This is a genomic window from Paraburkholderia silvatlantica (assembly GCF_003096715.1).
Lineage (GTDB): Bacteria > Pseudomonadota > Gammaproteobacteria > Burkholderiales > Burkholderiaceae > Paraburkholderia > Paraburkholderia silvatlantica.
In genome coordinates, this window is record NZ_QEOL01000008.1 from 115,344 (window position 1) to 172,211 (window position 56,868).

49 protein-coding genes and 5 pseudogenes (2 of these 54 running past the window's edge) are annotated in these 56,868 nt (G+C 64.3%); 21 read left to right on the forward strand and 33 right to left on the reverse strand.

Features of this window, described 5'->3' with window-relative positions; all coding sequences use genetic code 11:
• On the forward strand, positions 1-476 hold the 3' portion of the coding sequence (locus C7411_RS13235) for a diguanylate cyclase (RefSeq protein ID WP_110384861.1). The gene continues 169 nt to the left of window position 1, outside the view; the window shows 476 of its 645 coding nt (coding positions 170-645); the start codon falls outside the window, past its left edge; it ends in the stop codon at positions 474-476.
• Between the two features lie 148 nt (positions 477-624).
• Here the strand turns inward: C7411_RS13235 and C7411_RS13240 are convergent, their stop codons facing one another.
• From C7411_RS13240 to C7411_RS13250, 3 genes are all read right to left on the reverse strand, one after another.
• Positions 625-3,723: an efflux RND transporter permease subunit gene (locus C7411_RS13240; protein WP_110384736.1), complete on the reverse strand. Its 3,099-nt coding sequence runs from the start codon at positions 3,721-3,723 to the stop codon at positions 625-627.
• Complete coding sequence (locus tag C7411_RS13245) at positions 3,720-4,841, reverse strand: efflux RND transporter periplasmic adaptor subunit (protein ID WP_110384737.1); 1,122 nt, start codon at positions 4,839-4,841, stop codon at positions 3,720-3,722. Before C7411_RS13245 ends, C7411_RS13240 begins: the two co-directional genes overlap by 4 nt.
• A 76-nt stretch (positions 4,842-4,917) precedes the next feature.
• Positions 4,918-5,535, reverse strand: a complete 618-nt coding sequence (locus C7411_RS13250) for a TetR/AcrR family transcriptional regulator (protein WP_110384738.1) — start codon at positions 5,533-5,535, stop codon at positions 4,918-4,920.
• A 98-nt stretch (positions 5,536-5,633) separates the two neighbouring features.
• On the opposite strand from C7411_RS13250, the gene C7411_RS13255 reads away from it, so the two are divergent.
• Positions 5,634-7,112: an efflux transporter outer membrane subunit gene (locus tag C7411_RS13255; RefSeq protein WP_165822799.1), complete on the forward strand. Its 1,479-nt coding sequence runs from the start codon at positions 5,634-5,636 to the stop codon at positions 7,110-7,112.
• 56 nt (positions 7,113-7,168) lie between these two features.
• Positions 7,169-7,546: pseudogene (locus C7411_RS38090) on the forward strand (SDR family oxidoreductase); the annotation flags it as partial.
• A 100-nt stretch (positions 7,547-7,646) separates the two neighbouring features.
• Here C7411_RS38090 and C7411_RS13265 read toward each other — a convergent pair.
• The 5 genes and pseudogenes from C7411_RS13265 to C7411_RS13280 all read right to left on the reverse strand — a co-directional run.
• Positions 7,647-7,861, reverse strand: a pseudogene (locus C7411_RS13265) (IS5/IS1182 family transposase); the annotation flags it as partial.
• Positions 7,857-8,000, reverse strand: a complete 144-nt coding sequence (locus C7411_RS37475; RefSeq protein ID WP_165822796.1) for a glutathione S-transferase family protein — start codon at positions 7,998-8,000, stop codon at positions 7,857-7,859. The gene C7411_RS37475 and the pseudogene C7411_RS13265, both read right to left, overlap by 5 nt.
• Positions 7,997-8,404: a hypothetical protein gene (locus C7411_RS13270; RefSeq protein WP_243413139.1), complete on the reverse strand. Its 408-nt coding sequence runs from the start codon at positions 8,402-8,404 to the stop codon at positions 7,997-7,999. Before C7411_RS13270 ends, C7411_RS37475 begins: the two co-directional genes overlap by 4 nt.
• Entirely contained in the window at positions 8,385-8,882 is a 498-nt protein-coding gene (locus C7411_RS13275) for a hypothetical protein (protein ID WP_110384742.1), read from the reverse strand. The genes C7411_RS13270 and C7411_RS13275 overlap by 20 nt, the downstream gene beginning before the upstream one ends.
• Before the next feature lie 14 nt (positions 8,883-8,896).
• Entirely contained in the window at positions 8,897-9,433 is a 537-nt protein-coding gene (locus tag C7411_RS13280; protein WP_110384743.1) for a tautomerase family protein, read from the reverse strand.
• A 99-nt stretch (positions 9,434-9,532) separates the two neighbouring features.
• Here C7411_RS13280 and C7411_RS13285 point away from each other — a divergent pair, with 99 nt between their 5' ends.
• The 7 genes from C7411_RS13285 (at position 9,533) to C7411_RS13315 (ending at position 17,143) form a co-directional block, all read left to right on the forward strand.
• Positions 9,533-10,570, forward strand: a complete 1,038-nt coding sequence (locus C7411_RS13285) for a GlxA family transcriptional regulator (RefSeq protein ID WP_110384744.1) — start codon at positions 9,533-9,535, stop codon at positions 10,568-10,570.
• A 209-nt stretch (positions 10,571-10,779) separates the two neighbouring features.
• Positions 10,780-11,262: a MarR family winged helix-turn-helix transcriptional regulator gene (locus C7411_RS13290; RefSeq protein WP_110384745.1), complete on the forward strand. Its 483-nt coding sequence runs from the start codon at positions 10,780-10,782 to the stop codon at positions 11,260-11,262.
• Positions 11,263-11,329: 67 nt separating this feature from the next.
• A complete protein-coding gene (locus tag C7411_RS13295) occupies positions 11,330-12,322 on the forward strand; it encodes a carbon-nitrogen hydrolase family protein (RefSeq protein ID WP_110384746.1) in 993 nt (330 codons plus the stop codon).
• 87 nt (positions 12,323-12,409) lie between these two features.
• Entirely contained in the window at positions 12,410-13,342 is a 933-nt protein-coding gene (locus C7411_RS13300) for an NmrA family NAD(P)-binding protein (RefSeq protein WP_110384747.1), read from the forward strand.
• 21 nt (positions 13,343-13,363) lie between these two features.
• The gene (locus tag C7411_RS13305) at positions 13,364-14,716 is read left to right on the forward strand and encodes an epoxide hydrolase family protein (protein ID WP_110384748.1); all 1,353 of its coding nucleotides are present in this window, start codon (positions 13,364-13,366) and stop codon (positions 14,714-14,716) included.
• Positions 14,717-14,838: 122 nt separating this feature from the next.
• Positions 14,839-15,468, forward strand: coding sequence for a LysE family translocator (locus C7411_RS13310; protein WP_110384749.1), 630 nt, complete (start codon positions 14,839-14,841; stop codon positions 15,466-15,468).
• 229 nt (positions 15,469-15,697) lie between these two features.
• Positions 15,698-17,143, forward strand: coding sequence for an MFS transporter (locus C7411_RS13315; RefSeq protein WP_110384750.1), 1,446 nt, complete (start codon positions 15,698-15,700; stop codon positions 17,141-17,143).
• Between the two features lie 69 nt (positions 17,144-17,212).
• On the opposite strand, the gene C7411_RS13320 is transcribed toward C7411_RS13315, so the two are convergent.
• The 4 genes from C7411_RS13320 to C7411_RS13335 all read right to left on the reverse strand — a co-directional run bounded on the left by C7411_RS13320 (position 17,213) and on the right by C7411_RS13335 (position 20,894).
• The gene (locus C7411_RS13320; RefSeq protein WP_110384751.1) at positions 17,213-18,118 is read right to left on the reverse strand and encodes a LysR family transcriptional regulator; all 906 of its coding nucleotides are present in this window, start codon (positions 18,116-18,118) and stop codon (positions 17,213-17,215) included.
• A gap of 186 nt (positions 18,119-18,304) precedes the next feature.
• Complete coding sequence (locus C7411_RS13325; RefSeq protein WP_110384752.1) at positions 18,305-18,697, reverse strand: VOC family protein; 393 nt, start codon at positions 18,695-18,697, stop codon at positions 18,305-18,307.
• A gap of 13 nt (positions 18,698-18,710) precedes the next feature.
• Complete coding sequence (locus tag C7411_RS13330) at positions 18,711-19,688, reverse strand: hydroxymethylglutaryl-CoA lyase (protein ID WP_110384753.1); 978 nt, start codon at positions 19,686-19,688, stop codon at positions 18,711-18,713.
• A 15-nt stretch (positions 19,689-19,703) separates the two neighbouring features.
• Entirely contained in the window at positions 19,704-20,894 is a 1,191-nt protein-coding gene (locus C7411_RS13335; protein WP_110384754.1) for a CaiB/BaiF CoA transferase family protein, read from the reverse strand.
• 135 nt (positions 20,895-21,029) lie between these two features.
• Between C7411_RS13335 and C7411_RS13340 the strand changes: the two are divergent.
• A pseudogene (locus C7411_RS13340) lies at positions 21,030-21,158 on the forward strand (NAD(P)-dependent oxidoreductase); the annotation flags it as partial.
• Positions 21,159-21,207: 49 nt separating this feature from the next.
• Here the strand turns inward: C7411_RS13340 and C7411_RS13345 are convergent.
• The 3 genes from C7411_RS13345 to C7411_RS13355 all read right to left on the reverse strand — a co-directional run bounded on the left by C7411_RS13345 (position 21,208) and on the right by C7411_RS13355 (position 24,724).
• Positions 21,208-21,456 carry a hypothetical protein gene (locus tag C7411_RS13345; RefSeq protein WP_110384755.1) on the reverse strand — a complete coding sequence of 83 codons (249 nt, stop codon included), beginning with the start codon at positions 21,454-21,456 and terminating at the stop codon, positions 21,208-21,210.
• Between the two features lie 210 nt (positions 21,457-21,666).
• The gene (locus tag C7411_RS13350) at positions 21,667-22,995 is read right to left on the reverse strand and encodes an MFS transporter (protein WP_110384756.1); all 1,329 of its coding nucleotides are present in this window, start codon (positions 22,993-22,995) and stop codon (positions 21,667-21,669) included.
• A 91-nt stretch (positions 22,996-23,086) separates the two neighbouring features.
• Positions 23,087-24,724 carry a gamma-glutamyltransferase family protein gene (locus tag C7411_RS13355; RefSeq protein ID WP_110384757.1) on the reverse strand — a complete coding sequence of 546 codons (1,638 nt, stop codon included), beginning with the start codon at positions 24,722-24,724 and terminating at the stop codon, positions 23,087-23,089.
• Positions 24,725-24,878: 154 nt separating this feature from the next.
• On the opposite strand from C7411_RS13355, the gene C7411_RS13360 reads away from it, so the two are divergent.
• A complete protein-coding gene (locus tag C7411_RS13360) occupies positions 24,879-25,742 on the forward strand; it encodes a LysR family transcriptional regulator (protein ID WP_110384758.1) in 864 nt (287 codons plus the stop codon).
• Between the two features lie 179 nt (positions 25,743-25,921).
• The gene (locus C7411_RS13365; protein ID WP_110384862.1) at positions 25,922-27,484 is read left to right on the forward strand and encodes a phospholipase D family protein; all 1,563 of its coding nucleotides are present in this window, start codon (positions 25,922-25,924) and stop codon (positions 27,482-27,484) included.
• 194 nt (positions 27,485-27,678) lie between these two features.
• Here C7411_RS13365 and hutG read toward each other — a convergent pair whose 3' ends face one another.
• The 8 genes from hutG to C7411_RS13405 form a co-directional block, all read right to left on the reverse strand.
• Positions 27,679-28,488, reverse strand: a complete 810-nt coding sequence (hutG, locus tag C7411_RS13370; protein ID WP_110384759.1) for an N-formylglutamate deformylase — start codon at positions 28,486-28,488, stop codon at positions 27,679-27,681.
• Between the two features lie 42 nt (positions 28,489-28,530).
• Complete coding sequence (locus tag C7411_RS13375; RefSeq protein ID WP_110384760.1) at positions 28,531-29,949, reverse strand: formimidoylglutamate deiminase; 1,419 nt, start codon at positions 29,947-29,949, stop codon at positions 28,531-28,533.
• A gap of 14 nt (positions 29,950-29,963) precedes the next feature.
• Entirely contained in the window at positions 29,964-31,196 is a 1,233-nt protein-coding gene (hutI, locus tag C7411_RS13380) for an imidazolonepropionase (protein ID WP_110384761.1), read from the reverse strand.
• Complete coding sequence (locus C7411_RS13385; RefSeq protein ID WP_110384762.1) at positions 31,196-31,882, reverse strand: HutD/Ves family protein; 687 nt, start codon at positions 31,880-31,882, stop codon at positions 31,196-31,198. Before C7411_RS13385 ends, hutI begins: the two co-directional genes overlap by 1 nt.
• A complete protein-coding gene (hutU, locus tag C7411_RS13390) occupies positions 31,879-33,567 on the reverse strand; it encodes a urocanate hydratase (protein ID WP_110384763.1) in 1,689 nt (562 codons plus the stop codon). The genes C7411_RS13385 and hutU overlap by 4 nt, the downstream gene beginning before the upstream one ends.
• 417 nt (positions 33,568-33,984) lie before the next feature.
• Positions 33,985-34,698, reverse strand: coding sequence for a histidine utilization repressor (gene hutC / locus C7411_RS13395; RefSeq protein WP_110384764.1), 714 nt, complete (start codon positions 34,696-34,698; stop codon positions 33,985-33,987).
• A gap of 95 nt (positions 34,699-34,793) precedes the next feature.
• Entirely contained in the window at positions 34,794-36,215 is a 1,422-nt protein-coding gene (locus C7411_RS13400; RefSeq protein ID WP_110384765.1) for a sensor histidine kinase, read from the reverse strand.
• A gap of 18 nt (positions 36,216-36,233) precedes the next feature.
• Complete coding sequence (locus C7411_RS13405; RefSeq protein ID WP_110384766.1) at positions 36,234-36,911, reverse strand: response regulator; 678 nt, start codon at positions 36,909-36,911, stop codon at positions 36,234-36,236.
• Between the two features lie 198 nt (positions 36,912-37,109).
• Here C7411_RS13405 and C7411_RS13410 point away from each other — a divergent pair, with 198 nt between their 5' ends.
• From C7411_RS13410 to C7411_RS13420, 3 genes are read left to right on the forward strand one after another with little or no spacing between them, the layout of a single operon-like run.
• The gene (locus C7411_RS13410) at positions 37,110-38,129 is read left to right on the forward strand and encodes an ABC transporter substrate-binding protein (protein ID WP_110384767.1); all 1,020 of its coding nucleotides are present in this window, start codon (positions 37,110-37,112) and stop codon (positions 38,127-38,129) included.
• A 49-nt stretch (positions 38,130-38,178) separates the two neighbouring features.
• Complete coding sequence (locus C7411_RS13415) at positions 38,179-38,973, forward strand: ABC transporter ATP-binding protein (RefSeq protein ID WP_042263657.1); 795 nt, start codon at positions 38,179-38,181, stop codon at positions 38,971-38,973.
• A gap of 19 nt (positions 38,974-38,992) precedes the next feature.
• Positions 38,993-39,856, forward strand: coding sequence for an ABC transporter permease (locus tag C7411_RS13420; protein WP_110384768.1), 864 nt, complete (start codon positions 38,993-38,995; stop codon positions 39,854-39,856).
• A 106-nt stretch (positions 39,857-39,962) separates the two neighbouring features.
• Here the strand turns inward: C7411_RS13420 and C7411_RS13425 are convergent, their stop codons facing one another.
• Positions 39,963-40,619, reverse strand: coding sequence for a peroxiredoxin (locus tag C7411_RS13425; protein WP_110384769.1), 657 nt, complete (start codon positions 40,617-40,619; stop codon positions 39,963-39,965).
• Between the two features lie 500 nt (positions 40,620-41,119).
• Here C7411_RS13425 and C7411_RS13430 point away from each other — a divergent pair, with 500 nt between their 5' ends.
• From C7411_RS13430 to C7411_RS13440, 3 genes are all read left to right on the forward strand, one after another.
• Complete coding sequence (locus C7411_RS13430; protein WP_110384770.1) at positions 41,120-42,511, forward strand: short-chain fatty acid transporter; 1,392 nt, start codon at positions 41,120-41,122, stop codon at positions 42,509-42,511.
• A gap of 401 nt (positions 42,512-42,912) precedes the next feature.
• Positions 42,913-43,278 (forward strand): hypothetical protein, encoded by a 366-nt coding sequence (locus C7411_RS13435; RefSeq protein WP_028205078.1) that lies wholly within the window; start codon positions 42,913-42,915, stop codon positions 43,276-43,278.
• 147 nt (positions 43,279-43,425) lie between these two features.
• On the forward strand, positions 43,426-43,650 hold the full coding sequence (locus tag C7411_RS13440; protein WP_110384771.1) for a hypothetical protein: 225 nt from the start codon (positions 43,426-43,428) through the stop codon (positions 43,648-43,650).
• 67 nt (positions 43,651-43,717) lie between these two features.
• On the opposite strand, the gene C7411_RS13445 is transcribed toward C7411_RS13440, so the two are convergent.
• The 6 genes and pseudogenes from C7411_RS13445 to C7411_RS38100 all read right to left on the reverse strand — a co-directional run.
• Positions 43,718-45,169, reverse strand: a complete 1,452-nt coding sequence (locus C7411_RS13445; RefSeq protein WP_110384772.1) for an efflux transporter outer membrane subunit — start codon at positions 45,167-45,169, stop codon at positions 43,718-43,720.
• Positions 45,170-45,172: 3 nt separating this feature from the next.
• Positions 45,173-48,337, reverse strand: coding sequence for an efflux RND transporter permease subunit (locus C7411_RS13450; protein ID WP_110384773.1), 3,165 nt, complete (start codon positions 48,335-48,337; stop codon positions 45,173-45,175).
• A 3-nt stretch (positions 48,338-48,340) separates the two neighbouring features.
• Positions 48,341-49,966, reverse strand: a complete 1,626-nt coding sequence (locus C7411_RS13455) for an efflux RND transporter periplasmic adaptor subunit (RefSeq protein ID WP_110384774.1) — start codon at positions 49,964-49,966, stop codon at positions 48,341-48,343.
• 407 nt (positions 49,967-50,373) lie between these two features.
• Positions 50,374-50,598 carry a hypothetical protein gene (locus tag C7411_RS37025; RefSeq protein WP_110854033.1) on the reverse strand — a complete coding sequence of 75 codons (225 nt, stop codon included), beginning with the start codon at positions 50,596-50,598 and terminating at the stop codon, positions 50,374-50,376.
• A 241-nt stretch (positions 50,599-50,839) separates the two neighbouring features.
• Positions 50,840-51,937, reverse strand: a pseudogene (locus C7411_RS13465) (MFS transporter); the annotation flags it as partial.
• Positions 51,936-52,115: pseudogene (locus tag C7411_RS38100) on the reverse strand (amidohydrolase); the annotation flags it as partial. The pseudogenes C7411_RS13465 and C7411_RS38100, both read right to left, overlap by 2 nt.
• 11 nt (positions 52,116-52,126) lie before the next feature.
• Between C7411_RS38100 and C7411_RS38105 the strand changes: the two are divergent.
• Positions 52,127-52,276 carry a hypothetical protein gene (locus C7411_RS38105; protein WP_181439865.1) on the forward strand — a complete coding sequence of 50 codons (150 nt, stop codon included), beginning with the start codon at positions 52,127-52,129 and terminating at the stop codon, positions 52,274-52,276.
• Positions 52,277-52,879: 603 nt separating this feature from the next.
• Here the strand turns inward: C7411_RS38105 and bamA are convergent.
• From bamA to C7411_RS38615, 3 genes are all read right to left on the reverse strand, one after another.
• Positions 52,880-55,195, reverse strand: a complete 2,316-nt coding sequence (gene bamA, locus C7411_RS13475; protein WP_110384863.1) for an outer membrane protein assembly factor BamA — start codon at positions 55,193-55,195, stop codon at positions 52,880-52,882.
• 139 nt (positions 55,196-55,334) lie between these two features.
• Positions 55,335-55,733 carry a hypothetical protein gene (locus tag C7411_RS13480; RefSeq protein WP_110384777.1) on the reverse strand — a complete coding sequence of 133 codons (399 nt, stop codon included), beginning with the start codon at positions 55,731-55,733 and terminating at the stop codon, positions 55,335-55,337.
• A gap of 238 nt (positions 55,734-55,971) precedes the next feature.
• Positions 55,972-56,097: a hypothetical protein gene (locus C7411_RS38615; RefSeq protein ID WP_258365421.1), complete on the reverse strand. Its 126-nt coding sequence runs from the start codon at positions 56,095-56,097 to the stop codon at positions 55,972-55,974.
• Between the two features lie 71 nt (positions 56,098-56,168).
• Here C7411_RS38615 and C7411_RS13485 point away from each other — a divergent pair, with 71 nt between their 5' ends.
• Positions 56,169-56,868 carry the 5' portion of a phytoene/squalene synthase family protein gene (locus tag C7411_RS13485; protein ID WP_110384778.1) on the forward strand. The gene runs 356 nt beyond the window's last position, so only the first 700 of its 1,056 coding nucleotides appear in the window; the start codon lies at positions 56,169-56,171; its stop codon lies beyond the right edge, outside the window.

The following is a 56,868-nucleotide window of genomic DNA, read 5'->3' on the forward strand; positions in this document are numbered from 1 at the left end:
CGCGGCCAGTCCCCGGCACCGCCCTCCAGATCGATGCGCCCTGGCAGAGCGTCGAAACCGTCGACGTCATGCTGCTCGACGCGGCCTGGCAATTCGGCGCGTGGGAGGTCGAGCGTATCGAGCGGCGCGGCTGCAGTGTGATCGGCGCCGGCGCTGCCGAGGCACTCGCCTGCCGCCAGGCGTTCGGCGATTACGGAAGCGACATGCCGCCCGACGACGCGCTCATTGACGGAGCGAATGATCGCGGCGACCTGATGCGGCTGGCCGCGCGTCACGGCTACCTGCGGTGGCTCTTCCGGCCGGTGAAGGGCGGAGTGTGGCGGGCACTGGACGAGCCCGACGATACCCTGGATGCGCACGGCGGCCGCCAGCCGCCCTGCCCCGTGGAGCCGCAGCCGCGCAGCGCGCGCGGGCGCACCTGCGGACGTACCGTCTACCGGCTCGGGTCCGTCCATCGCATCCTTCTGCCCCGCTGAAACAGCTCGTTACATATTGCCGTTCGCGTCGCCTCTTGAAGCCTGAAAGCGGCGTCTCTATTTCGCTTTCCGCCAGGCATTGGTACGGCTGCAATGCGGCGTTTCACGCCCGCGTTCACCTCGCAGCCGGGTTCCCTTATTGGTGATCCTACGTAATCGCGCTGGCACTCGGTTCGACTTCGGAGTGGCTTTCCCCTGCCTCTGGCCGGATCTTGAACCAGATCGAATACATCGCGGGCAGAAACACCAGCGTCAGAATCGTTCCGGCAAAAGTCCCGCCAATCAGCGTATAAGCCAACGTGCCCCAGAACACGGAGTGCGTCAACGGAATGAAGGCGAGCATCGCGGCGAGCGCGGTCAGAATCACCGGCCTCGACCGCTGGATGGTGGCCTCCACCACCGCATCGAACGGCGTCATGCTTTCGCGCGCGTTCTGCTCGATCTGTCCGATCAGGATCAGCGTGTTGCGCATCAGGATGCCGGAGAGCGCAATGAGCCCCACCAGCGCATTGATCCCGAAGGGCTGGTTGAACAGCAGCAGTGTCGGCACAACGCCGATCAACCCTAGCGGGCTGGTTGCGAACACCATCATCGTCGCGGCAATCGAGCGCGTCTGGAAAATGATGATGAGCAGCGTCAGCGCGATCATGATGGGGAACAGCGGTGCGAGCGCCTTCGTGGCCTTGTTGGCTTCTTCGATGGACCCGGCTTCCTCGATCCGATAGCCGTCCGGCAGCTTCGCGATAATGGGCTGAAGTTGCGCCAGCATCGCCGTCGACACATCGGGGGGCTGCAGTCCCTCCGCGATATCGCCACGCACGGTGATCGTCGGCGTGCGATCGCGCCGGCGAAGAATCGGATCTTCCATGCGGATATCGACCTTGCCGACCTGCGAGAGCGGCACGCGCTGACCCGCCGCGCCAACCAGCGTAAATCCGTCGATACGCTGCGGATCGAGCCGTATCTCGCCCGCCGATCTCGCGACGAGTTCCACCGAGCGAATGTCCTCGCGCACGTGCGTGACGGGAATGCCGGTCAGCAGGAATTGCAGTTGCTGCGCGACGGAACTCGAGGTCAAGCCAAATGCACCGAGACGATTTTGATCGAGTGTGAAATGCACCGTGGGCACGCGCGGGCCCCAATCGGCGTTCACCGTTCGCATCATCGGGCTGGCGTTCAAGGTCCGTTCGACCTGCGCGGCGATGGTGCGCAACGTTCCGGCGTCGGGGCCCATGACCCGGAACGCAACGGGGTAAGGCGAGTAAGGGCCGAACACCAGTTGGGTGACGCGAACCTGCGCCCCGGGCACCAGGCCTTCGGCGATGACTTTGCGCAGACGGAATTTGAGCGCCTCACGCTGCTTCTCGTCGTTCGTGCGGATCACCATCTTCGCGAAAGACGAATCGGGCAGCTCCGGCGACATCGCCAGATAGAAGCGCGGCGCGCCCTGTCCGATGTACGACGTCACGATCTTCGCTTCCGGCTGCTTCGCGAGCCACGCCTCGACTTTTTCCGTCGCCGCGGAGGTCTGTTCGATCGACGTGCCGTAAGGCATCTGCACTTCCACGAGCACTTCCGGGCGATCGGAGGTCGGGAAGAACTGTTTTTTCACCAGCCCCATGCCCATCACGGCGATCACGAACAAGCCCACCACGATTCCCGCGACCAGCCACTTGCGCCGGATCACACGCCCCAGGAACGCGCGAAAACGCTGGTAGTTCGGCGTGTTGTAGATCGCGCCATGACCGCCTTCTATCACGGGAATATCGGGCAACAGCTTGACGCCGAGATACGGCGTGAACACAACGGCTACGATCCATGAAGTAATCAGGGCGATGCCGACGATCCAGAACATGTTGCTCGTGTATTCGCCGGCCGTCGAGCGAGCGAAACCATTCGGCATGAAGCCAACGGCCGTGACGAGCGTGCCCGAGAGCATCGGCGCCGCCGTGTGGCTCCATGCATACGCCGACGCCTGAACGCGGCTATAGCCCTCCTCCATTTTCACGACCATCATCTCGATGGCGATGATCGCGTCGTCGACAAGCAGGCCCAGTGCGAGAATCAGCGAACCCAGTGTGATGCGGTCGAAGCTCTTGCCCGTTGCCGACATGACGACGAACACGCCTGCGAGCGTCAGCGGCACCGCAGCCGACACCACGACACCGACGCGCCAGCCCATGCTCGCGAAACTCACGACCATCACCACGAGCAGCGCAACGAAGAACTTGACCATGAACTCGTCGATCGCCGAATGGATATTGACGGCCTGATCGGTCACCTTCGTGAGACTCATGCCCAGCGGCAGCCCGGCGTTGACCGACGCGACTTCCTTGTCGAGCGCCTGCCCGAGGCTGAGCCCGTTCCAGCCGTCCCGCATTACGACGCCGAGCAGCAGCGCCGGTTCGCCGTTATTGCGAATCTGGAACGTGGCGGGGTCTTCGTAACCGCGCTCGACGCTCGCCACGTCCGAGAGCTTCAGCGTGCGGCCCTGAACGACGATAGGTGTGTCGCGGATGGTCTGCAGTTTGTCGAACGCGCCTTCGACACGAATGAAAACCTGCGCGCCTTGTGTATCGATCGAACCCGCGGGCGTCAGCACGTTCTGATTATTCAGGGCTGCGAATATATCCTGCGGGCTCACGCCGAGCGTCGCGAGGCGGTCGTGCGAGAACGACACATAGATCCGCTCCGCCTGCTCGCCGATGATGTTCACCTTCTTGACGCCCGGCACATGAAGAAGCCGCTGGCGCAGACCCTCGGCGTCGCGCACCAGCAGTCGTTGCGGCTCGCCTTTCGCCTTGAGCGCGAACAGCGCGAACGTGACATCGGAGTACTCGTCATTGACGAGCGGACCGATCACGCCGGGCGGCAGGCTGCTCGCTTCGTCGGAGAGTTTTTTGCGCGCCTGGTAGAACTCTTCGGGCACGTCCGCGGGCGGCGTGCTGTCGAGCAGGGTCACGGTCGTGAAGGCCAGCCCCGGCCGCGTATAGGTCTCGGTGCGGTCATACCAGCGCAACTCCTGCATGCGCTTCTCGAGCGGCTCGGCCACCTGATCCTGCATTTCCTGCGCGGTGGCGCCCGGCCAGGCCGTGATGACCGTCATCGACTTGACGGTGAACGGCGGGTCTTCGGCCCGCCCCAGCTTGAAGAAGGCCACGACGCCCGCGATCGAAATCAGCATGATCAGGAACAGCGTGACCGAGCGCTCCCGCACCGCGAGAGCCGATAAATTGAAGCCGCTCATTGCGCCGCTCCTTCCCTGGAGACCGACGCTGTGGTCACCGCGTCGTGAACGACGCGCACGCGTTCTCCGTCGTGAATCAACTGTGCGCCGAGCGCCACGACCTGATCGCCGTCGTGAAGATCGCCGGTCACCGTCGCCGTGTCGTCGCTCAAGGCGGTGACGCGAACCTTGTGCCAGCTCGCGCGCGACTGCGATCGATCGACGGTCCAGACGCCGGTGCCCGTGCCCGGATCGAACAACGCGCCGACCGGCACGTCCATCGCGGCCTGCGTCTGGCCGGCATCGCCGGCGAGATCGATGGTCACGGTCGCGCCAAGCGGCGCATTCGACAGCGCGCCCTCGAGCACGTACCGCGCTTCGTAGGTCCGCGTCAGCCGGTCGGCGGAATCGGAAAGCTGACGCAAGGCGGCGGGCACCGGCTTCTTGTCCGCGCCATACAGCGTCGCCTCGGCAATCGAGCCCGGTGCGGGACGCAGCGTCTCGGGAAGCTGGACGACGGCCTCGCGCGGTCCAGCATGCGCGAGCCGCACGACGATCTGCCCCGGCGCGACCACCTGGCCCGGCTCTGCCAGCGTCTCGACCACCACGCCGTCGGCATCCGCCACGAGGACGGCGTATCCGGATGCGTTGCTGGCAAGCACCGCCTGCGCCTTCGCCGCAATGAGCTGCGCCCGGGCGGCATCGGCGGCCGCCTTGAGCTGCTCGTAGGTCGACGCCGACACCGCGCCTGCCGCAACGAGATCCCGATACCGCGCCTCGTCGGCGGCCGTCTGCGTGGCGCGCGCCTGCGCGGCATCCACGAGTTCCTGCTGCGAGCGGGCCTGCAATCCCAGATCGATCGGGTCGATGCGCATCAGCGGCTGGCCGCGCTTGACCGTTTGGCCCGCGTCGACCAGACGCTCGACGACCTTGCCCTGAACCCGGAAACCGAGATCGCTCTGAACGCGGGCGCCGACGACGCCCGAAAACGACCGGCTCGCGCCCGCCGCGCCGTGAACGGCGCTCGTGCGCACGAGCGGCGCCTCGGTACGCGGATCAGGGGCAGGCCGCTCGCCGCACGCCGCGAGAGCGAGCGAAGCCAGGCTTAGCGCGTAGACAAAATGATGGTGCCGGAACATGAGGTCGCCTCTCGCAAAGAACAGGAGGCCTCATTCTGATTCTAGTGACCATTATAGTCAATAGTCACAACCAGGTTCATGGAGCAAGACTTCTGAGTACCAGGCTCGCGAGCTGGACCGTTGCCTCGTCGGCAGCATCAAGGTTGTACTGGAGCAGCAAGGGATTGAAGTAAGGCTTCATCACCAGAAAGATCGCATTCACGGCCTCGTCCAGTGGTGTCTTGCGTTCGAATTCACCGGTTTCGCGTCCGAGCCGCAGGATATCGGCGATAAGTCGCTGGATTTGTTCTTCATAGCCTTTGACGGAAGGCCAGGGCGAGGCGGCCGCCACGGCGGCGATATCGTAGAGCTTGCGATCCTGGAAAAATAGCTGGCTACCCGATGCCAGTAAGGTCTTGAACATACGGCGAAATTTCTCCGTCGCACTGTGCGCGTCGTCGACGTTTTCACTGACGGCCGCAATCATGGCGGCGAGGCGATTGGCGCAGATGACTTCGCCGATCGCCTGTTTCGAGTCGAAAAACTTGTAGATATAGGCTTTCGAAAACCCGATTTCCTTAGCGAGATCGGAAACCGTGGTCTTTTCATAGCCGTAGCGACTGAAGTATTCCGTTGCGGCTTCGACGATCTGGGCGCGGACTTCGTGATCCGAGGGGCCACGGGACGGGGAGGCGGAGGGCATGGGCTTGTTCATGTCTCAAGCTTAGTCCCTCACCCGATAGTTGACAACTTGTGACCATATTGTATATTGGTCACTGCCTCATCCTTCCCGTTGCCGCTCCCGAGATGATCATGTCTTTGCGTCGTCCACTTGTTCCACTCGCTCTCCTGACTAGCGTCGCCGCCCTTTCGGCCTGCGCCGTCGGTCCCGACTACCACCGCCCGGATGTGCCATTGGCGCAGCGCTATGTGACCCCGCCGCCGTCTGCCAGAGCCGCGCCGGCCCCGGCTGCTGGTCTGTCCGCATGGTGGGAAGGCTTCAACGACCCGCTGCTCACGCACTACGTTTCGCTGGCATTGGCCCAGAATCTGGACCTGGCCCAGGCGGTGGCGCAAATCGATCAGGCACGCGCGCGCCTCGGCACGGCCAACGCGGCGTTGCTTCCCTCGGCCTCGGTTTCCGCCTCGGCAGCGCGAGCCTACCAGTCGGTCGACACGCCGGTGGGCCAGTTGCTCAATGCCACGCCGGGTTACGAGCGCTGGGGTACCGAGTACGAAACCAATCTGGAAGCCGGTTGGGAGATCGACATTTTTGGCGGCCTGCGGCGCCAGCGTGAAGCCGCGCTCGCCGATTACTCCGCGACGCAGGCGGCGGCGGTCGCCACCCGGCTCGCCGTTGCGGCCCAGACTGCCGATATCTACGTCACGATACGCGGCCTCCAGGCACGCCTCGATATCGCAAACCGGCAGGTGCAGACGCAGCAGGCGCTGCTTGCGGACGTGACACTCCTGTATTCGAAGGGCGCGGCAGCCGACTATCAGGTTCAGCAGGCGCAAGGCGCGCTCGACCAGGTTCAGGCCAGCGTGCCCGTCCTCGACGCGGCGCTGGATGCGGCCTCAAATGCCCTCGACGTGATGCTGGGCACGCCACCCGGTACGCATCGGGCCGAGTTGAGCCCGCCGTCCTCGATCCCCGTTGCCCCGTCGCTCGCCGATATGGGCACGCCGGCCGATCTGCTGCAAAGGCGTCCCGATCTGATCGGCGCCGAACGTCACCTCGCTGCCGCCAACGCGCGCATTGGCGCCGCGATCAGCGAGTACTATCCGACGGTCTCGCTGAATGCCTTCCTCGGCAGCGCGACCTCGGCAGCGGCCGGCACCTTGTTCTCGGGCGGCGCCAGCCAGGCGGCCGGACTCGTCGGGCTGCGCTGGCGCCTGTTCGACTTCGCGCGCATCAACGCCGACGTCAACGAGGCGAAAGGCGCCGACGCGCAAGCGCTCGCGGCTTACCGGCAGTCCGTCCTCCGCGCCACCGAGGACGTGGAAAACTCGCTCTCGTCACTCGTGAATCGCGAGGCACAGGCGGCCACGCTCTCGCACGCGGAATCGTCGTTATCCAAGGCCAAGGATTCATCGATGACCGCGTACCGAAGCGGCGCGGCGAGCTTCATCGACGTATTGCACGCCAACGAAACCCTGCTCCAGGCCGCCGACGCGCGCGCGCAAGCGCAAACGGAATCCGCGCGCGCAGCCATCTCGACGTTCAAGGCGCTCGGCGGTGGCTGGGACCCGGCGTCGCTCCAGACGCCAACGTCGCTGTCTTCGCGCTGACGAAACCGCCCAATGCCGGAGCACACAACGAATTCTGCGCACATTCCGGGATCGCGCAGGCCGCGGTCCAACACCTTGGCGAGGGTGCCAGCATCATCAATGTCAGCTCGGTCGTCTCGACGCTCACGCCGGCCACGACCGCCGTCTATAGCGGCACGAAAGGCGCTGTCGATTCCATCACCGGCGCGCTCGCCCGCGAACTCGGGCCGCGGAAGATTCGTGTGAACACGATCAATCCGGGCGTGATCGTGACCGAAGGCGCACAAAGCGCCGGGGTGATCGGATCGGAGTTCGAGAGTTCGGCAGTCAGCCAGACGCCGCTCGGGCGTGTGGGCCGACCGGACGACGTAGCGTCGATCGCGGTTTTTCTCGCCTGCGACGACGCAAAGTGGTTGACGGGCGAACATATCGTCGCCAGTGGCGGCATGCGATGAGGCAGCTTCGCGCAACCGCGCGCGCACTTCGCAACGGTGGCCCGCATTCGCGGGTCATCCCTCTCCGCCTGGTCAATCATCGCAAGCCTCGCGGCACTCCACGTTTATCGCCGTCGTAACCGGCGCGAAGCCCGCTCTCGCAGGTCGACCGCAGAGTCCGCCCGTCGCGACTGACCGCGCTGGGTTGACCACGGCGTTGTTGCGCGATCCGGATGATCGAACGCAGGTCACTTCACTCACCATGGCCTCGAAACAACCTGCCTGAATCCAGCGTCGCTTCTGCTGGTAGACCGGTTCCCACGGTGGAAAGTCATTTGATCGCGAGAAAGTCGATTTCGTCTTGCATGCGCTTCGACGATATATCGACCTTTTCGAATTCGATTGCGATGCCGACTTCGCGCGCAACAATATGTGACGCAAGCGCGCATGCTCCCGGCGAATAATAAAGCTTCACGTTCGATCCTGGGAAGGTGGATTCAAAAGCTTGCTCAACGGCTTTAGCGGACCTATCGGCAGGAGCGAAAATGTCATTAAATGCGCTTTCCCTAAGGGAAGTGCCTCGAGCATTTCATGAGCTTGATTCACGTCCGTAACGTTCAGGATGAACACCACCCCAGCCCGGTCTTGCAGTGAATACCACTGGTCAATCTTGCCCTCAAGATAACGTTGCGCCGTCTCGCGAACTTCGGTCGGAAGAATTTGCTGGACACGTTGCATGTCCGTGCCCGGCGCAAAGGTGCCAATCGCCAATATCTTCGTGGTCGGGGTAGTTGGCAACGGAGTAGTTTGTGCCATGGAAACTCCAGCAGAAACGATCAGTGCAGAGGCTGTTGTTAAATTAAGAAGAAGGCGTTTCATCGTGCATGTTCCCGCCGCATCTGCCTGAAGGCTGGCGCGAGGCCGGAACAGTTGCCGTATCCAGTGCTGCGGCTTCTGGTCCCGTCAGATAGCAATCGCGGAAACGCTCATCGACGAGTTCCCCCATCCGTTTCGAAAACAGCAGCGCTGCCTTGAGCGGTCGATGATTGATGACCACGGAATCCGTCTCGCCCTGTTCGTTCAGATGTGCGACGACCACCGTTTCGATCGGCACGCCCTGGATCTGCGACCGATAGGATTCCATATACAAATTGTTGCCGATCTCGCCCTTGTAGCTGTGCTGCTGGAATTCGTAGAGTGAGACCGCGTGTTTGATCACGGAGAGAATATCGGCTCGCCCCTCGATCGGGCGCTTCAGGACGGTGGCTTCGAGCGTCGCGTTTTCGGCGAGCCTCGCCAGCCAGAGCGGCGGGCCGCCTGCGGGCACCAGTACGGGGGCAGTGTCGTTGAATTTCATGCTGGACACTCCTGTTACGGTTTGCTCGCCATGCCCGCGCTAACGGCATCGAGCGCGGCTTCGAGCGTAATGCGCGCCTTTTCGCGGCGGCGTCGCGCGAGGCGTTCAACGCCCGCGCCGCGCTCGGATTCGCCCACCAGCAGCGCATGAATATCGGGCAGCGTCCAGATCGTGCCGCGCGTCCCCCAGGCGCCATCCGGAATCTCAGTCGGGAACACCCAGACGCGCGGCGCGACGTCATCGAACGGCCGGTCCTCCGCGCGCGCCACCGCTTCCGTGACGTTTCTGACGAGCGCGCGACGCGATTCGTCGGTGTATTGCCCTTCGGGTGCGCAAGGAATGATGCGGTAGCGTATCGTGTTCGCGCGTTCGCCGCCGATGTAAATCGCAGCAGGCCGATGAAGATGGAACACGGTGACTCGCTGTGCGGTCGGACTGGCGGGATCGTACCCTTCCGCCTTGATGAGGATGTCGGTCAGTTCCTTGACGAGGCGCGCTTCGGCCTCGGGCGTCAGGGCGTCTTCGGGCCACAGTGCATCGATCATTGGCATGGTATCGCTTCCGGGTCATTGGATGCGGCCATGATCGGGGTTTACTCGTGCCGCCGAAAGTGGCAGCATCGCCATTATTCAGGGAATTTCAGACACGCAATGGCCATCATCCGCATCTGGGTCTACGACGGAATCCTCGCGTCCGGCGTCGCGGGACCTGTCGATGTCTTCAGCGCGGCCAACCAGTTCCACGCGCGCAAGGCTGCTTCGGACACGGCATCCGCACCCGTGTTTGCATGGCGCGTGGAATCCCTCGACGGGCAACCGGTCACGGCTGCGTCGGGCCAGAGGATTCACGTCGACGGCAAGATCGACCCGCGCAAACGCGCGGACGCCGTTCTGCTGACGGCACCGTTTTTCTCGAACATCGATGAATTCATCGGGCGCCGCGAGCAGTTGAACGCGCTGTATTCCGCACTGCGTCGTCAACGCAAGGCAGGTGCCGTGCTGGCGGCGTACTGCACGGCCAACTACCTGCTAGCCGAAGCGGGCCTGCTGGATGGACGCGCCGCAACGACGCACTGGGCGAGAGCCGCGGACTTCGCGCGCCGCTATCCGCGTGTCGAAGTTCGCGCACAGGAACTGCTGATCGCGCAAGACGGCATCATCTCTGGCGGTTCCGTGACGTCGTATCTGAATCTCGCCGTGCGGCTCGTCGAGACGTTCGCCGGCGAAGCACTCGCCGCCATGACCGCGAAGGCGCTGCTGATCGACATGAACCGGACTTCTCAGGCCTCCTTTGCATCGCTTCTCGACGAACACGGGCATACCGACACGCTCGTCGCACGCGCCCAGCAGCAAATGGAGGCAACGATGCAGCAGGGTTTCCGCTTGAGCGATCTGGCGGCATCGCTTGCTGTCAGCGAACGCACGCTCAATCGCCGTTTCAAGGAAGCCGTCGGGCTCGCACCGTTGACGTATCTGCAGAATCTGCGCATCGAAGTCGCGAAGCGCTTACTGGAAACACGGCCGATCGGGCTTGAGGCGGTGAGTCAGCGTGTCGGTTACAGCGATATCAGCACATTTCGGCAATTGTTCAAACGGAAGACCGGTTTGTCGCCGAGTGAATATCAGATGCGGTTTTCGCGTGCAGCGGCGCAGAATATAGAAACCGAGTCAGGTCGCACCGGCGGCTGAGGGCACGCGAGAACATCGCGCCGCAGTCCTCATCATTCCCCTCTTCCCCCTGCCTTTTTGTATCCCAACGTATCTGCAACAGTCAGGGATACGCACGCATACACACAAACCGACTTCCGGACACAAGCGGGATACATTCATCCCCTCAAATACGCCCATCGCGAGCGAAACACCGCACCGCAAACGCTGGGCTTACCGAGGTAGTGCATATGCAACACGAGACGAACGGAAACGTTGAACCGGACCGCATCGCGAATGAACCGCTGAGCAGCCAGATCGCGCGCAATTGTCTGATGACGCGCGCCCGCCAGATCTCCCGCGTCCTGACTTCCGTCTATGACGACGCATTGCGTCCGTTCGGCATCGTGGCGCCGCAATTCTCTTTGCTCGTGTTGATTGCGGAGTTCGGGCCCATTAGCCGCTCGGATCTGGGCCGACGCAGTCAACACGAGCGCTCGACGCTGACAAGGAATCTGCAGCCGCTGATCGCGCAGGGCTGGGTCGCCGAGGGCGTCCCGGCCCGCGATGGTCGAAGCCGCCCGCTCTCGCTCACGTGCGAAGGCGATGCCCTGCTTAAAAACGCGGCGAGCGCATGGTCGGCTGCACAGCACCACGCGACGCGTCTCCTTAGCGAACGCGGCGCGCATGAACTCATGAATATTGCGCGCAAATTGCCGCTGCGCATGGTCTGAAGTCTTCTGGTCGATGTTGCATATACAAGATCGACCGGTGCCTGTCCCCAACGTCAAGGAGTTTTTCATGAAAGTCGTCAAAGCCGCCGCCGTCCAGTTCAGCCCGGTACTCTATAGCCGTGAAGCAACCGTTGCCAAGGTCGTGCAGAAGATTCACGAACTCGGCCAGAAAGGCGTGCAGTTCGCCACCTTCCCCGAAACGGTCGTGCCTTATTACCCTTACTTTGCGGCCGTCCAGACGGGCATCGAACTTCTTTCGGGTACCGAACATTTGCGCCTGCTCGAACAGGCTGTGACTGTACCGTCCGCTGCAACCGATTCGATCGGCGAAGCCGCGCGGAAGGCCGGCATGGTCGTATCCATTGGCGTCAACGAGCGCGATGGCGGCACGCTGTACAACACGCAATTGCTCTTCGATGCCGACGGTACGCTGATCCAGCGCCGCCGCAAGATCACGCCGACGCATTTCGAACGCATGATCTGGGGCCAGGGCGATGGCTCAGGCTTGCGTGCAGTCGACAGCGCAGTCGGCCGCGTTGGGCAGCTCGCATGCTTCGAGCACAACAACCCGCTCGCCCGCTATGCGATGATCGCAGACGGTGAGCGGATCCATTCGGCGATGTATCCGGGCTCCGCCTTTGGCGAGGGCTTTACCCAGCGCATGGAAATCAACATCCGCCAGCATGCGCTCGAATCCGGCGCGTTCGTGGTCAATGCGACGGCGTGGCTGGACGCGGATCAGCAGGCGCAAATCATGCAAGATACCGGTTGTGGAATCGGTCCGATCTCGGGCGGCTGCTTCACCACGATCGTCGCTCCTGACGGCATGCTGATGGCCGAGCCGCTTCGCTCGGGTGAAGGCGAAGTGATCGTCGATCTCGACTTCACGCACATCGACCGCCGCAAGATGCTGATGGACTCAGCCGGCCACTACAACCGCCCCGAATTGCTGAGTCTGCTGATCGACCGCACGCCGACCGCACATGTTCACGAACGCGCTTCGCACCCGATGATCGTTAGCGGCCAGGGTTCCGACGATCTGCGCTCCGTGGTTGCATAACAATCGACGTATGCATGCACGCATTTTTTCATCCGCACGTATGCATATGCATACATAAAGTGAAATCTTCCTCGAAAGGCATGTGATATGACAACGAAACCTGCCCATGATCGGCCCATTCTCGTGACGGGCGCCGGAGGCGCGATTGGTGGAATCGGCCGCAACGTAACAATGTCTTTGCTAGCGAAGGGCTACAAAGTGCGGGCGCTGGTCCGCAAGGATGACGATCGCGCGAACGAGTTGCGCCGCCTTGGTGCCGAAGTCGTGGTCGGCGATCTGACCGATCTCGCCTCGCTGCACCGTGCGATCGAAGGCTGTTCGCGCGTCTATTTCGGCATGTCGGTCTCCGCGGCCTACCTCGAGGCAACCGTGAATTTCGCTGCGGTGGCGCGTCATCATGGTGTCGAAGCCATCGTGAACATGTCGCAAATGACGGTCACGGAAATGAGCATCACCGAGTCGACCGACAGCCCCCAGCACAAGCTGCACTGGCTTGCCGAGCAGGTCTTGCAGTGGTCGGGGCTGCCCGTCGTCACGGTACGGCCGACGGCTTTTCTCGAAAGCTTCTTCCTGACCCTGGGCGCAGCCGGCGTCCGCGATAACGACGAACTCGCGCTGCCGCTCGGCAATAGCAGGACCTCGCCCATTTCAGCCGTCGATGTCGCAAATGCAGTAGCGGTGATTCTGGAGAATCCGGCGCCGCATATCGGCAAGATCTATAACCTGACAGGCCTCGAATCCAATGATATCGAGCAGGCCGCGCGCGTCTTTTCGGAGGCGCTCGGCCGGCCCATCCGTTACCGGAATGTGCCTGTCGCGCCGTGGTCGGACAAGTTGCGCGAGCTCGGCATTCCCGATCATGTCGTCAAGCATCTGGCCGTCATGGCCGAGCTGCACGCTCAGGGACGATACGACCGCATGACGAACGACCTGTTCGAACTCACGGGCCGCCAACCCATGAGCATGTACGATTTCGTGAGACTGCATATTGCCGACTTCACGCGCGGCGAAGCGCGCTGATCCAGGCGGGAGACCGATCCCATGTCAAATGACGCGCCCCAATCCTCATCGCGCCGGCGCTTTGTCGGTATGGCCGCCGCGACGCTCGCCGCAGGCTCGCTCAGCCGGCTCGCCTTCGCGCAGACGAGCCCGGCAACCGGCAAGATCACCGAGCCCGCGAACGGCGACAAAATGGCGATCCGGCCGTTCCGCGTTCATGTCCCCGAGTCGCAGCTCGTCGACATGCGGCGACGCATCAAGGCTACGCGCTGGCCCGATCGCGAGACGGTGCCCGACGAATCGCAGGGTATTCAACTCGCCACCATTCAGGGGCTCGCGCAATATTGGGCATCAGGCTACGATTGGCGCAAATGCGAAGCGCGGCTCAATTCATATCCGCAGTTCATCACCGAGATAGATGGACTCGATATTCACTTCATCCATGTGCGGTCGAAGCATGAAAACGCGATGCCATTGATCGTGACGCACGGCTGGCCGGGCTCGGTCATTGAACAGTTCAAGATCATCGACCCGCTAGTCAATCCGACTGCGTACGGCGCACCGGCTTCGGATGCTTTTCATCTCGTGATTCCCTCGCTGCCCGGTTACGGCTTTTCGGCGAGGCCGGCCACAACGGGCTGGGGACCGGAGCGCACCGCGCGCGCGTGGGTCGCATTGATGAAACGCGTTGGCTATGAGCGCTTTGCTTCGCAGGGCGGCGATCTCGGCGGGATCGTCACGAACATCATGGCCAAACAGGCGCCGCCCGAACTGATCGGCATTCATGTGAACTTCCCTGCGTCTGTTCCCGCCGAGATTCTGCAGTCACTCGCCGCGGGCGACCCGATGCCTGCCGGTTTATCGGACGAGGAGAAGCACGCGTATGAGCAATTGAGCGCCAACTTCAAAAAGAAGCGCGGCTACGCTTTCGAAATGGGCACGCGCCCTCAGACACTGTATGGACTCGCCGACTCGCCCGTCGCGCTGGCTTCCTGGCTGCTCGATCACGGCGACGGCTACGGCCAGCCTGCGGCGGCGTTGAGCGCGGCCGTGCTCGGACATCCCGTCAACGGTCATTCGGCAGGCTCGTTGACGCGAGACGACGTACTCGACGACATCACGCTTTACTGGCTGACCAACACCGGCATCTCGGCGGCACGCTTCTATTGGGAGTCGCACGCGAACTTCTTCCTTGCGGCAGACGTCAACGTGCCCGCCGCTGTGAGCGCTTTTCCGGGAGAAAACTACCAGGCGCCGAAGACCTGGACCGAAAAGGCTTATCACAACCTGATTTACTTCAATAAGCCCGAAACGGGCGGGCACTTCGCGGCGTGGGAAGAACCAATGATCTTCGCGAACGAAGTACGCACGGGGTTGAGGCCCTTGCGCGCCTGACGAAGATGCGAGGCACTCCGACGCGCATGTCCGATATCCCTCGAAAAATGGCAATATTGCCGCTCGCGCCCGCTCCGACAAAGCCCGATGATCAGGCGACTCGCTGCTTCTGGAACCCAAACATGACTGCAAACACCTATTTCTCGACCAACCTGCTGCTCGCCTATACAGCGTATTTCGTTGGCACCGCGAGTCCAGGGCCGAGTAACCTTGCAATTATGTCCATCGCGGCCAGTCACGGCCGGAAAGCGGCGTTGATGTTCGCACTCGGTGTCGTCTCGGGGTCGATGTTCTGGGCGACGGTGGCGACGCTAGGCGTCTCGGCCGCCCTGATCGCCTATTCGCAATTCATCATTGCAGTCAAGATTTTTGGGGGGCTATATCTCTTGTGGCTAGCCTTCAAATCCGGACGCAACGCGCTTGCGACAGCAGCATCCGCACTGAAGACCGGGCAAACACCGACTTTGACGAGCGTCTATTCCCGTGGCTTGATGCTCCATCTCACCAATCCCAAAGCGATTCTCGTGTGGGTTTCGATTGTTGCGCTTTCGTCGAACAGCACGGGATCGGCCCATAGCGCGCTAATTGCGGGCTGTGCGACCATCGGGTGTCTGGTGTTCGGCGGATACGCAGTCCTGTTTTCGACGGACTCGGCCCGAAGGATGTACGTGCGAACCCGTCGCGCCCTGGAGGGATGCCTGGCCGTCGTATTCGGGATTGCCGGCATCAGACTTCTGGCGTCGCGTGTCTAGCCCACGCGCGGACGAGGGACGATCAAAGTCGCGCAACCAGCGCGCCAGAGCACGACGGGCACATCGCCCGCCCGAGCCTTTCCCCGCGGGAAAGCACGCTTCACCCTTCCTCAATTTTCGCGCTCGCGAAAATCTCCCACACTTGCCATCACGCCTGTTCCGTACCGTTCGTACGGAGTTGCGCCCCGGCTGCGGCTCATGACGCGGCATCGAAAATACCGGAGACAGCATGAACAGCCATCCCCTAGACCTGGGCGGCAGCGCGCCGGGCGAAGCGCCACGCCGCCCGCTCACCGTACAAGCCCCGCTTCAAAGCCCACAAGGCGTCACGCTCAGCCGCTTCATGGACGACATGCCCGTGGGCGCGCTGCACCGCTTCGTGGTGTGGGTGATCGGTATTGGCCTCTTCTTCGACATGTACGAGATCTTCCTCGTCAGTTCGATCGGCTCCGCGCTGCAGAACGAATACGGACTCGATGCGCACAGCCTCGCGTTCAAGCTCCTGCTTGCCTCGGCCTTCGTCGGCATGTTTTTCGGCTCGCTCTTCCTCGGCAGTCTCGCCGACCGCATCGGCCGTCGGCGCGCCTTCCTGTTCACGCTCACGTGGTACAGCGCTTTCTCGCTGCTCGCCGCCTTTTCCACAAACGCCACCATGCTCGTGGTCTGCCGCTTTCTGACGGGCGTGGGCGTCGGCGCGATCTATCCCGTGGCCGATAGTTTCCTCTCGGAAATCCTGCCGAAGGAAAAGCGCGGCCGGCTCGCTGCGTGGGCCTATACCACCTCGTATGTCGCGGTTCCGCTGGTCGGCTTTCTCGCGGTTTGGCTCAATCCGATCCATCCTGGCGGCATCGCGGGATGGCGCATCATTCTCGCCATCGGCAGCCTCGGCGCCCTGTTCGTGCTGGCCGTGCAGCATCGCCTGCCGGAAAGCCCGCGCTGGCTGCTGGCGCAAGGGCGCGCGGACGAGGCCTATGCCACCTTGGGCCGCTTCGCGCAAAGCGCCGGCGCGCAGATGCCGAAGCGGTTTGCCGCGCCGCAAACGCGCCAGCATCCGCTGCGCCTCTCCGAGCGCATTGCCGTGCTGCGGCGCGCGCCCTATGACAAGCGCTATGTCATGCTTGTCGTGTTCCACCTGTTCCAGGCCTTCGGCTACTACGGCTTCGGCACGCTTGCGGGCGTCGTCGTGAAGAGCCGCGGCATCGATGTGACAGGCAGCACGCTGTTCGTCGCCCTCTCGTTTCTCGGCTACCCGATCGGCTCGCTGCTCTCCGTGCCGCTGCTCAACTGGATCGAGCGGCGAACGCTCGTGATTGCGTCGCTCGTCTCCGTTGCGATTTTTGGCCTTGGCTTCGCCTACTCGGGACAGGCTGCGCTGATCGTTTGCTTCGGCGTGCTGACGACCTGTGCGTCGAATGTGTTCAGCAACGCCTACCATGTGTACCAGGCCGAAATTTTCCCGGCCAGCGTGCGCTCGACAGCGATCGGCAGCACCTATTCGCTCTCGCGTATCATGAGCAGCGCCCTGCCCTTCATCCTGTTGCCGGTGCTCACGCAGCACGGCCCGATCGCGATGTTCGCCGTAATCTCCGCCGCGCTGGCCATCGTCGCAGTGACCCTGCGTGCGCTCGGCCCCCTCACCACGCGCCGCAGCCAGGACGAGATCAATCCGGTCTGACCGGCCGATGCCCCGAGCGCCCCTGGATCGTCGGGGCGGCTGCCGCGTCACGCGGGGCCGCCCCGGTTTTCATTGCGCCGCGCGCGCCGACATGTAGTCGAACAGGCTCACGATATCCGAGCTTGGCGCGCTATCCGCCTTCATCCCGATCCAAAGCGTACGCGTGGCCCACGTGTCCGCCAGCTTCACCTTGACGACGCCGGCCTTGCCGCGCTCGTCGCTCACCGCGTTGCGCGGCAGCACGCCGATACCGAGCCCCGCCTCGATCATGCGAAACACACCGTCGAAGTTCGAGGCCTGGATGCGCAGCTTCAGCGATCGCTCGATGGCGAATGCCGCATCCGTCATGCGCGCGAGCAGCGAGCTGCCATCGCTCAGGCCCACGTAGTCTTCGTCGAGCGTATCGGCGAAGCGGATCACGTCGAGTTGCGCAAAGCGGTGACTGCGCGGCACGAGCAGCACGAGTTCGTCGCGGCGATAGAGGCGCCGCTCGATGCCGGGCGCGGGCACGTTGTCGGCGAACACGCCGAGGTCGGCCTTGCCCGCGCCGAGCGCCTCGACGATTTCGTGGCTCAGCCGCTCTTCGAGACTGACCTTGATGCCCGGATGCTCATTCAGGAAGCAGGCGAGATCGACGGGCAGAAACTGCACGATCGCCGACGTATTCGCCCACATGCGCACGTGCCCGCGCACGCCGGCGGCGTAATCGCTCATTTCGGTGGCCATTCGACTCACCTGATCGACCACGCGCGTGGCGTGCTCGAGCAGCGCATGCCCCGCGGGCGTGAGATCCACGCCGCGCGCGCGGCGGATGAACAAGGCACAGTCGGTCACGCTTTCGAGTTCGGCTATGCGCTTGCTGACGGCCGAAAGCGTGAGCTGCCCGTGCTCGGCCGCCTTGGTGAGGCTGCCATGTTCGGCGACGAGCAGAAAGACCCGCAGCGACTGCAGATCGAAGTGAAGGGGATTGACCATGATGAAAGGGGCAAAGCCGACGCGAAAGACGATTGTCCTGCATCGCGGGCGCGGGAGGAAGTGCAGATGTGGGAAGACAGAGGCAGACGTGCTGCGACGCGCGTCCGCGCGCCGACCGCGCGGGCCGGCGTGTTCACCGCCGAACCGGCGCCCCCCCGGCTCGACGGCGAAAACGGGCAAGAGGCATCAACCTGGCTGGATCAGCTCGGAGATTTCGATGAGATTCAGATCCGGGTCGCGCACATAAACGGAACGAATCTTCTGCGTCGCGCCCGTGCGCTCGACCGGACCTTCGACGATCGGCCAGTTCTTCCCCGCGAGATGCGCGATGACCGTATCGAGCGGTACCGCTGCGATGAAGCACAGATCGAGCGCGCCCGGCACCGGCACATGCGCCTTGGGTTCGAATTCCGCGCCACGCACATGCAGGTTGATCTTCTGGTTGCCGAAGCGAAACGCGAGCCGCCCCGCGCCGAAGGTCTCCAGCTGCATCTGCAACACTTCCGTATAGAAGTGCTTCGTGGCCTCGGGGTCCACGCAGGTCAGCACGAGATGGTCGAGGTGGTCGATCAACGCCATGCTTCGCTCCTTGTCATGAGTACGCGCGTTGCACCGGCATGCCTTGGGTCCGTTCCGGCACCGGATGCAGGTCGAGGCGGCGACCTGCCTTGAGAATCTGGCTGGGCACGTCGTGGCCGATCAGGCCGGGCAACAGCGCGGCGGCGTCGAGCACGGCAGCGAGATTGACCCCGGTATTGTAGCCATCGAGTTCGAGCATGTGCACGAGTTCTTCGGTGCACACGTTGCCGCTCGCGCCCGGCGCGTACGGACAGCCGCCGAGGCCGCCGAGCGAGGCGTCGAAGCGCACGATGCCCGCATCGAGCGCCGCAAGCGTGTTGGCGAGCGCCATACCGCGCGTATTGTGGAAATGCAGCGTCAATTCGAGCGCGCCGAACGCCTGCGCAGCGCTTTCGCACAACGCGCGCACCTGCGCGGGATGCGCCATGCCCGTCGTATCGCAAAGCGTGACGCCCTGCACGCCCAGTTCGGCGAAGCGCCGCATCCAGCCGAGCACGTCCTCGACGGGGACGTCGCCTTCCATCGGGCAGCCCATTGCTGTGGAGAGCGAAACATTGATCGCCACGCCCGTGCCGCGCACGGCTTCGATCACGTCGCGCAACTGCGCGAACGACTGCTCGCGCGTCATGCGCAGGTTGCTGCGATTGTGGGTCTCGCTCACCGACATCACGAGGTTCACTTCGTTCACGTTGCACGATAGCGCGCGCTGCGCGCCGCGCACGTTCGGCACGAGCACCGTATAGACGACGCCCGGCACGCGCTCGATGCCGTGCATCACCGCCTCGGCGTCGCGCAGTGCAGGAATCGCCTTGGGCGACGTGAACGAAGTCACTTCGATCTTCGCGTAGCCGCAGGCGCTCAGGCGGTTGATCAGCGCGATCTTGTCGTCGGTGTCGATGAAGGCGGCTTCGTTCTGGAAGCCGTCGCGCGTCGCGACTTCGTTGAGATACAGCACCTTGCCCTTGAAGTTGTCTTTATTTCCTGTCGCCATCTCGCCGCTCTCCGGTCAGATCACGCCGCGCGCGCGCCAGGCTTCGCGCGTTGCGGCGTCCACGCCTATCGATTCCAGCACCGTGTCGGTATGCTCGCCCAGCTTCGGCGCGCTGCGCTCGATCGTGCCGGGAGTGCCGCACAGTTTGGGCACCACGCCCGGCACCTGCACCGCCGTGCCGTCGGGCAAGGTGTCGTCCACGATCATGCCGCGGGCGTGGTAATGCGGATCGGCCGCGATGTCCGCGACGTCGTAGATGCGGCCCGCCGGAATGCGCGCTTCGTTGAGCGCCGCGAGCACCTGGTCGAGCGTGTGCCGCGCGGTCCATTCGCCGATGGCGGCGTCGATGCGACCGACCTGCGCGACGCGTCCGTCGTTCTGCGCGAGCGCCGGATCGTTGCCCAGGTCCGGGCGGCCGATCAGTTCCATCAGACGTCGATAAATGCTGTCGCCATTGCCTGCGATCAGCGCATACTTGCCGTCGCTGCAGCGGTAGGCGTTGCTCGGCGCGATGCCGGGCAGGCTGCTGCCCGCCGGCTGACGCACGGCGCCGAACACCGAATACTCGGGCAGCAGGCTTTCCATCATGTTGAAGACCGACTCGTAGAGCGCGACGTCCACGACCTGCCCTTTGCCGCCCTGTTGCTCGCGGTGCCGCAGCGCCAGCAGGATGCCGATCACGCCATGCAGCGCGGAGAGCGAATCGCCGATCGAGATGCCCACGCGCACCGGCGTGCGCCCAGGCTCGCCGCTCAGGTGGCGCAGGCCGCCCATCGCTTCGGCGACCACGCCGAAACCGGGCCGGTCGCGATACGGGCCCGTCTGCCCGTAGCCCGAGACGCGCAACATGATGAGGCCGGGATTGATGGCGCTGAGTTCGTCCCAGCCGAGGCCCCAGCCTTCGAGCGTGCCGGGGCGGAAATTTTCGATCAGCACGTCGGTTTCCGAAACAAGACGGCGAATCACGCCCTGCCCTTCGGGCGTGCGCAGATCGAGCGTGATGGATTCCTTGTTACGCGACTGGGCGGCCCACCAGACCGACGTGCCTTCGTGCAGCAGGCGCCACTTGCGCAACGGATCGCCCACGCCGGGCGGCTCCACCTTGACGACGCTCGCGCCGAATTCGGCGAGCATGCGGCCAGCAAACGGACCCGCGATGAGCTGTCCGAGCTCCAGAACGCGGATTCCTTCGAGTGGTCGTGGCATGGCTGTGTCTCCTGGCTGTCTGCGACTGACTGTGGGAGACATGATGAACCGGACCGCACCCCTTTGATAATCGATGCTTGCTCAATCTGGCTTGAGCAAATGGAAAGGCTGCGAATTTCCTCGTCGGCAACGCAAACGCGGGATCTAATCGATGCCACGGCATTCGCGCGCATGAAGCGGCGGCCCTTGCTGATCAACACGGCGCGTGGAGGACTCGTGAACGAAGCGGCGTTGGTGGACGCCGCGCAATGTGGTGACTGCGCGTTGAGCGCGAGGCGCGGCAACCGCATCGGGGTTGCCTGCGCCTGAAGTATCAGGCCATTTCCGGCTGTTTGGCGTGCCAATATTCGTCGACGGCTTGCTTGGCCGACTGCTCGACCACGCTGAGCGCCATCAGCACATCGATCTTCAGCTTGGGGATCGCCAGCTCCACGGAAGGCAGCCTGGCCGTTTCCACTTGTGCATCGACACCTTCCAGAACTGCGCGGCACAGCCATTGCGTGTCCGTCGCGTCTGCTTTCGCATCGACAGTGACTCGAAAGCCACGATATTCGACTGCCATATACTCTCCCGAAACCTGACAAAACGTAATGATCGCCCCGCCGGACGGCGGTAAGGGGGCGACTATATCATCACTTCGACGACGCTTCAGCGAGGCCCGCGCGAAGTCACGAAGAAGTCGTGCAACGACACCGCACCCGCATTCACGCCCTGTTTTACAGGGCGATTCTGCGGGCGCAACGACAATCGGGTCAGTTCGGACTTCGGACTGTCAGCTCGCGAGCGTGGTGCGCGTCGAAGCCTGACGCATCGTGCGCCAACCGACGATCGCGAGCGAAACACCCGAAATCACGGCGGCGAGCGAGACGTAATACGCCGGCGCGAGCGTATCGCCCGTTACGTGAATCAACACTTCGGCAATCGTCGGCGCGAAGCCGCCAAAAAGCGTCACGCCAAGGCTATACGCAATCGAAAGCCCCGCCGAGCGCACGCGCACGGGAAAGATCTCCGACATCAGCGCCGGCATCGGGCCCGAATAGGCTGCCTTGAAAATACCCGCCGCGCCCTGGAGCACGAGCAGCCAGCCGAGTGTAGGGTGACGCTGCAACAGCGCGAACATCGGATAGGTGAGCGAAGCAAGCAGGATCGACGTGGTCAGCATGATGCGAATGCGCCCGATGCGGTCCGAGAGCGCGCCCATCACGGGCGAAAGCGCGAACTGCAGGCCGCCGTTGAGCACGACCACGCCGAACGAGGTTGCCGCCGCCATATGGAGCTGCTTCACCGCGTACATCGGCATGTAGAGCTGGAGGATATAGACGCCGACGGTGGACTGCGCAACGATGCCTACCGCGAGCAGCAGGTTCACCCATTGGCGGCCGAGCCCCGGCTCGTTCGTTGCGTGCGCATCTTGTGTACTTTGCGCCTGCTGGGTCGCGACGAATTCGGGCGTCTCGTCCAGATGCGAGCGGATGTACCAGCCCACGGGCCCGAGCACGAGCCCGAAGAAGAACGGCACGCGCCAGCCCCACGCCTGCAGTTGCCCGGGCGGCAGCCACCATGCCAGCACGCCGCCGAACGCCGCCGCGAGAATCGCGGCGGCGCCCTGGCTCGCGAACTGCCAGCTCGCGTAGTAGCCGCGCTTTGTGGAGCTATGCTCGACCATGAACGCCGTCGCGCTGCCGAATTCGCCGCCCACCGCGAAGCCCTGCACGAGCCGCGCGAGCAGGATCAGGAGCGGCGCAGCGATGCCGATCGACGCATACGGCGGCATGACCGCCATGGCGAACGTGCCAGCCATCATGAGCGCGATGGCGAGTGTGAGCGCGGCCTTGCGCCCCTTGCGGTCGCCGTAGATGCCCAGCACGATCGCGCCGAGCGGACGCATGAGAAAAGAAATGCCGAAGGTACCGACCGCCAGCAGCGTGGAGAGCCATTCGTCGTGCACGGGAAAGAACTGCTTCGCGATGATCGGCGCGAAGTAGCCGTACACGAGAAAGTCGAACCATTCCAGCGCATTGCCGATCGACGAGGAGAACACGATGCGGCGCACCATGCCGCGGCTGAGCGGCGCTTGCGAAACCGACGAACCGGTCTCCATGTCAGTCCCCTCCCATTTCATTTGGTCTACTCATTGTTCGTCGTGAACCGCAAGCGAGGCATTCCCGCTCGCGGCAAACGCTTCTCGCCGCCTAGAAGCCCGCTGCGAGCCCGTCGCGGCGCGTGTCGCTCGCGGCCACATAACCGCGCTCGCGATCGTTGCGATCGAGCTTCCAGATGAACTGGCCCGAGCCGAAGTCCATGTACGGATCGTCGATGCCCTTGATCTCGTGGCCGAGCCCTTGCAGCGCGCGCGCCGTCTGCGGATTGAAAGTCGATTCGATATCGAGCGTGAAGTCGCGGTTGACCTTCCAGCGCGGCGCATCGCACGCGGCCTGCGGCTGCTGGCCGTAGTCGAGCATGCGCACGATCGACTGCAAATGCCCTTGCGGCTGCATGTCGCCGCCCATCACGCCGAAGCTCATCACCGCTTCCTGGCGGCCGTCCACCTGCTGGGTGAGGAACGCCGGAATGATGGTGTGGAACGGGCGCTTGCCGCCTGCCACGACGTTCGGCGAGGCCGGGTCCATCGAAAAGCCGCAGCCGCGGTTCTGCAGCGCGATGCCCGTGCCCGGCACGACCACCCCCGAACCGAAGCCCATGTAGTTCGACTGGATGAAGCTCACCATCATGCCGCGCTCGTCCACGGCCGAGAGATAGATCGTGCCGCCCGAACGCGGCATGCCGAAGTCGAACTGCGTGGCGCGCTTCGGGTCGATCAGCTTCGCACGCGCTTTCAGGTAGGCGTCGTCGAGCATCTGCTCGGGCGTGACTTCCATCGCACGCGGATCGGCGACATAGCGATACACGTCGGCGAACGCAAGCTTCATGGCCTCGATCTGCAGATGCTGCGATTCGAGGCTGTCGAGCGCGAGCGAGCCCATGTCGAACTGCTCGAGAATGCCGAGCGCGATCAGCGCGGCGATGCCCTGCCCGTTCGGCGGAATCTCGTGGACCGTGTAGCCGCGATAGTTCTTGCCGATCGGCTCGACCCATTCCGGGCGATAGTTGCGCAGGTCGTCCAGCGTGAGCGCCGCGCCGCCTTCGCGCGCAAACGCGGCGATGCGCTCGGCGAGTTCGCCTTCGTAGTAGTCGCGCGGACCGCGTTCCGCGAGGCGCCGCAGCGTGGCGGCATGGCCGGGGAAGCAGACGCGCTCGCTCACTTCGGGTGCGCGGCCGTGCGGCATGAAGGTCTGGGCAAAGCCCGGCTGATTGTGCAATTCGGGAATCGCCGCCTGCCACTTGCGGGCAACGATGGTCGCCACCGCATGGCCGCGCTCCGCGATCTCGATGGCCGGCTCCATCAAGTCCGCGAACGGCAGTTTGCCGAACTTCGCATGCAGTGCTTCCCAGCCCGCGATCACGCCAGGCACGGTCACCGTGTCCCAGCCGCGTTTGGGCTGCTTCGCGAGACCGTTTTCCTCGCCGTATTTGCGGCGGAAATAATCGACGCTCCAGGCCGCCGGCGCATTGCCTGACGCGTTCAGGCCGTGCAGCTTGGCGCCGTCCCACACGAGCGCGAAGCAGTCGCTGCCCAGACCGTTCGATACCGGCTCGACCACGGTGATGGCGGCTGCGGCGGCGAGTGCGGCGTCGACGGCATTCCCGCCTTTCCAGAGCATGCGCAGCCCGGCCTGCGCGGCAAGCGGATGCGACGTCGAAACGATGTTGCGGGCGAACACCGGCAGGCGCGGCGTCGGATAGGGGTTTTGCCAGTTGAAGCGCGTCATGGAAGTCCGGATTCCGGTAATGAACGAAAGCAGCGGCGCGCGCACTGCCGCACTCAGTTGCGGCGCGCACGGCTCAGGCCGATTTATCGATTATCTTGAAGGATCAGGCAAAAAAATATTAATATTTTATTCTCGTTACTTAAGTTTTATTTACATGCTAACCCTACGCATGCTGCGCACCTTGCAGGCCGTCGCGCGCAGCGGGTCGTTCGCCACGGCGGCGGAAAAAACGGCGCTCACCCAGGCGGCCGTGAGCCTGCAGATGCGCGGACTCGAAGAGGCGCTCGGGCGGCAGATCTTCGACCGCCGCGCGCGCCAGGTCTCGCTCACGCGCGAAGGCCGCGAGATCTGCGCGAAGGTCGAGCACATTCTCGCGCTGATCGACGAGCTGCCCGCCAGTGCGGGCGACACGATGCGCGGCTCGATCATCATCGGCGCGGTGGTATCGGTGATCGGCGCGCTTTCGCTCGCCGTCGCGCATCTGAAAATGGGCCACCCGGAACTCGAGGTGCGCCTCACCTCGGCGCGCTCGAACGAGCTGGCGCGCATGGTGGAAGACGGCGACGTGGACCTCGCCGTCGTAGTTGGCAGTGCAGATGGTTCGCTGCACGAGCCGCTCGCGTGGACGCCGCTCTACGAAGAGCCCCTCATGCTCGTGACGAGCCGGGCAACGACCGGCGACGACGCGCGCCGCATCCTGCGCGAGCGCGGCTTTCTGCGCTTCGACCGGCGCGTGCCGACGGGCGTCGTGATCGACCACGCACTGCGCGAGCTAGGCATCGAACCGCTCGAATACCTGGAGCTGAACTCGATCGAAACGATCGTCTCGCTGGTGCGCAACGACGTGGGCGTGAGTGTGTTGCCGGTTCTGCGAGGCGGCAAATGGCAGAGCGATCCGAATCTGCGGCTCATGCCGCTCCCCGGGCGGCCATTCATCCGCATGGTCGGCATGATTCACCGGAAGGCGCACAAGCAGACGTTGCTCACACAAACGATTGCAGACATGCTGCGTCGGTGACAGAACGCGTGGCTGCCACGCCAATCGCGTAAGCTGACGTCGTTGCACGCTCACTCGCGAAGCCCCGCGCTTCGCGCCTCGAAGCGGGATCGACACGGAAAAGCGAACGCTCCATGCAAAGATCGCTCATTGCGCTGGCCGCAAACGGGTTGCAAAAAAGGTTGCAGAAACTGTGCGCCATGGCGTTGCCGCCATGCGCAATCGCGCTTGCGACAGGTCTTGCCGCGTGTCAGCAGTTACCCCCGCCCGGCCAGCGCACGCAAACGACGGCGCTCACGTCAGCCGAAGCGCGATCGACTCAACTTGGCAAAGCCGTAGCGGCCGAACTCGCCTCCCATCCCGAGTTCACCGGCATCGACCCGCTCGCGAACCCGCTCGACGCCTTCGCCTCGCGCGTGGCGCTCGTGCGCAGCGCCCAGCGCACGCTGGATGTCCAGTATTACATCTGGCGCAGCGATCTCACCGGCACGCTGTTGCTCGAAGAACTTCGCGAAGCCGCCGACCGCGGCGTGCGCGTGCGCCTGCTGCTCGACGACAACGGCATTCCATCCTCGCTGGACCCCACGCTCGCGGCACTCAATGGGCATCCCAACATCGAGGTCCGGCTCTTCAATCCGTTCGTCACGCGCAAACCCAAAGCCATCGGCTTTCTCACCGACTTCTCTCGGCTGAACCGGCGCATGCACAACAAGTCGCTCACGGCCGACGGCGTGGCGACCATTCTTGGCGGCCGCAACATCGGCGACGAGTATTTCGGCGCGACCGACGGCGTCGTGTTCGCCGACCTCGACGTGCTCGCTATCGGCCCCGCCGCCACCGACGTCGCGAACGACTTCGACCGCTACTGGGCCAGCGCTTCGTCATTCCCCGCCTCGCAAATCCTGCCGTACGCGGCGCCCGATGCCCTCGCCACGCTCGATCGCGCGGCGCTTGCCGCGCGCACCGATCCGGCCGCGGAGGAATACATCGAAGCGCTGCGCAAGACCACCGACGTGCGCCGCCTGCTGGATGGCACGCTGCCGCTGGAATGGGCCAGGACGCAACTGGTCAGCGACGACCCGGCGAAAGCGCTGGGCACGGCGCCCAGGGAAACACTGATCCTCAGTCAGCTCCATCAGATCGTCGGCGATCCGCATCGTGAACTCGATCTGGTTTCGCCGTACTTCGTGCCGGGCGAGGTGGGCACGCAATACTTCACCGAGCTCGCCGCCCAGGGCGTGACCGTGCGCGTGCTGACGAACTCGCTCGAAGCCACCGATGTTTCCGCCGTCCACTCCGGCTACGCGCGGCGCCGCGTGGCGCTGCTCAAAGGCGGCGTGGAACTGTTCGAACTGCGGCGCGCGGCCGGCGCGGGCAAGGGTACGGACAAGGCCGCGGGCAAAGGCGCAGGCAGCGGTCCGTTCGGCAGCACGGGGTCGAGCCTGCACGCCAAGACCTTCGCCGTCGATGCGGAGCGCGTATTCGTCGGCTCAGTCAATTTCGACCCGCGCTCGGCCAACCTCAACACCGAACTCGGGCTCGTGATCGACAGCCCCGCACTCGCCACCCAGATCGAGAAAGCGTTCTGGACGCGCGTGCCGCAGCTCGCCTGGCAGGCGCACCTCGACGAGGACGGCAAGCTCTACTGGACGCGCCTTTCCGACGACACGGTCATTCGCTACGACACCGAGCCGAACACCACGTGGAACCAGCGCCTGAGCGTCTGGTTCTTCTCCATCCTGCCTATCGAGTGGCTTTTGTAAACCGCGCATCGGCAGGGTTATTCCCAATTTCCCTTAAGTTGTCTATACAACGTCATGCGGACATTCCCATCGTCCGCGGCGCGCGGGCGCCCTGCACTCATCCCAATGTTCGGAGCCGTCCCATCCCCGAACGCCTGATCCTGCCGGTCGAGCAGGATTGAGCCGCGCGGCGCCTGAATGGCCGCCGGGCATTCTCAGGCCGCAGCGGCATTCATCGCCTCGATGGCCGCAAGCGCGCCGCCTACCATTTCACGCAGCACCGGCTGGACTTTCCCGGCGAGCGCGGGCACGTAATCGAACGGCGCCGTTTCGTTCATGTAAACGGACTGGCACATCTCCAGCTGGATCGCATGCACGCCGTCCTGCGGCGCGCCGAAATGGCGCGTGATGTAGCCGCCCTTGAAGCGTCCGTTCGCGATCCACGTATAGCCGCTTGCCGCCGCTGCGCGTTCCGCGCGCGCCTGCACCGCCGGGTTCACCGTGCGGCCGTCCTGGGTACCGATGTTCAGATCGGGCAGCTTGTTGTCGAACAGGCGCGGCAGCACGCTCGCGATCGAATGCGCCTCCCACAGCAGCACGTTCGCATGCGCCGCGCGCAAGCGCTTCAACTCGGCGGCGAGCGTGTCGTGATACGGCTGCCAGAATGCCTGCACGCGACGCTGGCGCTCCGGCGCGTCGGGCACGCAGCCGTCGCGGTAGATCGGCTCGCCGCGAAACGTTTCGGTCGGACACAGCGACGTGGTGGTCTGACCGGGATAGAGGCTCTCGTCGTTCGGCGGACGGTTCACATCGATCACATAGCGCGAAACGCGCGCGCCGAGCACGGTCGCGCCCAGTTCCTTCGCAAACGCATAGAGGCGATCGAGATGCCAGTCCGTATCGGCCACGGTCAGAGCCACGTCCGTGTACTCGCCGTGCATCGCAGCGGGAATGTGCGTGCCCAGGTGAGGGATCGAAATGATGAGCGGCGCGGTGCCGCGTTCCAGTGAAAAGATATCGGTCATGGAAATTTGTCTCGTGAATGGCGCGTGCGTTCGGGCCCGCGTTCAATCGTCGGCCAGCAGCCTGGCGAGCGCCGCGCGATAGTCGGCATAAAGGCGCGCTTCGTCGCGATGGCGGCGTGCCTCCACCACTTTGACGCCGCCGGTATAGACGTCGAGCACCGGCGTTTCGCCATGCTCGCAGAAGACGACCGACGAGAGCCACGTGAGCGGCTTGTGTTCGGCGAGATTCGGATGCTGGGCGTCGAGCACGACCCAGTCGGCGCGCGCGCCTTGCGTCAATGCGCCGACCTTGCGCCCTGTTGCAGCGGCGCCGCCGGCGAGGGCTGCGTCGAACAGCCGGTCCGCAACCTGTGCCTGTTGCGGCGCGGCCAATACATTGCGCTCGCGCCGGGCGAGCCGCTGGCCGTATTCGAGCAAGCGAAGCTCCGCGCGCCAGTCCACGCCGATATGACTGTCCGAGCCCACGCCGAACGCGCCGCCCGCATCGAGATACTCGCGCGTGGGGAAAATGCCGTCGCCGAGATTCGCTTCGGTCGTGAGGCACAGGCCCGCGATCGCACCGCTCTGGGCAAGCGCGGCGCTCTCCCGCGCATCGATATGCGTAGCATGGACGAGGCACCAGCGTGCATTCACGTCGAACCGGTCGAGGAGCCATTGCACCGGCCGCGCCCCCTCAGTCGCGAGGCAAGCCTCGACCTCAGCCGTCTGTTCGGCGATGTGGATATGAACGGGCGCACCAGGAAGCGCGTGGTCCAGGCCTTCCATCAGCGCGCGCAACGAGTCGTGCGAAACGGCGCGCAGCGAATGTGGCGCAACGCCGTAGCGCAACGCGCCGTGCTCGGGCCGCCACGCACGCAGCGCCTCGACGATGCCGAGCAACTGTTCCGGCGTGTTGATGAAGCGGCGCTGATCGTCGCGCGGCGCTTGCGCGCCGAAGCCGCTGTATTGATAGAGCACGGGCAGCATCGTCATGCCGATGCCGGTCACGCTCGCTGCATCCACCACGCGTTGCGCCAGTTCGGCAGGGCTCGCATACCGCTGGCCCTCCTTGCCGTGATGGACGTAGTGGAATTCGCAAACCGAGGTGTAGCCCGCCTTCAACATCTCGACGTAGAGCCAGCGCGCAATCGCCCCGAGATCGTCGGGCGTGATGCGCGCCGCGAAACGGTACATGAGGTCGCGCCAGCTCCAGAAGCTGTCGGTGGGGTTCGCGCGATATTCCGTGAGGCCTGCCATGGCGCGCTGAAACGCATGCGAATGAAGATTAGGCATGCCAGGCGCGATCGGGCCCGGCGCACGCGCGACGTCTCGAGGCGCTTGCGCCAGATCGGGCGTCACGTTGCGCAGCGTTCCCGCGGCGTCCCATTCGAGCAGCACGTTGCGGCGCCAGCCGTCGGGCAAATAGGCATACTCGGCGAAGAGCGCGTGCAAAGTCGGATTCGTTTCGATGGTGTGATTCATGCTGAAAATAGCGCTCAAACGTGACGCCCGAATGCGCGACGCTCAAAGACGGTTTCGCCGCCGCGCACCACGCGGGCGCAGAGCGGACGGCCAATCCAGTAAGCCAGTTCCGCGAGCGATTGCACCGTCCACACGGCAAAGTCAGCGGGACGCCCAGCCGCGAGCGTGCCATGACGCTCTGCGTCGCCGAAAGCCTGCGCGGCATGCCGCGTCACGCCCTGCAACACCTCGGGCACGGTCATGCGAAACAGCGTGGTCGCCATGTTCATCATGAGCAGCAGCGAGGTGGCGGGCGACGTGCCCGGATTGCTGTCGGTCGAGATGGCGATCGGCACCTCGTAGCGCCGCAGCAGGTCGAGCGGCGGAAGCTGCGTTTCGCGGATGAAGTAATACGCACCCGGCAGCAGCACCGCCACGGTGCCCGCTTTCTTCATGGCGGCGACGCCCGCTTCGTCGAGAAACTCCAGATGGTCGGCGGACAACGCGCCGTGACGCGCCGCGAGCGCCGCGCCGCCGCTGTTGGAGAGCTGCTCAGCGTGCATCTTGACCGCGAGCTTGCGCCGTGCGGCCGCCTCGAACACGCGCTCGCTCTGCGCGAGCGAGAAGCCGATTCGTTCGCAGAACACATCGACCGCGTCCACGAGCCCCTCGTCGGCGAGCGCGGGAAGCATGCGTTCGCACACTTCGTCGATATAGTCATCGGCGCGGCCCGCAAACTCCGGCGGCAACGCATGCGCGCCGAGAAACGTCGTACGTACCGTAACCGGATAACGATCGCCAAGCTGACGCGCGACGCGCAGCATCTTGCGTTCGCTCGCAAGATCGAGGCCATAGCCCGACTTGATTTCGACGGCGGTTACGCCTTCGGCAAGCAACGCTTCGAGGCGCGTTGCCGACTGCGCGAACAGCGCGGCTTCGTCCGCCGCGCGCGTGGCGCGCACAGTCGAGACGATGCCGCCGCCCTGCCGTGCGATTGCTTCGTAGCTCACGCCTGCAAGACGCTGCGCGAATTCATCGGCACGCTGTCCGCCGTAGACGAGGTGTGTGTGGCAATCCACGAGACCGGGCGTGACCCAGGCGCCGCCCAGGTCTTCGCACGGCCACTCGGCGAATGGCGCGGGCAATTCGGCAGCGGCGCCGAGCCATGCGATCCTGCCATCTTCCACGGCAATCGCCGCGTGCTCGATGACATGGCCCGGATCGCCATGCGGGCACAGGTTGAGGTTTTGCCAGAGCGTGCGTTTCATCAGGTATGCACAGCATCGCGCGATGCCGTTTCCGTAGTGTCTTGCCGTGGCGCGTCGAGCACGTCCAGCGCCACGGCGAGCAAGACGCCCGCGCCGCGCGTTTCGATGTGCAAGGGGCATTGCGCATCGCGCGTATCGATGCGCAGCGTGTCTCCCGCTTCAAGGCGCACCTGGCGTTCGTTATCCACGTGCACGTCCTGCGCGCCTTGCGCACAGTACAGCAATACCGTTTGCGCCTGCATGCTGCGCCGCTCGTTGGCGCGCCACACTTCGAGCGTGCCGCGCGCCGCGTCGCGGCGCACCATCAGGTTGAAGTCGCGTGTGGCGCCGTTCACGAGGCGCGCGTCGATCGCGGCCTCCCCCGCGAAATGCGCGACGTCCAGGGGTTGCGCGAGTCCATGCGTGCGATCCGCTTCGTCGAGCAGCATGCCCGCGCCTTCGAGCAGCACCAGCGTCCGATCGACGCCCTCGAAGCGAGAGAACGGCCCCGCCTGCGCGACATCGGCCACGCTCACGCGCCACGCGAACGCGTCCAGCGGCGCACCGGCTTGCGATGTCGCGTGCGCCGCTGCGATTTCGCGCGTGACGCCGCCGCCGTTCTTCCACGGCGACGCCACGAGCGCCGCGCCACGCAGCAGCGTGAGCCTGGCAGCCTGCGCCGCGCCTACCGCTTTTACGCCGCTCATCGCCCGAGCATCGGCAGCTTGAGACCCGCCTCGCGCGCCGTTTGCTGCGCGAGTTCGTAGCCGGCATCCGCATGACGCATCACGCCCGTGGCCGGATCGTTCAGCAGCACGCGCCCAAGACGCTCGTGCGCCGCCTGCGTGCCGTCCGCCACGATCACCACGCCCGCGTGCTGCGAAAAGCCCATGCCGACGCCGCCGCCATGATGCAGCGACACCCACGACGCGCCGCCCGCCGTGTTCAGCAGCGCATTGAGCAGCGGCCAGTCGCTCACCGCGTCCGAGCCGTCCTTCATCGATTCCGTTTCGCGGTTCGGGCTCGCCACCGAGCCCGTGTCGAGGTGATCGCGCCCGATCACGACCGGCGCCTTCAGCTCGCCATTCCTGACCATCTCGTTGAACGCCTGGCCCAGACGGTAGCGATCCTTCACGCCCACCCAGCAGATCCGCGCCGGCAGCCCCTGGAACGCGATGCGCTCGCGCGCCATGTCGAGCCAGTTGTGCAGGTGCGGGTCGTCGGGGATCAGCTCCTTGACCTTCGCGTCCGTCTTGTAGATGTCCTCGGGATCGCCCGAGAGCGCCACCCAGCGGAACGGCCCCTTGCCCTCGCAGAACAGCGGACGGATATACGCCGGCACGAAGCCCGGAAAATCGAATGCGTTTTCCACGCCCATTTCGAGCGCCATCTGGCGGATGTTGTTGCCGTAGTCGAGCGTGGCCGCGCCACGCGCCTGCAGCGCGAGCATCGCACGCACCTGGCTGGCCATCGACTCCTTCGCCGCCTTCACGATGGACTCGGGCGCGACCTTCTGCGCCTCGCGCCACTGCGCCACCGTCCAGCCCTGCGGCAGGTAGCCGTTGATCGGGTCGTGCGCACTCGTCTGGTCCGTCACGCAGTCGGGCGTGATGCCGCGCTTCACGAACTCCGCGAACACGTCGGCGGCGTTGCCGAGCAGGCCCACCGAAACCGGCTTGCCCGTCTTCTTCGCTTCCTCGACGATGGCCAGCGCCTCGTCGATGGTTTTGGCCTTGCGGTCCACGTAGCGCGTCTTCAGGCGGAAGTCGATGCGCGTCTCGTCGCATTCCACCGCGATCATCGAGAAGCCCGCCATCGTCGCCGCGAGCGGCTGCGCGCCGCCCATGCCGCCCAGGCCGCCGGTGAGGATCCAGCGGCCCCTGGGGTCGCCGTTGAAGTGCTGGTTCGCCACCGCGTAGAACGTTTCATAGGTGCCCTGCACGATGCCCTGCGAGCCGATGTAGATCCAGCTGCCCGCCGTCATCTGGCCGTACATCATGAGGCCCTTGCGGTCCAGTTCGTGGAAGTGTTCCCACGTGGCCCAGTGCGGCACGAGGTTGGAGTTCGCGAGCAGCACGCGCGGGGCGTCGGCGTGCGTGCGGAACACGCCCACCGGCTTGCCCGACTGGATCAGCAGCGTTTCGTCCTCGTTCAGGTCCTTGAGCGTGGCGAGAATCTGGTCGAAGCACTCCCAGTTGCGCGCGGCGCGGCCAATGCCGCCGTACACCACGAGCGCATGCGGATGCTCGGCGACTTCGGGGTCCAGATTATTCTGGATCATCCGGTAGGCGGCTTCCGCCAGCCAGGTCTTGCAGACCTTCTCGCTGCCGCGCGGCGCGCGGATCGTGCGGGTCGGGTCGAGGCGGGGGTCGGTGAAGTTCGGGTGGTTCATTTGTTCGTGTCCGTCGAGTCTGGATAGCAAGCTGAGGAACTGCGCCCGCACAGATGCAATGAGCGCTGCAACGTGGGCTAAGTCTAACGCCGCCAAGTTGTATATACAACTCGTTTCGCTCAAACGCGGGTTAGTAGTTACCCTGGCATGAATTGCGGGAATTTGGCTGCGGGCGTGCCAAGCCGGCAAACGAGTCGTGAAATCTTTGTCTAGACAAGATATTGGCAAACGGCCCGATACGGCGCAAGGCGCGTAGACGCGGTCAGTCCGCTCGCGCAAGGGCAAGAGGCGGGCTTGATGCAGGCAGGGATCAGGAAGGACGGGGCGCGGGAACCCGGGCGGCAGGGCGCGCGTGAGCGTCCGGTGGGGCGTGGTTCAGCAAGGCTGCAGGAAACGAGCCGGCTCGCCGCCCGCTTCTCAAACGGTACCCGCCAGATGAAACCGCGAAGCCGGATGCCACAGGCGCACGGAAGTCGCCACATGACGCCCGACCCACGTGCGCCGCAGCAACAGCAGGCAAGGCTCGCCGATTTCCATCTCCAGATATTGCCGCACGCGTGCGTCGGGCTTCTGCGCGTAGATGCGGAACTCGGCGCGCTGGATCGGCGCGAGGCGCACCATGTAGTGATTCGGCGTTTCGACGGTGAAGTCCTGGGCGAGGTAGTCGGGGAACACCTCGGGGTTCACGTAGCGGTCCTCGTACTGGATCGGCTCGCCCTCTTCGCTATGCACGATGCGCGAGTGGAACACCGGCCCGGCGTCGAGCTCGAGCGCGGCGATCGCACCCGGATCGTCGCTCGACTCCAGTCCCAGTACGCGCGCCGCATGCCGATGGCCGCGCGCCGCGATTTCGTCGGCGATATTGCGGATCTGCAGCACCGTCGATTCGTACTGGCGCGGCGCCACGTACGTGCCCGAGCCGCGCACGCGGTTCAGCACGCCTTCGGCCATCAACTCGCGCAGCGCGCGCGACACCGTCATGCGCGCCACGCCGAACTCTTTGACCAGTTCCGTTTCGGAAGGCACCACGTCGCCGGGCCGCAAGGCGCCGCTTTCGATCTGCGCGAGCACATGACGCTTGATCTGCTCATAGGCGGGCAACGGGACACTGCGGACCGTCTTCTTTTGCATGGTCTCGATCTTCGAATGAACGGGTGGTCGCCGCCACAATGGCCGCCAGGCGCGGCCCGGACTTGCGGCTTCAGGCGGCCACATTGTACCGCCCCTTAAAGCGGCTCCCAGGCAGGCTCGGCCACGAGCGCGGGCTGCCAGCGCGCCAGCACCACGCAGGCGCGTACGCCCCGCCCGTCCACGCCCGGACTCAGACTCACCGCGCCGCGATGCGACTGCGCGATCTCGCGCACGATCGCGAGACCCAGGCCGGTGCCTTCCGTCCCGGCGGCGGCGCGGAAGAAAGGCTCGAAAACGCGCGCACGCGCCTCCGCGGGAATGCCGCGTCCGTCGTCGAGCACTTCGAGCGCGACCGTCTCGCCGCTCGCCCGCACTGACACCGTGACGTGCCCGCCAGCCGGCGTGTAGCGCAGCGCGTTATCGACGAGATTGCCGACCATCGCGCGCAACAGCTCGCGATGCCCCTGCACCACCGCCTCGCCCGCCTCGCGTGGCAGCTCCGCCCCGAGATCGATGCCGCGCGTCTGCGCAAGCAGCGCGAGCGCCTCGACCACTTCGCGCGCGAGCTGCGCCATGTCGACGGGCGCGGCCGGCAACTGCGCGGGATCGAGCGCCTCGGCCTGCGCGAGCAGCAGCAACTGGTTGGTGAGCGCGACCATCGAGCGGTTGCTCACGTGCATGGCTGCCAGCACTTCGTCGAGCGCGGGATCGACGGCTTTTTGCTGGCGCGCGTACTGCAATTGTGTGCCGAGCAGCGTGAGCGGTGTGCGCAGCTGGTGCGCGGCATCGGCGATGAAGCGGCGCTGCGCCGCCGTCTGTGCAGAAAGGCGCGCAATGCATTGGTTGATGGCGTCCACGACGGGCCGCAGTTCGGCATGCAGCCCTTCGGCACGAATGGGTTCGAGGTGCGAAGGATCGCGGTCCGCCACGTCGTTCTTGAGCTTCATGAGCGGACGCAGCTCGAACGTGAGGCCGATGCAGGCGAGCGCCACGGCCAGCATCACCATGCCGATCTGGCGATAGAGCTGGGGACGCCACAGCGCCTCCACCATCGCGTCGCGCGAGCGCTGGGTCTTGCCAACCGATACGCGCACGCGCCAGATGTGGCCATTGTCGTACATGGAGCGCACCACGCTCACGGCGCGCACGGCCTGGCCGCGCAGCTGTGCGTCGTACGCCACGGGCGAATCGACGGCGGGCGGCGCAGCCGCATGCGGAAAATCGGGCATGCCCGCGAGCAGCGAGCCGCCCTCCACGTGCACGTTGTAGAACACCTGGTCCTGCTGCGGCGAAGCGAAGAGTTCGAGCGCCGCAGGCGGCACGTCGGCGCGCAGCGCACCGTCTGTCCATTGCACGGAACCGGCGATCATGCGCGCGGACGAAAGCAGCCCGCCGTCCTGCACCAGATCGGCAGTATGGCGCGCAGCGCGATACTCGGAGGTCGCCGTGAAACTCACGTAGAGCGCGAGCGGCACGAGCATCCACCACAACAGGCGAACACGCAGGCTACCCGTCATGTCGGCACGCGCAAGTCGTCATAGGGTTTCATCCTTCCTGCGCAGCAAATAGCCCAGGCCGCGCAGTGTCACGATCACGGCAGAACTGCCTTCGAGCTTCTTGCGCAGCCGCGAGACGTAGATTTCGATGGCGTCCTCGCTGGGTTCGTCGGCGAGCGTGAAGATCGCATCGACGAGCGCGGCCTTCGAAACGGTCTGGCCGAGGCGCAGCGCGAGCGTTTCGAGCACCGTGCGCTCGCGCGGCGTGACGTTCAGCGGCGCGCCCTTCAGCGTGAACTGGCGTGTGTTGAGGTCGAACACGAGGTCCCCGCAGCCGATTTCGTTCGCGCGCGCGGGCGTTTGCCGGCGAATCAGCACCTTGATGCGCGCCACCAGTTCGCGCACTTCGAACGGCTTGACGAGATAGTCGTCGGCGCCCGCGCCGAGCAGTTCCACCTTTTCGTCGATCGAGCCGCTTGCCGTGAGGACCATCACGGGCGTCGCGTCGCCGCGCTGGCGCAGCCGCCGCAGCACATTCTTGCCCGAGAGCTTCGGCAAATTGAGGTCGAGCAGCACCACATCATAGTGATTGGACTGCAGCAAGTGGTCGGCCGCTTCGCCGTCCTGCACGGCGTCGAAGGCGAACGCCTGCTCCTCCAGCGTCTTGACGAGCCAGTGCGCAAGCGTGGGATTGTCTTCGATCAGCAGCAACTTCATGGGCGGGTGCGGGCAATGGCGAAGGGCGTTTCGGGGGAATCGATTGTGCCGTTGCCGGCGCGCCGCCGCCCTGCGGGTTAACACGGACGATTTTGCAAGGCGCCAGAAGGCTGGCAGAAGGCTTACGGTTTTTATAATCGGCTCCATCCACCAAAAAGCGCCCGCATGCACGGCGCACCACCTTCAGGAGACTCCACGATGCCCACCTTGCGCCAGATCGCCGCAGTATCGAGTGTCGCGTTTGCCCTCGCCGCCGGCTCCACGGCTGCTCACGCGGAAAAGATCACGATCATGGTTGGCGGCGCAACCAAGATCATCTATCTGCCCGCCAAACTGACCGAGCAGCTCGGCTACTTCAAGGACGAAGGCCTCGACGTCGAGCTGCAGTCGCAGCCGGCCGGCGTGGACGCCGAGAACGAACTGCTCGCGGGTGCGGTGCAAGGCGTGGTGGGCTTCTACGATCACACCATCGACCTGCAGAGCAAGGGCAAGGAGGTGCAGACGCTCGTGGTGTTCGGCCAGGTGCCGGGCGAAGTGGAAATGGTGTCGAACGCGGCGGCCGGCACGCTCAAGAGCATGGCCGACGTGAAGGGCAAGACGCTCGGCGTAACGGGCCTCGGCTCCTCCACGAGCTTCCTCACGCAGTACCTCGCGCAGCGCGCGGGCGTGCCCCCCAACCAGTACACGCTGCTGCCGGTGGGCGCGGACAACACCTTCATCGCGGCGATCAAGCAGAACCGCATCGACGCGGGCATGACCACGGAGCCCACCGTCTCGCGTCTGCTGCAAACCGGCGACGCAAAGGTGCTCGTCGACATGCGCACGCTCGAAGGCACGCGTGCGGCGCTCGGCGGCACCTACCCCGCTTCGAGCTTCTACGTGCAGCGCGCCTGGGCGCAGTCGCACAAGGACGAAGCGACGAAGCTCGCGCACGCGTTCTCGCGCACGCTCAATTTCATCGCCACGCATAGCGCCGATGAAATCGCCACGAAGATGCCGAAGGACTACTACGGCAACAACAAGGATCTCTACGTGGCTGCGCTGAAGTCCTCGCTGCCGATGTTCACGAAGGACGGCCGCATGCCCGCCGACGGCCCCGACACGGTGCTCAAGGTGCTCTCGGCGTTCAATCCTTCGGTGAAGGGCAAGCATATCGACCTCGCGAAGACTTACTCGAACGACTATCTGCCGGCTACGACCGCCACGGCGTCGAAGTAATCAAGGCGGGTTGCTCCCCCGTACGCCCCACGTTCAGCCCACTGAGACAATGACTTCCTCCCATTCCCAAGGCACGCCGGCCATCGAGCTGCGCAATGTTTCGTGCCGCTTCATTTCACCGGACGGCAAGGCGACCGTCGCCCTGCGCGACTTCAGCATGTCGGTCGCGCGCGGCGAGTTCGTCGCGATCGTCGGGCCCACGGGCTGCGGCAAGTCCACCACGCTCAGCATGATCACGGGCCTGCTCAAACCCACCACGGGCGAAGTGCGCGTGATGGGCGCGAGCGTGAACGGCATCGATCCGCGCATTGGCTTCGTGTTCCAGGCCGACGCCGTGTTCCCGTGGCGCTCGGTGCTCGACAACGTGGCGGCCGGCCCGCTCTATCGCGGCCGCTCGAAGTCGGCGGCTTACGACGAAGCCAACGAATGGCTGCGCCGCGTGGGCCTCGCCAACTTCGGCAAGCACTATCCGCATCAGCTTTCGGGCGGCATGCGAAAGCGCGTGGCGCTTGCACAGACGTTCATCAACAAACCCGAAATCCTGCTGATGGACGAACCGTTTTCGGCGCTCGACATGCAAACGCGCACGCTCATGCAGGACGAGCTGTTGCAGCTGTGGGGCGGCACAGGCTCGGTCGTATTCGTCACGCACGATCTCGAAGAAGCCATTGCGCTCGCCGACCGCGTGTTCGTGCTGACCGCGCGCCCGGCCACGCTCAAGAAGGTCTACGAGATCGATTTGCCGCGCCCGCGCGTGACGTCCGAAATCCGCTACGCGCCGCACTTCGTCGAACTCTCGCGCCAGATCTGGCACGACCTGCGCGAAGAAGTGCAGATCGCCTGACAACCGGAGCCGCCCAAACATGTCCACCCCGCAACACACCCTGCCGCAAGGCCTCGATACCGCCTCGCTCGATGCCGTCGAGCGCGCCGCGCAAAAGCGCATTCGTCAGCGCAATTGGCTCGTCATCTCGCTGCGTATCCTCGTGCTCGTCGTCGTGCTCGGCGGCTGGGAACTCGCCGCGCGCCTCAAATGGATCGACCCGTTCTTCTTCTCGATGCCCACGGCCATTTTCGACCAGATCGTCGACTGGTTCGTGAACGGCACCTCGCAGGGGCCGCTGCTCACGCAGGTCTGGGTCACGCTGGAAGAAACGGGTCTCGGCTTCATCATCGGCTCGGTGGCCGGCGTGTTCTGCGGCATCGTGCTTGGCCGCAACAAGCTGCTCTCCGATGTGTTCAGCCTCTACATCAAGATCGCCAACTCGATTCCGCGCGTGGTGCTCGGCTCGGTGTTCGTGATCGCGCTGGGGCTCGGCATGGCCTCGAAAGTGGCGCTCGCCGTGGTGATGGTGTTCTTCGTCGTGTTCGCCAATGCGTTCCAGGGCGTGCGCGAGGCCGACCGCTACATGATCGCCAATGCGCAGATTCTCGGCGCGTCGCGCCGCCAGGTGACGACCTCGGTCGTGATTCCCTCAGCGCTCTCGTGGATTCTCGCGAGCCTGCACGTGAGCTTCGGCTTCGCGCTGGTCGGCGCCGTGGTGGGCGAATTCCTGGGCTCGAAGCAAGGCATCGGTTTGCTGATCTCGACGGCACAGGGCGCGTTCAACGCGAGCGGCGTGTTCGCCGCGATGATCGTGCTCGCCGTGGTCGCGCTGGCAGCCGACTATGTGCTCACCGCGCTCGAGCATCGTTTGCTCAAGTGGCGGCCCACGCCTTCGAACTGATTCCATCCAGTTCCCCTGTCCGGGCCGTGCGAGCCGCAAGTCTCCAGGTCCGTGGTCCGCGGCGCACTGCCAGTGCGCCGCGTTTTTTTATCCGGCGCGCCGAAGGCTATTTCGGCTGCTCGACCGTGCGCAGATACGGCTTGAGCGTTTTGAAGCCCTGCGGATACTTCTGCCTCGCCGCATCGTCGGAAACCGAAGTCGGGATGATGACGTCGTCGCCCGGCTTCCAGTTCACCGGCGTCGCCACCGTGTGCTTCGCGGTGAGCTGCAGCGAATCGAGCAGGCGCAGCACCTCGTCGAAATTGCGACCCGAACTCATCGGGTAGACGAGCATCGCCTTCACTTTCTTGTCCGGTCCGATGAGGAACACCGAGCGCACCGTGGCGTTGTCGGCGGCCGAGCGCGGGCTCGCGCCGCTCGCGTTCGGGTGGATCATGTCGTAGAGCTTCGCGACGGCGAGGTCGTGATCCCCAATCATCGGATAGTTGACTGCACTGCCCTGGGTTTCCTCGATGTCCTTGACCCACTTCTCGTGGTCGCTCACCGGGTCGATGCTCAGACCGATGATCTTCGTGTTGCGCTTGTCGAATTCCGGCTTGAGCTTCGCCATATAGCCGAGCTCCGTCGTGCAAACGGGCGTGAAGTCTTTCGGATGCGAAAACAGAATGGCCCATTGGTCGCCGATCCATTCGTGGAAATGGATCTTGCCTTCGGTGGTCTCCGCGGTGAAATCGGGTGCCTCTTCTCCAAGACGAATCGTCATCTTCAGTCTCCTGAATGCAGTGATTTACAGCTCGTGAGGGGTCTGTGTGCGCGCGAAAGTGCTCCTCGCTTCTGCATTTTAGGTAGTCCGCGCGACGCCTATGTATTTTCTTTGCGATTTCATTTTCATTACAAAATGAATGCATTTCATGCCTGTTCATCGCCAAAAGACTGCACCGTTCGCGGCATGGCAGCCTTGACATCCACTCGGCATGAAGCGAATAATGCGTCGTTCGATAATCGAAACGGTGTTCGTACTTCGAACACAAGAATAACAAGAACGGGCTGGCCGTTTTGCCGCGCAAATCCGCGCGCGCAAGGCGTGATATGAACCCGCTGAGCCGGGGCGGCATCGCCTCCCGCTTATGGAGGAGCCGCATTTGCCCCCCTTGCACCACGCGCCGGCTGCTTGCCAGCCGCCCGGTGCCGGGACCATTCGCAAGCAACGCCTCCTGTGCGCTCCGGCCAGCCAGTAGCCATACGCTACCTAGCGCAAAGAGCATGAAAAGAGACCTCCAGACTGAAACGCGCGATTCCCGCCAGGGTGTCGTCGCCGCCCTCGTGTATGTTTTCGAGCGGGTCATGCCCGACCCGTTCGTTCTGTCGATCTGCCTCACCTTCTTCGTCGCGGTGCTCGCGCTTCTGATCGCACCGCACGGCAATCTCCCCACGCTGCTCGGCTCCTGGTACGAAGGCACGTTCGGCATTCTCGGCTTCGCGCTGCAGATGATCCTGATCCTCGCCACGGGCTATGCCATTGCCGAGGCGCCCGTGATCCAGCGCGTGCTGCGCGCCCTCGCGGCCAAGGCGCAGACGCCGACGCGCGCCGCGCTGCTGGTGTTTCCGGTCGTCGCCGTCGCAGCCTGGCTGAACTGGGGCCTGGGCCTGATCGTGGGCGCGCTGCTCTCGCGCGAAATCGCGAGGCGCGTGAACGTGGACTTCGCGTGGCTCGTAGCCGGCAGCTATTCGGCATGGTCGATCTGCAATAGCGGGCTCTCCAGCTCGATCGCCCTTTCGCAGGCCTCGCATGGCAACGCGCTCAATCTCGTCGAAAAGGCGACAGGTCAGGTGATTCCGCTCAGCCAGACGGTGTTCGCGCCGTTCGTCTTCATCCCGACCGTGCTCGTCGTGGTCGTGATGACGTTCATCTTCATCCGCATGCATCCGAAACCGGGGCACGTGGCGCCTTTCAGCGAGGCGGCCGATGCCGAAGCGAACGATGCCGGCGCCAGCGACGATCCGCACGCGCGCGTCGGCAACGACACGCCTTCGTTCGCGTCGCGCCTCGAGCAGTCGATGCTCGGCACGCTGCTGCTGATCGCGCTCGGCGCGGGCTATCTGGCGACGGAATGGAGCGAAAAGGGTTTCGATCTCGACATCAACACGACGATCCTGATCTTCCTGCTGATCGGCCTCGCGCTTCAGCGCACGCCCATCGCCTACGCGAACGCCATTCGCCGCGCCGCGCGCCAGACCGGCTCCATGCTGCTCCAGTACCCCGTGTACGGCGGCATCATGGGCATGATGAAGGGCACGGGTCTCGCCTCGATGATCGCCAAGGCTTTCGTCACGATCGCGACGCCGCTTTCGCTGCCGCTCTGGAGCTATCTGAGCTCGCTCATCATCACGCTGCTCGTGCCGAGCGCGGGCGGCCACTGGGCCGTGCAGGGCCCGTTCGTGCTGCCCGCCGCGCTGAGCCTGCATGCCTCGGTGCCGCGCACCGCCATGGGCGTGGCGATGGCGGAGAACGTCTCGAACATGCTGCAGCCGTTCTGGGCAGTGCCGATCGTCGCGATCGCTGGCATCCGCATTCAGCGCGTGATGGGCTATACCGCCGTGACGTTCGCCGTGTCGCTCTTGATCTACGCCGTCGCGCTCTGGCTCGTGCCCTGAGCGTACGCCGCATCTGCATGAAGGAAGGCGCTGCTCGGGCCGCTATTTAGCGGTTCGGGCGGCGCCTTTTTCTTTTTCATCGCGCGTGCGCTCGACGCACAAGGATGACGGCAAGGTCGCGTAGCAAGCGTCGCACAAGGGGTCTAATCGAGTGCCAGACAGGCGGCGGCTGGCTGACGACACGCGAAACGCTGCAAAGCGCATAACGGCACCCGCCTTCCTGGTGTCACTCCTGGTTTGCATACAACGCGCCGCCAGGCGACGCTATCCATGTAACACCCGTGCGTGCAGCGCCAGTGCGGGGCAGGCGATTTTCCACGAGCCGTGATATCGTTTTGTCATCGGATTCGAAGTCTGCACGCACCCGTCAATCGAACTCTGTTACTTTCGCGAGCGTCGCCATGAGTGATGTACGCCACCATCTGAGTCCGCGCGATCGCGTGGAGCTGCTCTGCTGGCTCACCTGCGGGAGCCTCGGGGCCTACTATCTCAACGAATCCTGGCCCAACGCGGCCTTTCACGTCCAGGCGGCGCACAAGTGGCTCGACCGTCACGCGCGCGAGGCCGACTGGCTCGCGATCGCGCGGCTCGCCGCCATGGCGCAGGACATCGCGCAGCAGCACGCGTGGTTCGTCGATGCGGTCTGGGCGCGCGACGCCGTCGAGGAAATTCTCGACACCGACGACCTGAACTACCAGGCGAAGCTCGTCCTGCAAGTGCTCAAGGACTGCGAACGAGCGCTCGCCGACCGCCGCCCCGCCGACTAGGCCGGAACCCGATAAGCGGGGTTCCCCACACAAGCCACGCGTTTCTCCATCAAATGATGGACGCGTGGCGGCTATCCTCAGAACATACTTCCGCTTGCAGCGCCGGCCTCCCTTGCGCCGGCCGTTTGTCCACGCGGGAGAACCCAGATGACTCGCCCCCTCGCCCTGACGTTCGCCGCCGCGCTGCTCGCGTTGGCGTCGGCGAGCCCCGCTGCGCTCGCGCAAACCGGCGTCCATGCAACCGCCCTCAGCGCCGCCCGGCCCATCCAGCCGCAAAAAGCCGCGAAGCCGCCGCTCAAGACCGCGCAAGCCGCGAAAGCCACCAAGCCCGCTCCGCAATCGCTGCGCTGGCTGATGTCGGAATCTCCATGAAACGAACCGGCGCGCCCGCGCCAGGTTCGCCCTTCGCCACTCCGCCTCGAAGCGCAGCCGTCGCGGCTCAGGACTGCGACGGCTTCGCGCTGTCTGCCGCCGGCGGCGGCGCTGCTGGCGTCCAGCCATAACCGAGCGCCTTGTAGAGGTTCACGATCTGCGAGAGTTCCTGGTCCTGCAGCGACGACTGCTGCAATTGTGCATTGAAGAGACTGCGTTCGGCGTCGAGCACTTCCAGATAGCTCGTGTAGCCGCCTTCGTATAGATCGCGCGCGACTGCCGTGTATTCCGTGAGCGCAGCCACCTGGCGCGTCGTCGAATCCAGTTGATCGCGCGTGCGCGCCACGCCCACGAGCGCATTTTCGACATCGGCGAACGCCTGCTGGATCGTCTGCTCGTAGGTGAAAAGCGCTTCCTGTTGCACGGCTTCGGCCTGATGCACGCCACCCGCGATTGCGCCGCCCTCGAAAATCGGCTGCGTGACCACGCCCGCGAACGACCATATGCGCGCGGGGCCGGTCCAGAGCCCCGAGAGCGCCGTGCTCGCGGCGCCGAACAGTCCCGTGAGCGAAATCTGCGGGAAATACAACGCGCGCGCTGCGCCGATCGAAGCATTCGCCGAAACAAGCGTTTGTTCGGCCTGCAGAATATCGGGCCGGCGCTCCAGCAGCGTAGACGGCAGGCCGGCGGGAATGGCGGGCGCGGTGAGTCCGGTAATCGGCTTGCCGCGCGGAATCGGCCCCGGATTCTGGCCCAGCAGCAGCGAAATGGCGTCTTCCTGCGTCGCGATCTGCTGCTGGATCGAGTACACGGAGGTCTGCGCCGATTGGTACTCCGACTGCGCCTGGCTCACCTGCAACCTCGAAACGACACCGCCCGAATAGCGCTCGTTGAAGAGATCAAGCGCGCCCTTGCGGCTTTCGAGCGTATCCTGCGCGATGACGAGCTGATTGTCGAAGTCGCGCAGCTGCAGATACGACGTGGCCACGTTCGCGATAATGGCGATGCGCGTGGCCTGCTGCGCGGACTGCGTGGCCAGATAATCGGCGCGCGCGGCTTCAGTGAGCCTGCGTAAATGGCCGAACAAATCGAGCTCCCAGGACACCGCGCCGTTCAGCTCCACCTGATTGCCGACCACGGGCGGGAAGCCGGGCGCCGGAACGCCGCGGCTGCGCGATGCGCCGAAGTTCGCCGAAACCTGCGGGAACAGGCCCGCGCGCGTCACGACGTAACGCCCGTAGAACTCCTCGACGCGTGCCGCCGCAATCAGCAGGTCCTTGTTCTGCGTTAGCGCTCTCGCGACGAGGTCGTTGAGCACCGGGTCGTTGAACTGCGTCCACCAGTCGAGCGACGTGTCGACGGCTTCCGCCTGCGGCGAGGCGTAGCGAAACGTCGACGGCGTCTCGACTGCCGGCCGGCGATAGTCGGGCCCGACCGCGCAGGCGCCGAGGCAAGCCGTCGCGACGACCAGCGCGAGAGGACGCAGCGCGCGATTTGTCAGATTCGAAGGTGTCTTCATCGCTCAGCCCTCCTGCGAAGGCGGCGCCACGGGGGGCGTGCCGGCATGCGGCGTGGCGTCCGCTTTCTTGCGCGACGAGAGCGTTTCCAGTCCCCAGAAGAACATCGGAATGAAGAACAGCGCAATCACCGTGGCCCCGAGCATGCCCGCGATCACGCCGGTGCCGAGCGAGCGCCGGCTCGCGGCCGACGCACCGCTGGCGATGGCGAGCGGCACACAGCCCAGGATGAACGCGAGCGAGGTCATGACGATCGGCCGCAGACGCAGCTTCGCGGCGTGCAGCGCGGCCTCGTACGGCGACATGCTCTCCTTCTCGCGCATTTCGACGGCGAACTCGAAGATCAGAATGGCGTTCTTCGCCGCGAGCGCGATCAGCACGGTCAAGCCGATCTGGAAGTACACATCGTTTTCCATGCCGCGCAACAGGATGCCCACCAGCGCCCCGAAAATCGCGAACGGAACGGCCAGCAGCACGCCAACCGGCAGCGACCACTTCTCGTACTGCGCCGCGAGAATCAGGAACACCATCAGCAGCGCGAAGCCGAACACGAGCGCCGCAGTCGAGCCGGCCTTCTTCTCTTCGTACGCCTGACCGCTCCATTCGTAGCTGTAGCCTTCGCCCAGCACCTCGCCCGCAATCTGCTCCATCGCGGCAATCGCCTCGCCCGAGCTGTGGCCCGGCGCCGCGTCGCCGGTGATCTTCGCCGCCGGGAAGTTGTTGAAGCGGTTGACGATGTCAGGTCCAGGCACGAAACGCGAGGTCGTCACGGCCTTGATCGGCACCATGTCGTTGTTGCGGTTGCGCACATAGAGCTGCTGGATATCGTCCGGGCTCAAGCGGTATTGCGGCTCGGCCTGGATAATCACCTGGAATAGACGGCTGCCCTTCGGGAACTGGCTTACGTACAAGGAACCGAACATCGTCTGGAGTGCGGAATAGATGTCCTGAACCGGAACGCCGAGCGTTTCCGCCCGCTCGCGGTCCACTTCCACGAGCAACTGACGCGAATTCGTGTTGATGGTCGAATTCACGCCGCGCAGCGCCGGGTTCTGGCGCGCCTTCGCAATCACCTGGCGCACCTTGTCTTCGAGCTGCTGATAGCTGCCGTCGCCGGTGCTTTGCAGCCAGAACTCGAAGCCGCCCGTTGTGCCGAGGCCCGGAATCGACGGTGGATTGAGCGGCACGACCACGCCGTCCTTGAACGTGGAGAACGCCTTGGTGGCGTCGCGGATCAAGTCCAGCGCCGTGCCGTTTTCGCCGCGATCCTTGAAGCCCTTGAGCGTCACGAACAGCGTGCCCGCGTTCGACTTGTACTGCGAGTCGATCAGGCTGTAGCCGATCGGCGCCGCCACCGAACTCACGGCAGGCTGTTTCGCGAACCAGTCTTCCGCTTTCTTCGAAAGGTCGCCGGTGCGGTCCAGACTCGCCGCGTCGGGCATCACGACCGCGCCGAACAGATAGCCCTGATCCTCCACGGGCAGGAACGACGACGGAATATGTCTGAACAGGCCGACGGTTGCGAACAGCATCACGGCGATCAGGCCGATGGAGAGGATCACGCGGCGTATCGCGGTCTGCACCCAGCTGCCATAGCCCTCGGTCAGCCGCTCGAACTTGTCGTTGAACCAGCGGAAAAAGCGGTTCTTCTTGTGCTCGCCCGGCTTGAGCAGGATGGCCGCGAGCGCGGGCGAAAGCGTGAGCGCGACGATACCCGAAAGCACCACCGAGACCGCGATCGTCACCGCGAACTGCTTGTAGAGCTGCCCCGTGATGCCAGAGAGAAACGCGACCGGTATGAACACCGCGAGCAGCACCAGCACAATCGCCACCACCGGTCCGCTCACTTCGTCCATCGCGCGCTTGGCCGCTTCCTTTGGCGGCAGCTTGAACTCGGTCATGTTGCGCTCGACGTTTTCGATCACCACGATCGCGTCGTCCACCACGATGCCGATGGCCAGCACCATGCCGAACAGCGTGAGCATGTTGATCGAGAAGCCGAACGCCTCCATGCCGATGAACGCGCCGATGATCGACACGGGCACTGCGAGCAGCGGCACGAGCGTCGCCCGGAAACTTTGCAGGAAGATGTAGACCACGAGGATCACGAGAATCACTGCATCGCGCAGCGTATGGACCACCTCGTTGATCGACTCGTGCACGAACTCGGTCGTATCGAGCGCGACTTCATATTTGAGGCCAGGCGGAAAACTCTTGTTCAACTGCTCGAGTGTCTCGCGCACCTGCCTCGCCACTTGCAGCGCATTCGCGCCCGGCTGCTGGTACACGGCGAGCAGTGTGGCCGTCTTGCCGTTATAGCGGCCGCGCAGCGAATAGTCCTTGGCGCCCAGATCCGCGTGGCCGATGTCCTTGAGGCGCACGATCGCCGCATCGCCCGACGCCGCCTTCAGGATGATGTTGTCGAAATCGGCGGGCTCCGTGAGGCGGCCCTTTGTCGTCACCGGGAACGTCTGGTTCACGGGCTTGTTGGTCGGCGCCTGGCCGAGCCGCCCCGCGGAAAACTGCTGGTTCTGCTGCGCAATCGCGTTCTGCACGTCGGCCACGGTAATGCCGAGCTTCGCCATGCGGTCGGGCTTGAGCCACACGCGCATCGCATAGTCTGCAGAACCGAATATCGACGCCTGGTTCGCGCCGGGAATGCGCTTGAGCGCGTCGAGCACGTAGACGTTGGCGTAGTTCGCCACGTAGGCCGCATCGTAGGCGTTATCGGGCGAATAGATGGCGATCACCATCATGAACGCCGACGAGCGCTTCTGCACCGACACGCCCTGGGCCGTCACCGAGTCGGGCAGGAAAGGCAGCGCGAGGTTCACGCGGTTTTGCACATCCACCTGGGCGAGCGACGGATCGGTGCCGATATTGAAGAACACCGTGAGCGTCATGTTGCCCGTCGATGAGCTCGACGAGTTCATGTACATCATGTTGTCCGCGCCGTTCACCTGCTGTTCGATCGGCGCGGCTACGTTCTGCGCGACGATATCGGCGCTCGCGCCGGGATACGTGGCGCTCACCGTGATCGTGGGCGGCGCGATGTCCGGAAACTGCGCGATCGGCAGGTTGAACATCGACACCAGACCCGCGACGACGAGCACGATCGAGAGGACCGACGCGAAAATTGGCCGGTCGATAAAGAAGTGGGAGAACTTCATTGTTCAGCCTCCCGCGGCGGGCGAGAACATGACGTCCACACGGCGGGATTTGTCGGGCGGATCGTTAGCGACGATCTGCGCCGGTTTGCGCATTTCGATGCGCTCGATTTTCACGCCGGCCACGACCAGCGCGGCACGCACCGTGGCCGCGCGGGCGGCCGCGAGACGCTGGTTCGCGGCTTGCGAGCCGCTCGAGTCGGTGTAGCCGGAAATCGCCACGCGCATGCCCGGCTCGGCGACGAGACGGCGCGCCACAGCCGCGAGCGCATCGGCCGACTGGGCATCGAGGCTCGAACTGCCCGACGCGAAGTAAAGCGCGGTGTGTTCGCCCAGCGCGCCGGAAGCGCCGGACGCAGCGGTCGGTTGAGCGGCTGTCGTGCCCGCGTTGGCCCCGGCATTAGCGTTCGCAGCCGCCGGGCCGGAAGCCCCGGCCGCGCCCGCCTGTTGGCCGCCTGTTGCGCCGCCGTCGGGCCCGCCAATATTCACGGCCGCGGGCGGCGTGGCCACGAGATTTGCCTTGACCGGTACACCAGGCATGAGCCGCAGCGTATTGTCGATCACGACATGATCGCCCGGATGCAAGCCCGACTTGATCACCCAGTCGTTGCCGTTCCATTCACCCGTTTCCACCGCGCGCTGCTGCGCCTTGCCGTCCTTGTCGACGGTCCACACATACGCGCCGCGCGGCCCCTGTTGCACCGCCGACTGCGGCACGGCCACCGCGGAAGTCCGCAGCGCGCCCAGCAGCTTGATACGCACGAACTGACCGGGCCGCAGCGACCCAGTGGGGTTCGGCATGGCGGCGCGAATCAGGTAAGTGCCGGTTTCCGAGCTGAGCGAGGCGTCGGTAAACGCGATGTAGCCGCGTTCCGGATAGATGCTGCCGTCGGCGAGTACGATCACCGCTTCGAGCTTGCCGATGGGCGGCAGTTTGAGCGTGCCATTCTGCGTTTGCGTGCGCAGATCGAGCATCTCGTTCTCGGAGAGCGAGAAGTTGATCCACATGGGATCGAGCTTCGCCACGTAGGTGAGCAGGCTGTTGGTCGCATCGATATACGAACCGTCCTGTTTCTTCGCGAAGCTCGAAAGACCGGTGACCGGTGCGACGATCGTCGTATAGCCGAGATTGAGCGTCGCGCCGATGACATTCGCCCGCGCGCCTTCGACTGCCGCGGCCGCCGCCTGCTCCTGGCCAACCGAATCGTCCAGATCCTTCTGGCTCAACGCGTTCTTTGCGGCGAGCGGACGCACGCGGTCGAGGTTGGCCTGCGCGGTGACGAGCCGCGCCTTCTGCTGCGCAAGCTCGGCCTGCGCAGCATCGAGTGCGGCCTCGAAGGGTTTGCGGTCCATGACGAACATCACGTCGCCCGCATGGACCAGCGAGCCTTCCGTATACACGCGCTTTTCGAGGAAGCCGTTCACGCGCGCGCGAATTTCGACCTGCTGCGAGCTTTCTGTCTGCCCTACGTATTCGAAGACCACCGGCACGTCGCGCAGCGCAACATTGATCACGTCGACGTTCGCGGCAGGTCGTGTTTCAGCAGCAGGTTTGTTATCGTGACATGCAACGACGCTTACCAGCAATCCCAGCGACAGGCACAAGCTGGCCACCCGAAATCCGTGAGTCATGCTGTTCTCCGTTGTTATCGACGATCTGCGCTGGACCGACGAACCCCAAATCAGGCGCGCGCGGGCGATCGAATCAAATCAGATCGCCAAACTGACTTTGGTGCTCGAGCAAATACTACTGTTTTTCGGAAGAACGCAGAATCAGTGCGGCTAAAAAAGTCGCACGCGATGACAAGACCGGCACTCACGGAGCAATAGCGATCGCATTCGTTTCGAAATCCGAAATTAAGGTACGCTAATCGTTCACTAACGTACGCACTGTGCGCAGCGCTTACGTAGGAACAAAGGGAGAGCGCGGGAAGCGGAGATTGCGGACGCACGAAACAGGCGTCGCGTGAACTGCGGACGGGGAGAACATGCAGGCGTGGCGCAACCGTCGCGGCGGCGCTTGCGCCACGCGTTGCGAATCAGGCGGCGCGATCGAGTTGGCGCACCGCACCGAACTCCGCGCACGAAAGCGTGCGCATGAGCAGTGCCATGGCCTCGGCCACGCGGCGGCGATCGAGTTCGACGTGCAGGCAAGCGAGATCGCTGCGGCGATCGATATCGATCGTATGCACGCCGAGCGCGCTACCCACCAGACCATGCAGCGTGCATCGCGCGAGCTGCGCTTCGCTCACAGGCACGCGCACGACCAGCTGGACCGTTGTGCGATGGGTTGCCGGGTGAAGCGGCTTGCGCGAATCGCGCGGCGAGAGAACGGTCCGCGGCGCGGCGGCTGAAAGGGAACCTCGGGAAATGGAGCCTTGCGAGACAATAGACGGCATACGTGTTGTGCGCACGCCGCCGTTAGGGGCGGCGCGCTTGAGTTGAACACGAACCGATTCTAGGCAGCGCCGCATAAACGTCTGGTAAATAAACACGACACGGCCGCTAAAAGTGCGTAGCGGCCGATGAGAATCCTCTATCGAGTGGTCGACCCGCTGGTTCGCGAATGAGCGGCAGCGCGAGCAGCGAGACCGCCCCGCAGCCGATCAGATACCAGGCGGGTGCGAGGGGATTGTCGAGGAGCTTGATGAGCCAGGTAGCGAAGAACTGCGCGAAACCGCCGAAGATCGACACGCCCACGCAATAGACCACGGACATGCCCGTCACGCGAATCGACTGAGGAAAGAGTTCAGGCAGCATCACGATATTGGGGACCGCCGTGAACGCGACGATCGCGCCCAGCACGGCCACGACCGCGAGCACGGTTGGCACGGCCGGCATGGCGTGAATGACCATGAAGGCCGGATAGATCACGGCGATCAGCAGCACGCGCGAGACACCCATCACCCGCTTGCGGCCCAGGCGGTCGGAAAGCGAGCCGGCGAACGGCGAGCAGAGCGCCGCGACGAGGGCCGCGCTCATGCCGACCGACATCGGCAGACCGAGAATCTTGATCGCGTAGGTCGACATGTAGAACAGCAGGATATAGTTCGCCGCCGTGCCGCCTATGGTCGTGACGACGCCGGCCACGAGCGCCGGGCGATGACGCCCGAAAATCTCGCGCAGCGGCCGCGCCACGTCGGCCACGGGTTCGGTGTCTTCGACTTCGACGGGGTTCGCGAGCGTTTCGTCAAGATGGCGGCGGATGTACACGCCCACCTGCACGACCAGCATGCCGATCACGAACGGCACGCGCCAGCCCCAGCTTTCGAGCGCGGCCTGCGAGAGCATGGTGGAGAGCGCCACGCCGATGAGCGCGCCGCACACCGTGTTGAGGCCCTGGCTCACGAACTGCCAGCTGCCGTAAAAGCCGCGCGAACGGTCGTCGGCGTATTCGAGCAGGAGCGATGTCGAGGCGCCCACTTCGCCGCCCACCGCGAAGCCTTGCACGAGACGCGCGAGCAGGATCAGTGCGGGCGCCGCGAGCCCGATCTGCGCATACGTGGGTGCGAACGCGATGAGCGCCGAGCCGAGCGCCATGAGCCAGAGCGTGAGCGTCATGGCGGCCTTGCGGCCCACGCGGTCCGCGAACGCACCGATCACCCGTGCCGCCCAGCCCGCGGTGCACCTCGTAGCCCCACTCGGTGAGGCGCTGCGCGACGAGGTCGCTCGTGACGAATTCTTCGAAGCCCAGTTCGGGATGCGCGTGGATCTCGTGGCGCAATGCGATCATCTCTTCTTCGATCGCGGCGATTGCGGCCGGGATAGCCATCGTGTTCATGGGATCGCACGGTGGTCAGCGTGGTTGCGCGGCGCGGTGTGCCGCTTTCCGCTGCGGCCGAATGCTTTCTGGAATGCCTCAAGGAGGCGATTCATGCCGGTGAGGCTTCTGCTAATCCTGAGCGCAGGCGGCTCTATCACTCGCTTGAGTTGCTGATCTGAGTTTCGTTTCTGCTCCTGATTATTTTTGGTTTTTTGATTGGTTTTTTTGATTTCGCGTTGGTACGCAGGCGTTGCCCCTGTGCGGGGCGGCACCTACTTTTCTTTGCAGCGGCAAAGAAAAGTAGGCAAAAGAAAGCCGCTCAAACCGCTAATGCCTGCCACAATTCACCTCTGGCCGTGATCGCCAGTGGCTCCGGAGCGTCTGTCACCTCGCACCATTCTCGTTAGTGACAAAGCACTCTTCCATTCCCGCTGCGCGCTACGCGCGCAGCGGTCGGGCCTGCAAGGGAAACCGAGCGTTCTGCCAGGACCTTCGGGTTTGGGTTATGCCCTTCGGGGCGCGCAGCGCCGCCGGAAGCATGAGCGCCTTGTCACTCCGCTTGTGGGCGAGTGGTGACAGACGCTCCGGAGCCACTACCTGGGGTGGCGCGAAGTGAACCGTGGCTGGCGCTGGCGGTTTGGGCGGCTTTCTTTGCCTACTTTTCTTTGCCGCCGCAAAGAAAGTAGGTGCCGCCCCGCACAGGGGCAACGCCCGCGTCCCGACGCGAAAACAAGAAAAGCCCAAATCGTCAAGGAACCACGAATCAACCCGCAACCCAAAATCTAGAACGAAGTACCAATCTGAAACTGGAACTTCTGATACTGATCACCCGCGTGCTTCACGATCGGGAAGCCCAGATCGAGCTTGAGCGGCCCGATCGGCGAGATCCATTCAAGCCCCGCGCCATAACTGTAACGCAGGCCGTTCGCCCCGGTGCTGCTGCCTTCCGTGCCCCACACGTTGCCGCCGTCCACGAACGTGAACACGCGCAGCGTCCGGTCGTAACCCGTGCCGGGCAGCGGGAAAGTCAACTCGATATTGCCCACCACCATCTTCGAGCCGCCGATCGGATCGTTCGTCGTGGTGTCGCGCGGTCCGAGCGAGCCCGACTCGTAGCCGCGCACCGAACCGATACCGCCCGCATAGTAGTTCTTGAAGATCGGATATGGCTTGCCGCCCAGACCGTTGCCGTATCCGCCCTGAAAGTTCAGCCCCAGCACGAAGCCTCGCGCGAATGAGTAGTAATACTGCATTTGTGCATCGCCCTTGTAGTACTGCGTGCCCGCCGGCGTGCCGTATTCGGCATTGGCCTGCGCATAGTAGCCACGGCTCGGCACCAGCGCGCTGTCGCGGTTGTCGCGCGACCAACCCACGGTGAGCGGCACGGTGTTCGAGACGCGCCCGAACTCGTTGACGTAGTCGATATAGGTCTGCGGTGTGCTGGAGTCGACGTCGAGGCGGTCCTGCTCGATGCCGAGGCCGAAATACACCATGTCGGTCTCGGAGAACGGAATGCCGAACTTCATGTCCGCGCCATACGAAATGATGCGAAAGCTCGTGTCGTTCGTGCTCGAGTAGTAAAGCGGCTCGGTCGTCCGGTAGTAGACGTCGGTAATGCGCTTGATACCGTCCACCGTGAAATACGGATCGACCTGCGTGACCGAGAGCGTACGGTACGTCGTGGCCGTATTCACGTTCAGCGAGAGGCTGTTGCCGGAGCCGAACACGTTGTCCTGCGAAATACCCGCCGAGATGATCGGCCCTTCGCCCGACCCGTAGCCGAGGCCCAGCGATAGCGTGCCGGTGGGTTTCTCGGTCACGTTCACGTTCACGTCCACCTCGTCCTGCGTACCTTCCACCGGCACCGTAGTCACCTCCACATCGGTGAAGTAGCCAAGGCGGTTGATGCGATCCTTCGAAAGCGCGAGACGGTTCGAATCGAACCACGAGCTTTCGAGCTGGCGCATTTCGCGCCGCACGACTTCGTCGCGGGTGCGTGTGTTGCCGGTGACGTTCACGCGGCGCACGTACACGCGGCGGCTCGGGTCGACCTGCAGCGTGAGCGCCACCGTATGGTCCTTCTGGTCGATTTCCGGCAGCGCGTTCACGGTCGCGAAGGCGTAGCCGTATTCGCCAAGCTTGTCGACAATCGCCTTGGTCGTGTCCTTGAGCTTTTGCGCCGAGAATCGCTGCCCCGGCTTGATGCCCACGAGCTTCTTCAACTCCGCCTCGCGGTCGAGCAGATTACCGGCCATGTTCACGCTCGAGATCGTATAGGGCTCGCCCTCGTGAATCCCGATCGTCAAATACATGTCCTTCTTGTCGGGCGACAGCGAAACCTGGGTCGAATCGATATTGAACTCCAGATAGCCACGGTCGAGATAGTACGAGCGCACGTTCTCGAGGTCGCCCGTGAGCTTCTCCTTCGAATACAGGTCGTTCTTCGTGTACCACGAAAACCAGTTCGGCGTGGATAGCTGCATTTCATCGAGCAGCGTGCGCTCGCTAAAGGTGTGGTTGCCGATGAAATTGATCTGGCGGATCTTCGCGCTCGGCCCTTCGACCACCGAAAACAGCAGCCCGACGCGATTGCGGTCGATCGGCGTGACCGTAGTCGCGACCTCGGCCGCGTAGTAGCCGCGCGTGAGGTACTGGCGCTTGAGTTCCTGCTCCGCCTTGTCGACGAGCGCCTTGTCGTAGCTCTGGCCCGGCGAAAGTCCGACCGACTTGAGCGCCTTCGTCAAGTTATCCTTATCGAATTCCTTGATGCCCGCGAAGTCGATCGTGCCGATGGCGGGCCGCTCCTGCACCTGCACGATCACTGTGCGGCCTTGGGTGGAAATGCGCACGTCGCTGAAGAGGCTCGTCGCGTAGAGCGCGCGAATGGCATCGGAGGCCTTGTCGTCGGTGAAGGTCTCGCCCTGCTTGATCGGCAAATAGGCGAACACGGTGCCCGGCTCGATGCGCGTCAGCCCGTCGATGCGGATGTCCTGGACCACGAAGGGCTCGGTGGCGTGCGCCGCCGCGGTCACGCCAATGCCGAAGCCGGCGAGAGTCAGTGCGCGCGCATAACGCGCCGTGGTAGTTGATGCCGTCATGCGGGAGGTCGAATGTGAAGCCAACGAAAGAGCCGTGAAAACGCCGAATGCGGCATTACCGGGCGCGAGACGCGCGCGGCCGGCATCCACGGATACGGGGTGTACGACGAGTGCCGCAAGCGAAGCCGGCGCGCCACGCCTATTGCATGCTCGCGCGGCCAGGGAGGCGCATCTTCGCGAGCCCCGTTGCGAGCGAGAGCACCTCGGTCATGTGCACGGCTTGCGCGGGCTGCAGGCGGAACGACAATTCGGCGCCGCCGGGCAGACGAAAACTCACCACGAGATGCTGCACGTCGCCCGACTCGCGGCCGATCTCCCAGGCCTCGCAAGGCATAGTGAATTTCACGCTCGCGGTCTTGTGGCGGATGCGCTCGGAGCGGCCAATCGCGTTGGAAAGCGCGGCGAGCAGTTCATGCATCACGGAGCAATGCAGCGCGACGCTGTCCGGCTGATTGCCGTTCACCATCAGGTACTGGCCGTCCGCAGTCAGCTCGAAATCGCGCAGGGAATGAATGGCAAGAGCCGGGGACGAGGGCATGAGCGGCGCTCCGTTACAAAAGCATCGGCGGAGTCTAGTGCGCTGGGCGTGTTGCGGGCGTTACCCCCGCATTACGGGGATTACTTTCATCAATATTGCGCGGGGGCCGGACCCGGTCGTTTCGCACGCACCCATTTGCGCGCCACGCCAATACCCTGCGTGCGTGCAGCGGCTTTCAATCTCCTCTCGCCTGCACGATGTCCCAGTTGCCTTGAATAATGTTTGGTAACCGTGCCGGTTACGTTCGCTTTCTATCGGCAAACACCGCGACGCTCGCCCGTACCGCGAGCGGCATCTCCGCCAGGCGCGCCGCCGTGTGCGCGAAACGCACCTGGAGGCCGTAGAACGCGCGTTCGGGTGTCAACGGGCCTCGTCTCCTTCGTCCACGATACAATGCGGCTGCGTCCGATCCGTCCCCCGCTGCCCCTATCCGACATGCAGAATTCTACCCGGGCCTTCCTGTTGGGCCCGTTGCTCAAAGGCGTTTCCCGTTCGTTCTACCTCACGATGCGCGTGCTGCCCGCCGGCATGCGCGACCCCGTGGGCGAAGCCTATCTGCTCGCGCGCGCCGCCGACACCATTGCCGACACCGCGCTGATTCCGCCCGAGCGGCGGCTCGCCCTGCTGCTCGCGCTGCGCGAGCGCGTGAACGGCGCGACGAACCATGACACCCTGCTCGCCGATCTCGCAGGCGAGGTTGCGGGCCAGCAAACGCAATCGGACGAGAAGCTGCTGCTCGAATCGCTGGGCGGCGCGCTCGACGTGCTCACGCAACTCGGCGACGCCGACCGCAAGGCCGTGCGCGAGATCGTCACGACGCTCACCGAAGGCATGGAGTTCGATCTACGCACCTTCCCCGACGAGCGCTCGGGCCAGGTGGCCGCACTCAAAGCGTGGGACGAACTCGACCGCTACACGTATCTCGTGGCGGGCTGCGTCGGCGAGTTCTGGACGAAGATGACCTACATGCACTTGCCCGGAACGCTCGCGCCCTCGCTGGAACAAACCATGTACACGCGCGGCATCCGCTTCGGCAAGGCCTTGCAGATGGTGAACGTACTGCGGGACTGCGGCAAGGATCTGCGCATTGGCCGCTGCTACCTGCCCGCTTCGATGCTGGCCCAGGCAGGGCTCA

Bases quoted from the DNA above. Each gene is read 5' to 3' on its own strand.
- C7411_RS13240 (WP_110384736.1), bottom strand. From the start codon at position 3,723: ATGAGCGGCTTCAATTTATCGGCTCTCGCGGTGCGGGAGCGCTCGGTC.
- C7411_RS13245 (WP_110384737.1), bottom strand. From the start codon at position 4,841: ATGTTCCGGCACCATCATTTTGTCTACGCGCTAAGCCTGGCTTCGCTC.
- C7411_RS13250 (WP_110384738.1), bottom strand. From the start codon at position 5,535: ATGAACAAGCCCATGCCCTCCGCCTCCCCGTCCCGTGGCCCCTCGGAT.
- C7411_RS13255 (WP_165822799.1), top strand. From the start codon at position 5,634: ATGTCTTTGCGTCGTCCACTTGTTCCACTCGCTCTCCTGACTAGCGTC.
- C7411_RS13270 (WP_243413139.1), bottom strand. From the start codon at position 8,404: ATGAAACGCCTTCTTCTTAATTTAACAACAGCCTCTGCACTGATCGTT.
- C7411_RS13275 (WP_110384742.1), bottom strand. From the start codon at position 8,882: ATGAAATTCAACGACACTGCCCCCGTACTGGTGCCCGCAGGCGGCCCG.
- C7411_RS13280 (WP_110384743.1), bottom strand. From the start codon at position 9,433: ATGCCAATGATCGATGCACTGTGGCCCGAAGACGCCCTGACGCCCGAG.
- C7411_RS13285 (WP_110384744.1), top strand. From the start codon at position 9,533: ATGGCCATCATCCGCATCTGGGTCTACGACGGAATCCTCGCGTCCGGC.
- C7411_RS13290 (WP_110384745.1), top strand. From the start codon at position 10,780: ATGCAACACGAGACGAACGGAAACGTTGAACCGGACCGCATCGCGAAT.
- C7411_RS13295 (WP_110384746.1), top strand. From the start codon at position 11,330: ATGAAAGTCGTCAAAGCCGCCGCCGTCCAGTTCAGCCCGGTACTCTAT.
- C7411_RS13300 (WP_110384747.1), top strand. From the start codon at position 12,410: ATGACAACGAAACCTGCCCATGATCGGCCCATTCTCGTGACGGGCGCC.
- C7411_RS13305 (WP_110384748.1), top strand. From the start codon at position 13,364: ATGTCAAATGACGCGCCCCAATCCTCATCGCGCCGGCGCTTTGTCGGT.
- C7411_RS13310 (WP_110384749.1), top strand. From the start codon at position 14,839: ATGACTGCAAACACCTATTTCTCGACCAACCTGCTGCTCGCCTATACA.
- C7411_RS13315 (WP_110384750.1), top strand. From the start codon at position 15,698: ATGAACAGCCATCCCCTAGACCTGGGCGGCAGCGCGCCGGGCGAAGCG.
- C7411_RS13320 (WP_110384751.1), bottom strand. From the start codon at position 18,118: ATGGTCAATCCCCTTCACTTCGATCTGCAGTCGCTGCGGGTCTTTCTG.
- C7411_RS13325 (WP_110384752.1), bottom strand. From the start codon at position 18,697: ATGGCGTTGATCGACCACCTCGACCATCTCGTGCTGACCTGCGTGGAC.
- C7411_RS13330 (WP_110384753.1), bottom strand. From the start codon at position 19,688: ATGGCGACAGGAAATAAAGACAACTTCAAGGGCAAGGTGCTGTATCTC.
- C7411_RS13335 (WP_110384754.1), bottom strand. From the start codon at position 20,894: ATGCCACGACCACTCGAAGGAATCCGCGTTCTGGAGCTCGGACAGCTC.
- C7411_RS13345 (WP_110384755.1), bottom strand. From the start codon at position 21,456: ATGGCAGTCGAATATCGTGGCTTTCGAGTCACTGTCGATGCGAAAGCA.
- C7411_RS13350 (WP_110384756.1), bottom strand. From the start codon at position 22,995: ATGGAGACCGGTTCGTCGGTTTCGCAAGCGCCGCTCAGCCGCGGCATG.
- C7411_RS13355 (WP_110384757.1), bottom strand. From the start codon at position 24,724: ATGACGCGCTTCAACTGGCAAAACCCCTATCCGACGCCGCGCCTGCCG.
- C7411_RS13360 (WP_110384758.1), top strand. From the start codon at position 24,879: ATGCTAACCCTACGCATGCTGCGCACCTTGCAGGCCGTCGCGCGCAGC.
- C7411_RS13365 (WP_110384862.1), top strand. From the start codon at position 25,922: ATGGCGTTGCCGCCATGCGCAATCGCGCTTGCGACAGGTCTTGCCGCG.
- hutG (WP_110384759.1), bottom strand. From the start codon at position 28,488: ATGACCGATATCTTTTCACTGGAACGCGGCACCGCGCCGCTCATCATT.
- C7411_RS13375 (WP_110384760.1), bottom strand. From the start codon at position 29,949: ATGAATCACACCATCGAAACGAATCCGACTTTGCACGCGCTCTTCGCC.
- hutI (WP_110384761.1), bottom strand. From the start codon at position 31,196: ATGAAACGCACGCTCTGGCAAAACCTCAACCTGTGCCCGCATGGCGAT.
- C7411_RS13385 (WP_110384762.1), bottom strand. From the start codon at position 31,882: ATGAGCGGCGTAAAAGCGGTAGGCGCGGCGCAGGCTGCCAGGCTCACG.
- hutU (WP_110384763.1), bottom strand. From the start codon at position 33,567: ATGAACCACCCGAACTTCACCGACCCCCGCCTCGACCCGACCCGCACG.
- hutC (WP_110384764.1), bottom strand. From the start codon at position 34,698: ATGCAAAAGAAGACGGTCCGCAGTGTCCCGTTGCCCGCCTATGAGCAG.
- C7411_RS13400 (WP_110384765.1), bottom strand. From the start codon at position 36,215: ATGACGGGTAGCCTGCGTGTTCGCCTGTTGTGGTGGATGCTCGTGCCG.
- C7411_RS13405 (WP_110384766.1), bottom strand. From the start codon at position 36,911: ATGAAGTTGCTGCTGATCGAAGACAATCCCACGCTTGCGCACTGGCTC.
- C7411_RS13410 (WP_110384767.1), top strand. From the start codon at position 37,110: ATGCCCACCTTGCGCCAGATCGCCGCAGTATCGAGTGTCGCGTTTGCC.
- C7411_RS13415 (WP_042263657.1), top strand. From the start codon at position 38,179: ATGACTTCCTCCCATTCCCAAGGCACGCCGGCCATCGAGCTGCGCAAT.
- C7411_RS13420 (WP_110384768.1), top strand. From the start codon at position 38,993: ATGTCCACCCCGCAACACACCCTGCCGCAAGGCCTCGATACCGCCTCG.
- C7411_RS13425 (WP_110384769.1), bottom strand. From the start codon at position 40,619: ATGACGATTCGTCTTGGAGAAGAGGCACCCGATTTCACCGCGGAGACC.
- C7411_RS13430 (WP_110384770.1), top strand. From the start codon at position 41,120: ATGAAAAGAGACCTCCAGACTGAAACGCGCGATTCCCGCCAGGGTGTC.
- C7411_RS13435 (WP_028205078.1), top strand. From the start codon at position 42,913: ATGAGTGATGTACGCCACCATCTGAGTCCGCGCGATCGCGTGGAGCTG.
- C7411_RS13440 (WP_110384771.1), top strand. From the start codon at position 43,426: ATGACTCGCCCCCTCGCCCTGACGTTCGCCGCCGCGCTGCTCGCGTTG.
- C7411_RS13445 (WP_110384772.1), bottom strand. From the start codon at position 45,169: ATGAAGACACCTTCGAATCTGACAAATCGCGCGCTGCGTCCTCTCGCG.
- C7411_RS13450 (WP_110384773.1), bottom strand. From the start codon at position 48,337: ATGAAGTTCTCCCACTTCTTTATCGACCGGCCAATTTTCGCGTCGGTC.
- C7411_RS13455 (WP_110384774.1), bottom strand. From the start codon at position 49,966: ATGACTCACGGATTTCGGGTGGCCAGCTTGTGCCTGTCGCTGGGATTG.
- bamA (WP_110384863.1), bottom strand. From the start codon at position 55,195: ATGACGGCATCAACTACCACGGCGCGTTATGCGCGCGCACTGACTCTC.
- C7411_RS13480 (WP_110384777.1), bottom strand. From the start codon at position 55,733: ATGCCCTCGTCCCCGGCTCTTGCCATTCATTCCCTGCGCGATTTCGAG.